General features: G+C 68.2%; 44 protein-coding genes and 2 riboswitches (2 of these 46 only partly in view). Of the genes, 20 read left to right on the top strand and 24 right to left on the bottom strand.

Translation table 11 applies throughout. The annotated features are described in order from the left end of the window. Nucleotides 1-2,199, bottom strand: the 5' portion of a protein-coding gene (fdnG, locus tag SB764_RS30110; RefSeq protein WP_410865873.1) for a formate dehydrogenase-N subunit alpha. It extends 873 nt beyond the left edge of the window; 2,199 of the gene's 3,072 nt are visible here — the first part of the coding sequence; it begins with the start codon at nt 2,197-2,199; its stop codon lies beyond the left edge, outside the window. A 322-nt stretch (nt 2,200-2,521) separates the two neighbouring features. Here fdnG and SB764_RS30105 point away from each other — a divergent pair, with 322 nt between their 5' ends. Both SB764_RS30105 and SB764_RS30100 read left to right on the top strand, forming a co-directional pair. Continuing rightward, complete coding sequence (locus SB764_RS30105; RefSeq protein WP_065059520.1) at nt 2,522-3,964, top strand: YihY/virulence factor BrkB family protein; 1,443 nt, start codon at nt 2,522-2,524, stop codon at nt 3,962-3,964. 379 nt (nt 3,965-4,343) lie between these two features. Continuing rightward, nucleotides 4,344-5,534: a porin gene (locus SB764_RS30100; RefSeq protein WP_065059519.1), complete on the top strand. Its 1,191-nt coding sequence runs from the start codon at nt 4,344-4,346 to the stop codon at nt 5,532-5,534. 195 nt (nt 5,535-5,729) lie between these two features. Here SB764_RS30100 and SB764_RS30095 read toward each other — a convergent pair whose 3' ends face one another. The 4 genes from SB764_RS30095 to SB764_RS30080 form a co-directional block, all read right to left on the bottom strand. Further along, complete coding sequence (locus SB764_RS30095) at nt 5,730-6,629, bottom strand: LysR substrate-binding domain-containing protein (protein WP_124262211.1); 900 nt, start codon at nt 6,627-6,629, stop codon at nt 5,730-5,732. Nucleotides 6,630-6,889: 260 nt separating this feature from the next. After that, the gene (locus tag SB764_RS30090; RefSeq protein WP_065059517.1) at nt 6,890-7,336 is read right to left on the bottom strand and encodes an HU family DNA-binding protein; all 447 of its coding nucleotides are present in this window, start codon (nt 7,334-7,336) and stop codon (nt 6,890-6,892) included. Nucleotides 7,337-7,681: 345 nt separating this feature from the next. Beyond that, entirely contained in the window at nt 7,682-9,205 is a 1,524-nt protein-coding gene (locus SB764_RS30085) for a PLP-dependent aminotransferase family protein (RefSeq protein ID WP_322008222.1), read from the bottom strand. A 204-nt stretch (nt 9,206-9,409) separates the two neighbouring features. Then, complete coding sequence (locus SB764_RS30080; protein ID WP_410865872.1) at nt 9,410-10,918, bottom strand: peptide MFS transporter; 1,509 nt, start codon at nt 10,916-10,918, stop codon at nt 9,410-9,412. Between the two features lie 385 nt (nt 10,919-11,303). Here SB764_RS30080 and SB764_RS30075 point away from each other — a divergent pair, with 385 nt between their 5' ends. The 4 genes from SB764_RS30075 to SB764_RS30060 all read left to right on the top strand — a co-directional run bounded on the left by SB764_RS30075 (nt 11,304) and on the right by SB764_RS30060 (nt 15,779). Beyond that, nucleotides 11,304-11,999 (top strand): DJ-1/PfpI family protein, encoded by a 696-nt coding sequence (locus SB764_RS30075; protein WP_410865871.1) that lies wholly within the window; start codon nt 11,304-11,306, stop codon nt 11,997-11,999. A gap of 309 nt (nt 12,000-12,308) precedes the next feature. Beyond that, nucleotides 12,309-12,650 (top strand): hypothetical protein, encoded by a 342-nt coding sequence (locus SB764_RS30070; protein ID WP_065059514.1) that lies wholly within the window; start codon nt 12,309-12,311, stop codon nt 12,648-12,650. Nucleotides 12,651-13,136: 486 nt separating this feature from the next. Beyond that, on the top strand, nt 13,137-14,642 hold the full coding sequence (locus tag SB764_RS30065; RefSeq protein WP_410865870.1) for a DASS family sodium-coupled anion symporter: 1,506 nt from the start codon (nt 13,137-13,139) through the stop codon (nt 14,640-14,642). Nucleotides 14,643-14,726: 84 nt separating this feature from the next. Next, complete coding sequence (locus SB764_RS30060; RefSeq protein ID WP_065059512.1) at nt 14,727-15,779, top strand: Ldh family oxidoreductase; 1,053 nt, start codon at nt 14,727-14,729, stop codon at nt 15,777-15,779. Nucleotides 15,780-15,916: 137 nt separating this feature from the next. On the opposite strand, the gene SB764_RS30055 is transcribed toward SB764_RS30060, so the two are convergent. After that, on the bottom strand, nt 15,917-17,089 hold the full coding sequence (locus tag SB764_RS30055) for a 4-hydroxybenzoate 3-monooxygenase (RefSeq protein WP_065059511.1): 1,173 nt from the start codon (nt 17,087-17,089) through the stop codon (nt 15,917-15,919). Nucleotides 17,090-17,369: 280 nt separating this feature from the next. Between SB764_RS30055 and treF the strand changes: the two genes are divergently transcribed. The 3 genes from treF to SB764_RS30040 all read left to right on the top strand — a co-directional run bounded on the left by treF (nt 17,370) and on the right by SB764_RS30040 (nt 22,707). Then, a complete protein-coding gene (treF, locus tag SB764_RS30050) occupies nt 17,370-19,136 on the top strand; it encodes an alpha,alpha-trehalase TreF (RefSeq protein ID WP_410865885.1) in 1,767 nt (588 codons plus the stop codon). A gap of 468 nt (nt 19,137-19,604) precedes the next feature. Further along, complete coding sequence (locus tag SB764_RS30045; RefSeq protein WP_065059510.1) at nt 19,605-20,576, top strand: glycosyltransferase family 2 protein; 972 nt, start codon at nt 19,605-19,607, stop codon at nt 20,574-20,576. Between the two features lie 100 nt (nt 20,577-20,676). Next, nucleotides 20,677-22,707, top strand: a complete 2,031-nt coding sequence (locus SB764_RS30040) for a PAS domain S-box protein (RefSeq protein WP_080180678.1) — start codon at nt 20,677-20,679, stop codon at nt 22,705-22,707. Between the two features lie 40 nt (nt 22,708-22,747). On the opposite strand, the gene SB764_RS30035 is transcribed toward SB764_RS30040, so the two are convergent. Both SB764_RS30035 and SB764_RS30030 read right to left on the bottom strand, forming a co-directional pair. Further along, nucleotides 22,748-23,581 carry a class II glutamine amidotransferase gene (locus SB764_RS30035; RefSeq protein ID WP_074986651.1) on the bottom strand — a complete coding sequence of 278 codons (834 nt, stop codon included), beginning with the start codon at nt 23,579-23,581 and terminating at the stop codon, nt 22,748-22,750. Nucleotides 23,582-23,642: 61 nt separating this feature from the next. After that, nucleotides 23,643-24,323 carry a MarC family protein gene (locus SB764_RS30030; protein WP_065059508.1) on the bottom strand — a complete coding sequence of 227 codons (681 nt, stop codon included), beginning with the start codon at nt 24,321-24,323 and terminating at the stop codon, nt 23,643-23,645. Nucleotides 24,324-24,581: 258 nt separating this feature from the next. Between SB764_RS30030 and SB764_RS30025 the strand changes: the two genes are divergently transcribed. Both SB764_RS30025 and SB764_RS30020 read left to right on the top strand, forming a co-directional pair. Beyond that, on the top strand, nt 24,582-24,809 hold the full coding sequence (locus tag SB764_RS30025) for a DUF3311 domain-containing protein (RefSeq protein ID WP_065059507.1): 228 nt from the start codon (nt 24,582-24,584) through the stop codon (nt 24,807-24,809). Beyond that, nucleotides 24,806-26,281 carry a sodium:solute symporter family protein gene (locus tag SB764_RS30020; protein WP_410865869.1) on the top strand — a complete coding sequence of 492 codons (1,476 nt, stop codon included), beginning with the start codon at nt 24,806-24,808 and terminating at the stop codon, nt 26,279-26,281. Before SB764_RS30025 ends, SB764_RS30020 begins: the two co-directional genes overlap by 4 nt. A 59-nt stretch (nt 26,282-26,340) precedes the next feature. On the opposite strand, the gene SB764_RS30015 is transcribed toward SB764_RS30020, so the two are convergent. The 5 genes from SB764_RS30015 to cbiE all read right to left on the bottom strand — a co-directional run bounded on the left by SB764_RS30015 (nt 26,341) and on the right by cbiE (nt 30,091). Beyond that, nucleotides 26,341-26,880 carry a type II toxin-antitoxin system YhaV family toxin gene (locus SB764_RS30015; protein WP_410865868.1) on the bottom strand — a complete coding sequence of 180 codons (540 nt, stop codon included), beginning with the start codon at nt 26,878-26,880 and terminating at the stop codon, nt 26,341-26,343. Beyond that, entirely contained in the window at nt 26,877-27,230 is a 354-nt protein-coding gene (locus SB764_RS30010) for a type II toxin-antitoxin system PrlF family antitoxin (RefSeq protein ID WP_244144440.1), read from the bottom strand. The genes SB764_RS30015 and SB764_RS30010 overlap by 4 nt, the downstream gene beginning before the upstream one ends. Nucleotides 27,231-27,369: 139 nt before the next feature. Next, complete coding sequence (gene cobM, locus SB764_RS30005; RefSeq protein WP_110328392.1) at nt 27,370-28,101, bottom strand: precorrin-4 C(11)-methyltransferase; 732 nt, start codon at nt 28,099-28,101, stop codon at nt 27,370-27,372. Further along, entirely contained in the window at nt 28,098-28,862 is a 765-nt protein-coding gene (locus SB764_RS30000; protein ID WP_410865867.1) for a cobalt-precorrin-6A reductase, read from the bottom strand. The genes cobM and SB764_RS30000 overlap by 4 nt, the downstream gene beginning before the upstream one ends. Beyond that, nucleotides 28,859-30,091, bottom strand: coding sequence for a precorrin-6y C5,15-methyltransferase (decarboxylating) subunit CbiE (gene cbiE, locus SB764_RS29995; RefSeq protein WP_183039386.1), 1,233 nt, complete (start codon nt 30,089-30,091; stop codon nt 28,859-28,861). The genes SB764_RS30000 and cbiE overlap by 4 nt, the downstream gene beginning before the upstream one ends. Nucleotides 30,092-30,153: 62 nt before the next feature. Beyond that, nucleotides 30,154-30,348, top strand: a riboswitch (cobalamin riboswitch). 96 nt (nt 30,349-30,444) lie between these two features. Between cbiE and cobG the strand changes: the two genes are divergently transcribed. From cobG to SB764_RS29970, 5 genes are all read left to right on the top strand, one after another. After that, complete coding sequence (gene cobG / locus SB764_RS29990) at nt 30,445-31,833, top strand: precorrin-3B synthase (protein ID WP_410865866.1); 1,389 nt, start codon at nt 30,445-30,447, stop codon at nt 31,831-31,833. Beyond that, nucleotides 31,833-32,459 carry a precorrin-8X methylmutase gene (locus SB764_RS29985; RefSeq protein ID WP_065059500.1) on the top strand — a complete coding sequence of 209 codons (627 nt, stop codon included), beginning with the start codon at nt 31,833-31,835 and terminating at the stop codon, nt 32,457-32,459. Before cobG ends, SB764_RS29985 begins: the two co-directional genes overlap by 1 nt. Next, on the top strand, nt 32,460-33,215 hold the full coding sequence (locus tag SB764_RS29980) for a precorrin-2 C(20)-methyltransferase (protein WP_074986657.1): 756 nt from the start codon (nt 32,460-32,462) through the stop codon (nt 33,213-33,215). Then, nucleotides 33,212-34,939, top strand: coding sequence for a precorrin-3B C(17)-methyltransferase (cobJ, locus tag SB764_RS29975; RefSeq protein WP_410865865.1), 1,728 nt, complete (start codon nt 33,212-33,214; stop codon nt 34,937-34,939). Before SB764_RS29980 ends, cobJ begins: the two co-directional genes overlap by 4 nt. 88 nt (nt 34,940-35,027) lie before the next feature. Next, nucleotides 35,028-36,032 carry a flagellar brake protein gene (locus SB764_RS29970; RefSeq protein WP_110328396.1) on the top strand — a complete coding sequence of 335 codons (1,005 nt, stop codon included), beginning with the start codon at nt 35,028-35,030 and terminating at the stop codon, nt 36,030-36,032. A 25-nt stretch (nt 36,033-36,057) separates the two neighbouring features. On the opposite strand, the gene SB764_RS29965 is transcribed toward SB764_RS29970, so the two are convergent. The 4 genes from SB764_RS29965 to cobW all read right to left on the bottom strand — a co-directional run bounded on the left by SB764_RS29965 (nt 36,058) and on the right by cobW (nt 42,762). Next, on the bottom strand, nt 36,058-36,603 hold the full coding sequence (locus SB764_RS29965; protein WP_110328397.1) for a vWA domain-containing protein: 546 nt from the start codon (nt 36,601-36,603) through the stop codon (nt 36,058-36,060). Between the two features lie 128 nt (nt 36,604-36,731). Next, nucleotides 36,732-37,799: an ATP-binding protein gene (locus tag SB764_RS29960; RefSeq protein ID WP_321905454.1), complete on the bottom strand. Its 1,068-nt coding sequence runs from the start codon at nt 37,797-37,799 to the stop codon at nt 36,732-36,734. Nucleotides 37,800-37,826: 27 nt separating this feature from the next. Further along, on the bottom strand, nt 37,827-41,615 hold the full coding sequence (cobN, locus tag SB764_RS29955; protein ID WP_410865864.1) for a cobaltochelatase subunit CobN: 3,789 nt from the start codon (nt 41,613-41,615) through the stop codon (nt 37,827-37,829). 31 nt (nt 41,616-41,646) lie between these two features. Next, a complete protein-coding gene (gene cobW, locus SB764_RS29950; RefSeq protein ID WP_183716635.1) occupies nt 41,647-42,762 on the bottom strand; it encodes a cobalamin biosynthesis protein CobW in 1,116 nt (371 codons plus the stop codon). A 267-nt stretch (nt 42,763-43,029) separates the two neighbouring features. Beyond that, nucleotides 43,030-43,303, bottom strand: a riboswitch (cobalamin riboswitch). 359 nt (nt 43,304-43,662) lie between these two features. Between cobW and SB764_RS29945 the strand changes: the two genes are divergently transcribed. From SB764_RS29945 to bluB, 4 genes are all read left to right on the top strand, one after another. Next, entirely contained in the window at nt 43,663-44,112 is a 450-nt protein-coding gene (locus tag SB764_RS29945; protein ID WP_410865884.1) for a cobalamin biosynthesis protein, read from the top strand. Between the two features lie 80 nt (nt 44,113-44,192). Continuing rightward, nucleotides 44,193-44,795, top strand: coding sequence for a cob(I)yrinic acid a,c-diamide adenosyltransferase (gene cobO / locus SB764_RS29940; RefSeq protein WP_065059618.1), 603 nt, complete (start codon nt 44,193-44,195; stop codon nt 44,793-44,795). A 4-nt stretch (nt 44,796-44,799) separates the two neighbouring features. Further along, nucleotides 44,800-46,206: a cobyrinate a,c-diamide synthase gene (locus SB764_RS29935; RefSeq protein ID WP_410865863.1), complete on the top strand. Its 1,407-nt coding sequence runs from the start codon at nt 44,800-44,802 to the stop codon at nt 46,204-46,206. Beyond that, a complete protein-coding gene (gene bluB, locus SB764_RS29930; protein ID WP_410865862.1) occupies nt 46,190-46,876 on the top strand; it encodes a 5,6-dimethylbenzimidazole synthase in 687 nt (228 codons plus the stop codon). The genes SB764_RS29935 and bluB overlap by 17 nt, the downstream gene beginning before the upstream one ends. 180 nt (nt 46,877-47,056) lie before the next feature. Here the strand turns inward: bluB and SB764_RS29925 are convergent, their stop codons facing one another. The 7 genes from SB764_RS29925 to SB764_RS29895 form a co-directional block, all read right to left on the bottom strand. Beyond that, on the bottom strand, nt 47,057-47,725 hold the full coding sequence (locus tag SB764_RS29925) for a hypothetical protein (protein ID WP_074986663.1): 669 nt from the start codon (nt 47,723-47,725) through the stop codon (nt 47,057-47,059). Nucleotides 47,726-47,885: 160 nt separating this feature from the next. Beyond that, nucleotides 47,886-50,312 carry a CHASE2 domain-containing protein gene (locus SB764_RS29920; RefSeq protein ID WP_065059617.1) on the bottom strand — a complete coding sequence of 809 codons (2,427 nt, stop codon included), beginning with the start codon at nt 50,310-50,312 and terminating at the stop codon, nt 47,886-47,888. Between the two features lie 11 nt (nt 50,313-50,323). Beyond that, nucleotides 50,324-51,766, bottom strand: a complete 1,443-nt coding sequence (locus SB764_RS29915) for a FecR domain-containing protein (protein ID WP_410865861.1) — start codon at nt 51,764-51,766, stop codon at nt 50,324-50,326. Further along, nucleotides 51,763-52,461: a response regulator transcription factor gene (locus SB764_RS29910; protein WP_065059616.1), complete on the bottom strand. Its 699-nt coding sequence runs from the start codon at nt 52,459-52,461 to the stop codon at nt 51,763-51,765. Before SB764_RS29910 ends, SB764_RS29915 begins: the two co-directional genes overlap by 4 nt. A 264-nt stretch (nt 52,462-52,725) precedes the next feature. Further along, on the bottom strand, nt 52,726-53,244 hold the full coding sequence (locus tag SB764_RS29905; RefSeq protein ID WP_110328404.1) for a hypothetical protein: 519 nt from the start codon (nt 53,242-53,244) through the stop codon (nt 52,726-52,728). Nucleotides 53,245-54,233: 989 nt separating this feature from the next. Beyond that, complete coding sequence (locus SB764_RS29900; RefSeq protein WP_065059489.1) at nt 54,234-55,301, bottom strand: OmpA family protein; 1,068 nt, start codon at nt 55,299-55,301, stop codon at nt 54,234-54,236. A gap of 125 nt (nt 55,302-55,426) precedes the next feature. Continuing rightward, a protein-coding gene (locus SB764_RS29895; RefSeq protein WP_410865860.1) for an ESPR-type extended signal peptide-containing protein crosses the window boundary here: on the bottom strand, nt 55,427-57,671 show its 3' portion. It continues 1,289 nt past the right edge of the window; 2,245 of the gene's 3,534 nt are visible here — the last part of the coding sequence; its start codon lies off the right edge, out of view — the gene reads right to left on this strand; the stop codon is at nt 55,427-55,429.

Raw genomic sequence — 57,671 nt, 5'->3', positions numbered from 1 at the left:
GTCGTCCTTCAGTTGCGCGAAGCCGGCAAGCTGCTCGCCCTTCTTCACGAGCACCTTGGTCGCGTCCTTCGGGTCGGTCTGATCGGCGAGCGCCTTGCCGTTGTATTCCTTCGCCAGTTCCTCGGGCGTGGGACTCGCGGGATCGGAATACGGCCAGCTCAGCTTGACGATCGGATCGGGCAGCTTGCCGCCGTCTTTCTGATACGCCGCGCGAATGCGCAGGAACAGTCCGGACATGATCTCCAGATCGCTCCGCGCCTCGAACGGCGGCTCCGCGCCCTTCCAGTGCCATTGCAGCACGCGGCTCGAACTCACGAGCGAGCCGTTTTCCTCCGCGAAGCAGGTGGTGGGCAGACGGAACACCTCGGTCTGGATCGACGCCGTATCGACGTCGTTGAAGTCGCCGTACTTCTTCCAGAACTCGGACGTTTCGGTCGCGAGCGGATCCATGACGACGAGCCACTTGAGCTTGCCGAGCGCGGACAGCGTCTTGGCCTTGTCGGGCGCCGACGCAATCACGTTGAAGCCCTGGCAGATATAACCGTTGACCTTGCCCTGATTCATCAGCTCGATGGTCTGCAGCAGATCGTACGGCTTGTCGAGCTTGGGCAGCCAGTCGTAACCCCAGTTGTTTTCCTGGGTCGCGTTGTCGCCCCACCACGCCTTCATGAAGCTCACGAAGAACGCGCCGTAGTGTTGCCAGTAGCTCAGCTGATTGGGCCGCATGGGCTGCGAGGCGCGCTTCTTGATGTAGCCGTCGTAGTCCTGCTCGGCCTCGCTCGGGAGCGTCATATAGCCCGGCAGCAGGTTCGACATCAGCCCGAGGTCGGTGAGACCCTGGATGTTCGAGTGCCCGCGCAGCGCGTTCATGCCGCCGCCCGCAATGCCGATGTTGCCCAGCAGCAGCTGCACCATCGCGCCGGTGCGGATCATCTGCGCGCCGATCGAATGATGGGTCCAGCCGAGCGCGTACAGAATCGTCCCGGCGCGGCCCGGCACGGCGGTGCTCGCGAGCATTTCGCAGACCTTCAGGAATTTATCCTTCGGCGTGCCGCAGACCCTCTCCACCATTTCGGGCGTATAGCGCGAGTAATGCTGCTTGAGCAGCTGATACACGCAGCGCGGATTCTGCAAGGTGTCGTCGGTCTTCACGAAACCGTCGTCGCCGATTTCGTAGTTCCACGACGCCTTGTCCGGATACGCGTGCTTCGCCGGATCGTAGCCCGAGTAGATGCCGTCGTTGAACGCGTAATCGTCGCGCACGATGAACGAGAAGTCCGTGTAGTTCTTCACGTACTCGTGCTGGATCTTGTCGTTCGTGAGCAGCCAGTTGATGACGGCGCCAAGGAACGCGATGTCCGTGCCGGTGCGAATCGGCGCGTAATAGTCCGCGACCGATGCCGTGCGCGTAAAGCGCGGATCCACCACGATGAGCCGCGCCTTGCGGTGCGCCTTCGCCTCCGTGACCCACTTGAAGCCGCACGGGTGCGCCTCGGCCGCATTGCCGCCCATCACCAGAATCACGTCCGCATTGCGAATGTCGACCCAATGGTTCGTCATCGCTCCACGGCCAAACGTCGGGGCAAGACCTGCCACCGTCGGGCCGTGTCAGACACGCGCCTGGTTGTCGAATGCCAGCAGGCCCATCGAGCGGGCCACTTTATGCGTGAGATAACCGACTTCGTTGCTGCCCGCCGACGCGGCCAGCATGCCGGTGGTCAGCCAGCGGTTGACGGTCTTGCCGTCCGCCGTTTTCTCGACGAAATTCGCGTCGCGGTCTTCCTTGAGCAACTTCGCGATGCGGTCGAGCGCCTCGTCCCACGAGATGCGTTTCCACTCGTTCGAGCCCGCCGCGCGGTATTCCGGATACTTGAGCCGGTTCGGGCTGTGGATGAAGTCGATCAGGCTCGCGCCCTTCGGGCAGAGCGTGCCGCGGTTGACCGGATGATCGGGATCGCCCTCGATGTGAATGATGCTCGCGGTGGCGTTCTTCGCGCCGTCGCCGAGACCGTACATGAGGATGCCGCAGCCTACCGAGCAGTATGGGCAGGTATTGCGGGTTTCAGTGGTGCGCGCCAGTTTGTATTGTCGGACTTCGGCAAGTGCGTCGGCGGGCGCGAAGCCCATTAACGCGAGGCTGGATCCTGCCAGCGACGTCGCCGTGACCTTGAGGAACTGACGCCGGGACATCTGCAACATGATTGCGTCCTCGGCTTTCTGGTTGTGGGTCGTTTCAGTATAAGACGTTTTGGGCTCCGGATCGCGCGAGATGCACCGCGCGCGCAGGTGCGGCGCGCCCGGGCACCCAGCTTGCTATATTCGTGTGACGAGCGCGTGGAGCCGCCGGCCGCGCCGGCGCTGGCGCGAGGCGCGCCCGAGGCGGGCGACCGGGCCGGATCTGCGGACTGCCGAAGTGCGGTTCGCGCGGCATCGGTTGCGTGTTCCGCCACAGACCGGGCGCCACTGCCGCTGGCCGCATGCCCGTCACCTTGTCTTCAGGACGAACCGCGAGACGTCGATCATGGCAACTATTTCCTCCGAGCGGCTCGAAACGGCCGCACGCAAAGAAGCGTCGTGGGCCGTGGGCGCCTGCCGCCAGTTCATCGCCGACCGCTGCCCGTCGCTCGCCGCCAGCATCGCCTTCTATTCCGCGTTCTCGCTCGCGCCCACGCTGGTCATGGTGATCGCCGTGGCGGGCTGGTTCTTCGGCGCCGATGCAGCGCGCGGCCAGTTGTTCCGCGAAGTGCACAACGTGCTCGGCAACGACGCCGCCGCCGCCATCACCACCATCGTGCAGAACGCCCACCGCGCGGGCGACGCAGGCGGCGTGGCCGCGCTGATCTCGCTGGCGATGCTGGCGATCGGCGCTTCCGCAACGTTTTCGTCGCTCAATTCCGCACTCAATATAGTGTGGCCGCTGGAAGGGCCGCGCGCCTCGTCGGTCATCGCGCTCGTGCGCGTGCGGCTGATCTCGTTCGGCCTCGTACTGGGCGTGGCTTTTCTTCTGATCGTTTCGCTCGTGCTCGACGCGGGCATTACCTTCGTCGGCCAGTGGCTGATGGGCGAGTCGACGTACTTGATCATCGGCAACATCGTGCAACTGGTGGTCGGGCTGCTGGTGCTCGCGGTCGCGTTCGCGGGATTGCTGCGCTTTCTGCCCGATGCGCCCGTGCTCTGGCGCGATGCGCTGGTCGGCGGCCTCGTCGCGGCGGTGCTCTTTTCCGTCGGCAAGAAACTGTTCGCGCTCTATCTGGCGCACGCGGGCATGGCCACGGCGTTCGGCGCCGCCGGTTCGCTGGCCGTGCTGCTGATGTGGCTGTACTTCTCGGCGGCAGTGCTGCTGCTCGGCGCGGAATTTTCCGCCGCGCGCGGCCGCCTGCACGATCCGCGCGGCGCGTGGGGCATGCTCGAGGAAACGCCGCCGGGCAGCCGTGCCAAACTCGCTTCGGTGCTGGCCGCGTCCACCATCGCGCCGATGCGCGAAGCGGCGGCAGGCTTGCAGACGGCGCGCGCCGCGGCGGCGGAAGGTGCGAATGGCGTGAAAGGCGTGAATGGAGTGGTCGGGGCGGGTGGCGTCGGCAGCGTCGATGGCGCAACGCTCGATGCCGCGGTCGGCGCCGCGCCGCCATATGCCGCCGCCGTCGCTGCGAGCGTGCAACCCGGAAAAACGCCGCGCCCGGCCGATGCGCCGCTGCACGCGATCGGCAAGGCCCGCGCCACGGGCGGCGCCTTTGCGCGCCTTCACGGCGGCAGCCTGCAGATCCGCCGCTCGGTCGTGCGCATGGAAGACAGCGCGACCTACGCCGCCGCTTTGACGCTGGTCCAGGCCGGTCGCACGGTTGCGGCCGCCGATCGCTATGTCAAACGCCATCCCTGGAGTTCGGTCCTGCTCGTCGCGAGCGCGGCGGTCGCCATGACCGCCGCCGCGGGGCGCCGTCACGCCGGCGTCCATCGCAAGGACTGAGCCAGGCGGCGACCTCGCGCCGTCGGCTTCACGCGCCCTCCTTCCCGCACGCCAGACGGGCGCTCGACCGGTACAACCTCAAACCTTTGCAGCGCAACCAGGGCACATCCCTAGTTGCACCATACTTACCCGTAAACCGCATTGGGCGAGGTTGCACATTTCGCGACTTGTATCAGAAACGACAATAATGCAGAGTCAACAATCCAATATTTCATTATCCGGAATAATCGCTCAATAGCCCGTCTCACAAGGCTTCCTGGGGTGGTGTCAGCTTTTTGCGACACTGATTTTTTTTCAGTTCAAGGGAATTGCACCCCTGCGTTATTCTCCATCGCGCAACAGCAACAATTAAACCAAACATCTGCGTGGAGAAAACTGGATGAAACGAATCGCACTCTCGACCCTTTCCGTGGCCCTGCTGGCCGCAGCGGGCGCAGCACACGCTCAAAGCAGCGTGACCCTGTATGGCGTGATCGATGAATCGATCCAGTGGGCTCACAACACGGTCGACGCCAACGGCAACAACGCGAACCTGTTCGGTCTGTACGCCGGCAACATCTCGGGCGATCGCTGGGGCCTCAAGGGCACGGAAGATCTGGGCGGCGGCCTGAAGGCCATCTTCCAGTTGGAAAACGGCTTTGACCTGAACACCGGCGCGGCCGGCCAGGGTGGCCGTATGTTCGGTCGTCAGGCATTCGTCGGTCTGACGCATGACCAGTACGGCACCGTGACGCTGGGCCGCCAGTACGACCCGCTGGTCGACATGGTTCAGCCGCTGACCGCCGACAACTACTTCGGCAGCACGTTCACGACGCCGGGTGACATCGACAACAACGACAACAGCTCGCGTACCAACAACGCGATCAAGTACGTCTCGCCGGTTCTGAGCGGCTTCCAGTTCGAAGGCATGTACGCACTGGGCGGCGTCGCTGGCGCAACGGGTTCGGGCCAGACGTGGGCGGCAGCCGCCACGTACGGCATCGGTTCGTTCAACATCGCAGCGGGCTACTTCCGCGCCGACAACTCGTCGAGCTTCGCAGACCGTTCGACGTCGGCATGGAGCACGGTGTCGACCTCGGGCGCCGTGTTCGACAACCAGATCACGGAAGGCTTCCAGACGGCCAAGTCGCTCGGCATCGCTTCGGTGGCCGCGCAATACGTCGCCGGTCCGTTCACGTTCGGCGTGCGTTACAGCAACGTCCAGTTCAAGCCGGACGCGTACTCGACGGCTCTGAACCCGGGCTTCGCTTCGACCGAGCGTTACAACATCGCTGCCGGCTTCCTCGGCTATCAAGTGACGCCGGCCATGCTGCTGGGCCTCGGCTACACGTACACGCACGGCGCGGGCAACGTGTCGAACACGTACCACCAGGTGTCGATCGGCGCGGACTACAACCTGTCGAAGCGCACCGACCTGTACGCACTGGCTGCTTACCAGCACGCCAACGGCACGCAGCTGAACGCAGACGGCACGACGTCGACGGCCGGCGCGGCAATCGGCTCGTACGGCTACAACTCGGCTTCGAGCTCGCAAGAGCTGGTCAGCCTCGGCATCCGCCACAAGTTCTAATCAGTCTGCCTGGCCGGGCGCGAGCCCGGCAGCGCGACGAGACCTCGCAGCTAAAAATCACACGCTGCACGAGCCAGCCTCAGGCGAAAGCCGGGCTGGCTTTTTTATTGCCTGCTCGCCATTGAACCAGCGTTGTTGACTCGCGTCAGACCGCGCGGTTTGCGCGAGCGCACAGCCAGGCCGTGCCGCGTTCGCTCAACGCAGCCGGCCCAACGCCGCCACCGCCTGATCGACGAATGCCTGCGCAAGCGGCGCGCGCGCCGCGTCCACATGATGCGCCACGTAAAGCGGCTCCGGCAGCGCGGGCGTAAAGCGCTTGACCGCCACGCGCGCGCTCGCGGCCGCTGCCGTGAGCGGATCGATCAGCGCGATACCCAGCCCCGCTTCCACGAGCGTCACGACCGCCTGCGCGAGGCTCGCCTCGACGCCCAGACGGCGCGTCACGCCCGCCTCCGAAAACGCACGGTCGATACGCAAACGCGCCTCCGTACCCGCCGCGAACGAAACGAACGCCTCGCCCTCGCAATCCGCCGCGCTCACCGCTCGCTTGCGCGCAAGCCGATGACCGCGCGGCACGATGCAGCGCATCGGCCACTCGCCGAGCGGTTCGAGCCGCACCGAACGCGGCGCCGCCACCGCGCCGACGAACGCCAGATCGCAGCGCCGCGCGGCGACGCGTTCAAGCGCGAGCAACGGCTCCAGCGCGAGCAGCGCCACGTCGACGCCCTCGTGTTCGTGCGCGAACGCCGCCGCCACGCGCGGCAGAAAATCCGCGCCGAACTCCGGCGCGCCCGCGATGCACAACGCACCCCGACGCTGCTCGCGAATCTGCGCCGCCGCTTGAATCACGCGCTCGAATCCCGTGAAGGCCCGCTCGACTTCCTCGTGCAGCGCATGCGCGTGCGCGGTTGGCCAAAGGCGTCCGTTGCGACGCTCGAACAGCGCAAATCCCACGCCGGCTTCGAAGTCTGCGAGCAGTCGGCTCACCGCCGGTTGCGAAACGCCGAGGGCCGCCGCCGCGCGCGTCGCGGTGCGCGTCTGCATCAGCGCGCGAAACGCTTCGATCTGGCGGATGCTGGGTTCGGAATCAGGCATAACACGGGAACATGAATAAATTAGAAACGACAGATTCAAGCTATCGAACATCACGGCGATTGGCGTTATCGTTCTTTAAAAAACGGTCCAAAATCGCCATCTCAATCGATAACATCTGAACATACATCATACGCGCGTGACCTCGCCCCACGTTTCTCGCGCACAAATAAAAATCCCCGCGGGCGCGATGCCAACGGGGATTCTTTGGGTACTACCGCAATGCTGACGCAAGCCGTGACGCGAAGTCGCGGCGGAGGCGCTTAGCCTGCTGCTGCGTCCTTCAGCTTCTTCAGTGCGCGTGCCTTGACGCGAACCGATGCCGGCTTGGCCGGGAACCAGCGCTCTTCACCCGTGAACGGGTCCTTGCCGAAGCGCTTCTTCTTCGCCGGCACGGCCTGAACGACGATCTTCAGAAGACCCGACAGCGTGAATTCGCCGGCGCCCTTCTTGTGGACCGAACCCAGGATCGTGTCTTCCAGCGCGGCGAGCACAGCCTTCGTAGCCTTCGGCTCGACGCCAGCGCGCTCAGCAACGTGAGCAGCCAGCGAGGCCTTCGTGAAGGTGTCCTTGATCGGCGACGAAACGCCGGACGCCTTCACGGCGACCTTCTTAGCTGCGGCCGTCTTGGCGGGCGCTTTCTTTGCGGCAACTTTCTTGGTGGCCGGGGCTGCTGCCTTTTTGGCCACTTTCTTTGCGGAAGTCGGCATGTTTCTCCTACCAGTGTTGGTCAGTGAGTCGACGAAGCACAGCGGGATGCAAATGCTTCAACGGCGGATTCTACAAGCGTGCAAGCGTTTTGCGTGATTCTTTTGCATCGCAGATGCAAATTTGTTGCTCCGCGCTGACTGCCTGACGCACTTTGACACCTGTTTACAGGGGTAAACGCGCTCTCGCACGTCCCGCATGCGACGCGCCCGCGTCCGCGCGACACAGCCGCAATGGCGCGAAAACGCCACACGTATGGCGTTTTCGCGACGCTCGAGCCGTTTTTGCGTCGTGTAAAAAGCGCGTCGACGGGGTAAAGCTCCGTCCGCAATGTGCCGTAACAGCTTTTACGACGTCTTCAAGCGCGCCGCGAGCACACCGAGCGCCGCGTCGATCTGCTCGACCTCCACCGCGCCATAGCCGAACAAAAAACCGTGCCGCGCGGGGGCGTGCAGATGAAACGGCGCGAGCGGATGCAGACCGATCGACGCCGCGCGCCCCGCCGCCACGAATGCGGTTTCGTCGGCGCCCGGCGCGAGATGTGCGGCGAGATGCAGGCCCGCCGTGTTCGGCAGCACGGGGTCGAGCCAGCGCGCGAGCGGCCCCTGCAAATGCGCGAGCAAGGCCGCGCGCCGCGCCGCATAGGTCTGATGCATGCGGCGCAGATGGCGCGCGAAATGACCGTCGAGCATGAAGTTCGCGAGCGTCGTCTGCGTCAGCGCGCAACCGTGACAGTCGGCGACCTGGCGCGCGCGCATGAGCGGCCTCGCAAGCGCGGCGGGCGGCACCATGTAGCCCACGCGCAACTCGGGAAAAATCGTCTTCGAAAACGTGCCCACGTAGGCCACGAAACCGGCTTGATCGAGACTCTTGAGCGGCTCCAGCGAGCGCCCTTCGAAGCGGAACTCGCAGTCGTAGTCGTCTTCGATCACGAGCGCGCCGCGCGCCTGCGCCCATTCGAGCAAGGCCACGCGACGCGCGAGACTCATCGGCATGCCGAGCGGAAACTGGTGCGACGGCGTCACGTAGACGAGGCGCGCCGTTTTCGGCAGCTTGCCGACGATCAAACCGTCGCCGTCGACGGGCACCGGCACGACCTGTGCGCCCAGCGACGCGAAGATGTCGCGCGCGGGCGGATAACCGGGATCCTCCACGGCCACCGTATCGCCGGGACGCAGCATCACGCGCGCCAGCAAGGTCAGCGCCTGCTGCGCGCCCTGCGTGACGATCACCTCGTCCCCACTGCTCTCCACCGCGCGGTTGAACGCAAGATAACGTGCGATCGCGAGACGCAGACGCTCCTCGCCCGCCGGATCGCGATACGCGCCGTGGCCGCGCGCCTGCACGCGCAGCGCCTCGTTCACGCAGCGCCGCCAGGCGTCGAACGGAAAGCGCGACTTGTCGGTCACGCCGCCCGCGAAATCGCAGAGGAGCCGCGCATCGGGACGCGGCAACGCGAGCATGCCGTCGCGCGCGCCGTCCTCCACACGCCACCACGGCTGCGCCTGCACGCCCGTCGGCGCGTGGGCCTGGCGGCTCGTCGGCTGGTTTGTGGGGTGGTTCGTATCGGCGGCCTGCGCCGCGCCGATCTGCGCATTCGTCTGCACGGGCGCACGCGCGGGCAGGCGTTCGAGCGCATCGGCGACGAAGGTGCCCGAGCCGCGCCGCGCGACCAGATAGCCTTCGGCGAGCAGACGCTCGAACACGTCGAGCGTGGTCTTGCGCGAGACCTTCAGTTGCAGCGCGAGATCGCGCGTGGACGGCAGGCGCGTGCCACCCGCCAGCCGCCCTTCGACGATGCGCTCGCGCAGTTGCCGGTAGATCTGCCCGGCGAGGTCGCGGCGGCCTGAAACGGTGACGTGGAGATCCATGCGAGAAACACGAAAGCGGTCGATGCGGATGAACGGCGCGGTCGTCGTGACGATGCCGATCCGCCGGCCGGAGTGAGCATCTGAAATATTGCCAGAATGACGCGAACGGCGTGACGCGAATGGCGCGCGCCATGCAAAACGCCCGGACGTGCACGACATCCGGGCGTTGCGTTCGCGCGCGCCGCAATGCGGCAGCGTCCGGTGTTAAGCAGTGGCTGAAGGCTCGCGTGCGTCGCCTTCGACCTTGACGCTGCTCGCGTGATGCTCGCGCGAAAGACGGCGCATGAGCGGCAGCAGCAGCACGGCGATCAGCATGCCGAGCGCCGCGAGCCAGCCGAGCCCCGTAAACAGCCGCGTATAGAGCGGCAGCGACGTGACGGCGTCGAGTTCGCCCGACGGCATCTGCGCGAGATTCGCCACCACGCTGCCCAGATACTGCGAAATGCCCGTGGCCACCAGATACGCGCCCATCATGAAGCCGCCGAGGCGCGCGGGCACGTAGCGCGCGACCATCGCGAGGCCGAGGCCGCTCACGAGCAGCTCGCCGAGCGAATAGAGCCCGTAGCCCGCCACCATGAACCACGACGACACGCGCCCGTCCACGGCGTAGCGTCCGCTGCCCGCGAACACGAAGAAGCCCGCGGCGACCACGGCGAAGCCGATCGCGTATTTGACGGCCACCGGCACGTCGCGGCCGCGCTTCGCGAGCGACGTGTAGAGCATCGCGAGCGGCGGCGAAAGCAGCATGATCCAGATCGGATTGAGCGCCTGGAATTGCGCCGGGCTCCAGCTAACGAGCGCGTGCCCGAACAACGAGAATTGCGGATCGACGTTGCGCAGCGCGAACAGCGTCAGCGACGTCGACATCTGCTGATAGAAGATGAAGAACAGAATCACCTGGAACACGAGGATCAGTGCGGCGACGAGGCCGGCGCGTTCGGCGCGTTCGCAGCGCACCAGCATCCAGACGAACACCAGCAGCACGACGACGCCCGCCGCATAGACGCAGGCAACCGCCACATCCTTGTGCTGGAGCACGAACAGCGTGGCCGCGCCCAGCGCCACGCCGCCGACGGCCACGAGCGCCGCGCGGCCGAGGCGCAGCGGTTCGTCGTCGGGTGCGGTGCCGATATGCGCGAGCGTGCGGCGCATCAGCAAGAAGTTGAGCACGCCGAACACCATGCCCGCGCAGCACACCGCGAAGGCCGCGTGCCAGCCCCAATGATCCTTGATCCACGGCGTGGCGAGCATCGACACGGTCGAGCCGACGTTCACGGCCATGTAGTAAATGGTGAACGCGCTGTCGAGGCGCGCGTCGTCGCCTTCGTAGATACGGCGCACGAGGTTGGCGGCGTTCGACTTGAACAGCCCGTTGCCGACCACGATCACGCCCAGCGACGCGAACATGTGGTGCAGGCTGTCGTTGGGCAGCGCGAGCATCAGATAGCCGATGGCGAGCACGACCGCGCCCGCGACCATCGTGCGGCGCGCGCCGAGCACCTGGTCGCCGATCCAGCCGCCGATGGCCGGCGCGGCGTAGACGAGCGCCGTGAAGGCGCCCCAGGTGAGATTGGCCTGGCTGTCGGTAAAGCCGACCTGGCCGACCATGAAGAGCACAAGCAGCGCGGCCATGCCGTAATAGCCGAAGCGCTCCCACATTTCGATCAGAAAGACGGTCGTAAAGGAGCGCGTCTGTGAGATGGGTGGTGTCATGACGAGTTCCGCAAAAACTGGGGTGGCCCGGATTGTACGCATGTGCGGGCGGCATGGCGCGTTGCTTGCGCGTTGCCTGTGCGTTGCCCGTGCTCCGTGGCGCTGCGTTTCGATCCGCACCGTGTCCGCGCATGACGTGCACCGTGTTTCAGCGCGCGGGAAAGGCCCGTGCGGGGCGCTCTTCTCACCGCCTTCGCCGCGCCTTGCACCACGCCCGTGCGCCGCAGCCTCTTCCGCATTTTTGATAAGCGTCCGGTGACGCTGGCAGCTTTTGCGCCATTTTTGGCGCTCTGGCGCATGCGCGTCTGCCTAAAGTGATCACGTTGGCGCGTTGGCGAAGTTCCACGCCCTCACGCCCGGTTCAACTCACTTCTCGGAAAACAGCATGGCGCTCCAGATCAGCTTTCTTCTTTTCCCCAACGTCCAGCCGCTCGATCTCTGCGGTCCGTGGGACGTATTCGCCTCGATGCCCGACACCTCGGTGCGGCTCGTCGGCAAGACGCGCGACGCAGTGGTCGGCGCGACGGGCCTGCGGCTCACGCCCGACACGACCTTCGACGACTGCCCGCCGCTCGACGTGATCTGCGTGCCGGGCGGCAGCGGCGTCGGCCCGCTGCTCGACGACGACGTCACGCTCGACTTCGTGCGCCGCCAGGCAAGCGGCGCGCGCTACGTCACGTCGGTCTGCACCGGCGCGCTCGTGCTGGGCGCGGCGGGCCTGCTGCGCGGCCGCCGCGCGACCACGCACTGGGCCTTTCACACGCTGCTGGAGCCGTTCGGCGCGATCGCCGTGCAGGACCGCGTGGTGCGCGACGGCAACCTGATCACCGGCGGCGGCATCACGGCAGGCATCGATTTCGCGCTGACGCTCGCGGCGGAACTGATCGGCGTGGATGCGGCGCAGGACCTGCAACTGGAGCTCGAATACGCGCCCGCGCCGCCGTTCGACGCGGGCAACCCCGCCACCGCGCCGGCCACCGTGGTCGAGCGTGTGCGCGCGCTCAACGCCGCATCGCTGGCCGAGCGCACGCGTCTCGTCGAGCGCGCGGCCGCGAAACTCGCGTCCGGGCGCGCGCTTTGATCGACATCAGCGACATCAACGACATTGACAACACCCGCGCCGCGCGGAGGGCATAAACGGCATGAGCGGAGTCCTCCGCGTCCGTGCGCGCTCACGCGGCGGCCCTGCGCAGCACGCGATAAACACAGCGCAAAAACCGCGCGGCAAGCCAGGGTCGGCCTTGCTACCGTCTTCGGCACGGATCGTATACATTGGGTCGCGGGCCGTCAGGGCCCGTCGACGGCGTCCGCGTTCGCTCGGACACCGCTTCTCGCATCCTTGCATCACAAGCCCTAAACCAGCGGTACAAATCAACCAAGAGGGGTATCAATGCGCTCCACCACCAGCAAGCTGACTCTCGCCGCGGCCGTCGCCGCATTCGCGCTCGGCGTCGCCGCGCCGTCCTTCGCCCAGGATGCCAGCGCGCCGGCCGCCACGCAGGCCGCGCCCGCTGCCTCCGCGCCGCTCACCAAGGAACAGAAAGCGCAGAAACGCAAGGAAGCGCGCGCGCAGCACAAGGCCGAACGCAAGGCCGCCCGCGCGAAGAACAACGCGGAACTGAAGAAGCTCGAGGACGCCGGCTACAAGCCCGCGAACAACGACCCGAACTACCCGCAAAACATCCAGGACGCACAGAAGAAAGCCGCCGCGGCCGCAGGCGCGAGCCAGTAACGCGTGTGCACGGGAACCGGCGCGGTCGGCCGGTTTCCGTTTTCAAACACGACCGGACGCCGATCTCGCGCCGATCTCGCGCCGATCTCGCACCCATCCCGCACCGATCCAGCGCCATTCGATCGCCGCACCCAGCGCGCACCACGCCCTTCTCCGCCCACCGCCGCGCCGCATTTCCCCCCGCTTTTTCCAGCCTCTTCGCGATCCCGCGACGACGCCAACACCTCATCGACACGATGACGAACCGCGCCATCGCGCCCGCCGACGAGTCGTTTCGCGCGCACCTTCAGCGCATCGCCGTGCCCGATATGGGACGATCTTTTCCGCCATCGGCCAAACCATCGCGTGACGCAGGGCCAGACCCGCGCCGACCCGATCACCGATATCCAGGCTGTTCGAGCCGCACGCACCGACACGATTCGCCTCGCCCGCCGCCGCCCGCTCCTCGCGCATGACGGCCCGCGAGTTCCACCCGGAGTCCACGTCATGAATGCAGCGAATCCGCAGGCCGGCACCCCGCCGAAACCCGAGTCGACGCCGAAAAAAGGCATCCCCATCGGCTTGATCGCGGGCGTCGTCGCGCTCGTCATCGTGCTGCTGCTGCCCTTGCCGGCGAGCCTGCCCGTCGCGGGCCAGCGCATGCTCGCGATCCTCGCCTTCGTCGTGGTCGTGTGGCTCACCGAAGCCGTCTCCTACGAAGCGAGCGCGATCATCATCACCTCGCTGATGGCGTTTCTGGTCGGCACGGCGCCGACCATCGAAGACCCGACTGTCTACTACGGCACCTCCAAAGCCATCACCATGGCGCTCGCCGGCTTCTCGAACTCGGCGCTCGCGCTGGTGGCGGGCGCGCTGTTCATCTCGGCGGCGATGACCGTGACCGGGCTCGACAAGCGCATCGCGCTCGTCACGCTCTCGCTGATCGGCACGACCACGCGGCGCATCCTGATCGGCGCGATCGCGGTGACCATCGTGCTCTCGCTCGTGGTGCCGAGCGCCACCGCGCGCAGCGCCTGCGTGGTGCCGATCATGGTCGGCGTGATCTCGGCGTTCGGCGTGGACAAGCGCTCGAACATCGCGGCCGGTATCATGATCGTGGTGGCGGAAGCGACCAGCATCTGGAATATCGGCATCCAGACGGCCGCCGCGCAGAACCTGCTGACCGTGGGCTTCATGGACAAGATGCTCGGCGCGCGCGTGACCTGGCTCGACTGGCTGATCGCGGGCGCGCCGTGGGCGATCATCATGTCGGTGGTGCTGCTCGTGCTGGTGCTCAAGATGCTGCCGCCCGAAACCGACGCCATCGCGGGCGGCAAGGAAGCCGTCGAGAAGTCGCTGCGCGAACTCGGGCCGATGACCGGGCCGCAGAAGCGCCTGCTGGGCGTCTCCATCGGCCTGCTGTGCTTCTGGGCCACGGAGGGCAAGCTGCACCCCTTCGACACCACCTCGGTGACTTACGTGGGCCTCGTGCTGCTGTTGCTGCCGCGCTTCGGCGTGATGGACTGGAAGACCGTGCAGAGCCGCATTCCCTGGGGCACGGTGATCGTGTTCGGCGTGGGCATCAGTCTGGGCACCGCGCTGCTCACGACCAAGGCGGGCCAGTGGCTCGGCGACCTCGTCGCGCATCACACGGGCCTCGATACGGCCGGTCCGTTCATGGCCTTCGCGATCCTGTCCGCGTTCCTGATCGTGATCCACCTCGGTTTCGCGAGCGCGACCGCGCTCACGTCCGCGATGCTGCCGATCCTGATCGCGGTCCTGCAATCGATGTCGGGCGACTTCAACCGGCTCGGCGTGGCGATGCTGCTCGGCTTCACGGTGAGCTTCGGCTTCATCCTGCCGATCAACGCGCCGCAAAACATGGTGTGCCTCGCCACCGAAACCTTCACCGCGAAACAGTTCGCGAAAGTGGGCATCGTGCTCACGATCGTCGGCTATCTGCTGTTGCTGCTGTTCGCGGCGACGTGGTGGCGCTGGCTCGGCTGGATCTGAGCGCACGTCCGATCGACATCAAGACAACACGGCGCGCCGCCGCTCGCGGCCAGGCGCGCCGCCTCACGCAATCAGGAGCCGCACATGGAAGTCGCAATCGCCGATGCACGCCGCTTCGCCGTGGACGTGCTCACGCATCTCTCGGTGCCCGCCGACATCGCCGCCGATATCGCCGACCACCTGATCGAATCCGACCGCGTGGGCTACGCGAGCCACGGCCTGTCGATCCTGCCGAACTACCGGCGCGGTCTCGAAGCGGGCCTCGTGGTCGCCGACGGACGGCCCGAACGCGTGGTCGACCGCGGCGCGCTGATCGCCTACGACGGCCATACCGGCTTCGGCCAGCACGTCGGCAAGGTGGTTATCGACGATGCCATCGCCCGCGCGCGCGACCACGGCCAGTGCATCGTCACGCTGCGTCATACGCACCATCTGGGCCGCATGGGTCATTACGGCGAAATGGTCGCCGAACAGGGCTTCGTGCTGCTCGCGTTCACCAACGTCGTGAACCGGCCGCCGATCGTCGCGCCGTTCGGCGGACGCGAGCCGCGCCTCACGACCAATCCGCTCTGCTTCGCGGGGCCGCTGCCGGGCGGGCGTCCGCCCTTCGTGGTCGATATCGCGACCAGCGCGATCGCCGTGAACAAGGCGCGCGTGCTCGCGGAAAACGGCCTGCAGGCGCCGCCCGGTGCGCTGATCGACGCCGACGGCCAGCCCACCACCGACCCGAACGTGCTGCTCGCCGAGCCGCCCGGCGCGCTGCTGCCGTTCGGCGCGCACAAGGGCTATGCGCTCGGCCTCGTGGCGGAACTGCTCGCGGGCGTGCTCTCGGGCGGCGGCACGATTCATCCCGACAATCCGAGCAACGGCGTGGCGCACAACAACATGTTCGCGCTCGTGCTCGATCCGCAGGTGGACTTCAACGCGACGTGGCGTTCGCAGGAAGTCGATTCGTTTCTCGACTATCTGCTGAGCTGCCCGCCGCAGGACCCGACGCAACCCGTGCAGTATCCGGGCGAGTACGAGGCGCACAATCGCGCGCTGCATCAGACCACGATCGATCTGCCCGATTCGGTGCGCAAGCCGTTCGGCGATCTGGCGGCGGAGTTCGGCGTCGCGCCGCTCGCGGCGATCTGAGCGGCGCGATGCGCATCGCGCGACGTACAGCGGCGGTATGCATCGGCGAATCGACCATGAAACAAGGGGCGCCTGAGCGCCCCTTGTGTTTTACCGCTGCATTTCCAGCAGTATCTGGCGGATTCGCGCGCCGCGCATCACACCGCGACCGCGCCGACGTAGTTCTCGGCCATCGCCATGGCCGCCGCGCGCGACGTGGTCACGTGCTCCAGTTCCGCGACCTGCAGACGCTGTTCGAACGGCGACGCATCGTCGAGACGGTGCATCATGCGCGTCATCCAGTACGAGAAGTGCTCGGCGCGCCAGATGCGGCGCAGCGCGGTTTCGCTGTACGCGTCGAGCAGATCGGTGCGGCTTTCCTTGTAGAAGGCCACGAGCGCGGCGGTCAGCACACGCACGTCGGCGACCGCGAGATTGAGGCCCTTCGCGCCCGTCGGCGGCACGATATGCGCCGCGTCGCCGGCGAGGAACAGGCGGCCGTGCTGCATCGTCGTCGAAACGAAACTGCGCATGCCGACGATGTTCTTCTGGAAGATCTTGCCCTCCACCACCTGATGCCCGTCGTGCGAATCGACGCGCGCATGCAGTTCCGCCCAGATGCGGTCGTCCGACCAGTTGTCGACGTTGTCTTTCGGATCGCACTGGAAATACATGCGCTGCACGTTGGGCGAGCGCGTGCTGACGAGCGCGAAGCCGCGGTCGTGGCGCGCGTAGATCAGCTCGTCGGACGACGGCGGCGCTTCCACGAGAATGCCGAACCAGCCGAACGGGAACACACGTTCGTAATCCTGGCGCAAGGCCGCCGGAATCGCGGCGCGCGACACGCCTTGCGAGCCGTCGCAGCCGATCACGTAGTCGCAATGCAGCGTGTGCTGCTCGCCGGCGTGGTCGAAGCGGATCGACGGCGCATCGGTGTCGATGCCGTGAATCGAGGTGTTGCTGACGTTGAAGAACAGCTTGCCGTCCGCCTGCACGCGCGCGGCGACGAGGTCCTTGAGCACTTCGTGCTGCGCGTAGACGGTGATCGACTTGCCGGTCAGATCGGTGAGATCGATGCGGCGGCGCTTGCCTTCGAACGCCAGCTCGAAGCCGTGATGCAGCGCGCCTTCAGCCTTCATGCGCGCGCCGACGCCGGCTTCGCTGAGCGTGTCCATCGTGCCTTGTTCGAGCACGCCCGCGCGGATTGTCGATTCGATCTGCTCGCGGCCGCGCATTTCGAGCACGACCGAGTCGATGCCGCGCAGATGAAGGAGGTGGGAAAGCAGCAGGCCTGCGGGCCCGGCGCCGATGATGCCAACTTGAGTGCGCATGCGGGTTGTCTCCATTTGCATGTTGATTTTGCGCAAGTTTGGCGGGCGCAGGCGATATCGCGCAACGCGATATCGAGAATAGGGACTATCTCGATTGCGAATAACGGGCCGAAACGCAGGCCGAACACGCGCGGCGCGCACGCGTCGGACGGAATGGAATTTGCTGCAGCGCGCCAACGCCTTGTTACCGACCACTTCGAAAAACAATCTCAACGCCATGCCGAATTCGTTCGCCTCTCGTCGCCTTGCCGTCAACGAAGTTTTTCCGCGTGTTTTCCCAATTTCCGATCGGAAACAAACGCACACGAAGCTGAAACACCGCGCCGCCGCGCTCTGCATCGCGCTCGCACTCGGATGCGGCGCACACGGCGCGGTGTTCGCGCAAACAGCGACGCAAACAGCACCGCAAACGGCGTCGCAAACCGCCGCGGCCGCAACGGTGCAAACAGCACCGCAAACCGCGCAGGAAACGACCGCTCTGCCGCTGCCGCCGTCCGAGCTTTACGGCCAGCTTTATCGCGACGTCGAACTTGCGCAGGTCTATCCGGACAGCAAAACGTTCGCGGACATGACGCCAAACGAAGCGCCCGCCAACATCGTCGAGGCCTACGCAAGCTGGCGCACCGAGCACGCGAACATCACCGACGCCGATGCGCGTAAAACCGCGCTGCGGCAGTTCGTCGAGCAGCATTTTTCCGCCGCGAAAGTCGCCACCGACAGCTATGTCGCCGATCCGAACCAGAACGTCGTGAGCCATATCGACACGCTCTGGGACGTGCTGCGCCGCAACCCCGACGCGGGACAGCAACCCTATTCGTCGCTACTGCCGCTGCCGAATCCGTACGTGGTGCCGGGCGGCCGTTTCAACGAGATTTACTACTGGGATTCGTACTTCATCATGCTCGGCCTGGAAGCGAGCGGGCGGCACGATCTCACGCGCGACACGCTCGACAATTTCGCCACGCTCATCGACCGCTACGGCCACATTCCGAACGGCAATCGCACCTATTACCTGAGCCGCTCGCAGCCGCCCTTTTTCGCGCAGATGGTGGCGCTCGTCGCACAGCGCGACGGCGACGCCGTCTATGTGCGCTATCTGCCGGAACTGCGCAAGGAATACGACTACTGGATGGCGGGCGCGGACACGCTCAAGCCCGGCGAAGCCGCGCAGCACGTCGTGCGTCTCGCGGACGGCACGCTGCTCAACCGCTACTGGGACGCGCGCGCCACGCCGCGCGACGAGTCTTACCGCGAAGACGTGCTGACGGCCCAGGCCGCGCCGCAGCGCGACGCCGCCGACCTGTGGCGCAATCTGCGCGCGGGCGGCGAAACCGGCTGGGATTTCAGCTCGCGCTGGTTCGCCGACAACCACACGCTCGCGACCATCGACATCACCTCGCTCGTGCCCGTCGATCTCAACGCGCTGCTCGTCGATCTCGAACGCACGCTCGCGAAAGCCTATGGCCTGAAGGGCGACGCCGCGCAAGCCCAGGCGATGACCCGGCGCGCGCAACAACGCAGCGCGGCCATCGAACGCGTGCTCTGGGACCCGCAACTGCACGCGTTCAGCGACTACGATTTCGTGCATCACACGCTCACGCACCGGCTGACGGCGGCGACGGTCTATCCGCTCTACACGGGCGTCGCCACGCGTGCGCAGGCGCGCCAGGTGGCCGCCGCCGTGCGCGCGGGGCTGCTGCGGCCGGGCGGACTCGCCACCACGCAGGTGTCGAGCGGCCAGCAATGGGACGAACCGAACGGCTGGGCGCCGCTGCAATATCTCGCGATCGCCGGGTTGCGCCGCTACGGCGAACGCGCGCTCGCGCAGACCATCGCCACGCGCTGGATCGCGACCGACCTCGTCTATTACCGACGCACCGTCAAGCTCGTCGAAAAGTACGACGTGAGCGCGGCGGCCGCGAAGGCGTCGTCGGCGGGCGGCGGCGAATATCCGCTGCAGGACGGCTTCGGCTGGACCAACGGCGTGCTGCGCGCGCTGCTCGTGATGTATCCGCATACGGAAGGCGCGACGATTCCGGCTCAGTGATTCGGGCACCGATTCACGCTGATTCGCGCCGATCTCGCACAAGCGAATCGGCGCGTCTACGAGGATCCCGCCGACCTGTTCGCGCATCTCGACGAAATCGCCGCGCGCAATTGGCGCGGACTGATGCGGACTGATGCGCATGAATCGCCGATCAATCCAGCCCAAGCGCCGTTCGCACCGCAACGCGTAGCAGCGAACAGACGCCGCGCCATCCACGCCACAATCTGAAACGATTCGGGCCGCGCGCCGTATCTGTCTGCACGGGTCCGCACGGCTCGGCACGCAAAAACGCCCCGCAATGCAGCATCGGCCCATGCACCGCGTCCGTGCAGCGCGATGTGCGACGCGCCCACGCCACCGCGCCAAACCGGCCGCAGCGTGCATACAGCGCGCCTTCGGCGTATGCTCGACCTCATGACCGCAGAGCAATCTGCACACTGGCAGCCGGCTTGCGCCGTCCGAACCGCCATGAACGTCTCCGATCCCGCCTCCGCCGCCGAACCCGGTCCCCGCACAGGACCGCGCGTCACCGTGGTCGTGCTCACGCGCAATCACGTGCGCCAGACCATCGACACCGTCGCGCGCCTCACCGCGCTGCCCGAACGCCCCTACGTGATCGTCGCCGACAACGGCTCGACCGATTCCACCGTCGGCCTGCTTGCGTCGCTGTTTCCGCAGGTCCGCATCGTTCAGGCGCTCGGCGACCTCGGCATGGCGGGCTTCAATCGCGCCATTTCGCTCGCGCCGACCGAGTACGTCGCCTGCTGCGACGACAGCACGTGGTTCGCGCCCGGCGCGCTCGCGCGCGCGGCGCTGCTGCTCGACGAGCATCCGCAGGTCGCCGTGCTCAATGCCCGCGTCGTCGGCGACGACGAACGCGAAATCCACCCGGCCTGCCTGATGCTGCACGCCACCTCGCCCGCCGCCGACGAGCCGCCCGGCCCCACGCTCGCGGGCTACATGGCGGGCGCGTGCATTGTCCGCACCGCCGTGTTCCGCGCGCTCGGCGGCTATGAAACGCGCCTCTCGCACGGCGGCGCGGAGGAACTGGCCGCGCTCGACCTGCTGGCCGCCGGCCATGCGATCGTCTATTGCGAGCAGGCGCTTGCGCATCGCGAACCGCTCTATCGCGGCTTCACGCGCGCGCAGCACTGCGCGCTCGCGCGCAACGCCGCGTGGGTCGCCTGGATGCGTCTGCCGATGCGCGACGCGCTCGCCGCCACCGGCCGCGCGCTGGCCGTGTTCGCGCGTCAGCGCTCGCTCGGACCCGCCGGTTTCGCGCTGCTGCGCGGCGTGTTCTGGACCCTCGGACGCCGCCGCCGCGTGCCCGCGCATGTGGTACAGCTCACCCGCCAGGTACGCCGCGCCGAGCGCCAGGTGCGCGCCGGCATTCCCGCCGTGGCCGAAAAGTACGACCGCGCGGGCCAGCGTGCGTGGTAAGCTGCGCGCGAACAGTGCCGCCCCGGCAAGGGGCGCCGGCCGCGGGCGCGCGCCTTGCGCGCCCCGATCATCTGAGAGACCTCAACGCGAAACAAGGACCATGACGACGTCCGGCTCCGCCCTGCAACCCGACTCAGGCCTCGCCGCCGAAGGCCATAGCGGACGCCGCTTCGAAGCGCTCGTGCAGCCGATCGAGGACTACGCGATCTTCCTGCTCGATCCGCGCGGCTACGTCGTGAGCTGGAACAACGGCGCGGCGCGCATCAAGGGCTACGAGGCCCACGAGATCATCGGTCAGCATTTCTCGCGCTTTTACACCGACGAAGCCAACGGCCGCCGCTGGCCCGAGCACGAGCTCGAACAGGCCGCGCTGCACGGGCGCTTCAACGACGAAGGCTGGCGCGTGCGCAAGGACGGCTCGATGTTCTGGGCCAACGTCGTGATCACGGCGCTGCGCGAACAGGACGGCTCGCTCGCCGGCTTCGCCAAGGTCACGCGCGACCTCACGGCCGAGCGCCGCCAGGTCGAGGCGCTGCGCCTGTCGGAAGAACGCTTTCGCCTGCTGGTCGAAAGCGTCAGCGATTACGCAATCTTCATGCTCGACCCGCAAGGCCGCGTGGTGAGCTGGAACAGCGGCGCGACCAACCTCAAGGGCTATCGCCCCGCCGAAATCGTCGGTCAGCATTTTTCCGTGTTCTATCCGCCCGAGGAAGCCGCCGCCGGCGCGCCCGAGCGCGAACTGCGCCGCGCCGCCGAAATGGGGCGCTGCATCAACGAAGGCTGGCGCGTGCGCAAGGACGGCTCGATGTTCTGGGCCAACGTCACGCTCACGGCCATTCACGACATGCACGGTCGCCTGACCGGTTTCGCCAAGGTCACGCGCGATATGACCGAAAGCCGCCGCACCGACGAACTCGAGCATTCGAGCGAGCAGATGAAGCAGTTCCTCGCCATGCTCGCGCACGAGCTGCGCAATCCGCTCGCGCCGGTGCGCAACGCCATCGCCACGATGCGGCTGATGCCGGGCGCGAGCCCCGAAATCGACCAGGCGCGCGATCTGATCGACCGGCAGATCGTGCATCTCACGCGGCTCGTCGACGATTTGCTCGACGTGGGCCGCATCACCTCCGGCAAGATCGAATTGCGCGAGGCGCCGCTCGATCTCTGCGAAGTGATGCGCCATGCCGTCGATGCCGCGCGGCCCTTCACGGCGGCGCGCCGCCAGCGCGTCGACGTGCATATGCCCGACGCGCCGATCGCCATGACCGGCGACCACACGCGCCTCGTGCAGGTGCTGCAGAATCTGCTGCACAACGCCTCGAAGTTTTCGCCCGACGAGAGCCGCATCGTCATCGACACGCAGAGCGCGGCGCGCACGGTGCAGATCCAGGTGCGCGACGAAGGACGCGGCCTGCGGCCCGACACCTTCGAGTCGATCTTCGGCCTCTTCAGCCAGGACCGCTCGATGCCGGGACCGAGCGAGAACGGACTCGGCATCGGCCTGATGCTGTGCCGCTCGCTCATCGAGCTGCACGGCGGCACGATTTCGGCGGCGAGCGACGGGCCCGGCATGGGCAGCACGTTCACGATCCGCCTGCCGCTGTCGCGCGCGAGTGCGCAGAGCGCGGGCGCGAATCCGCTCGGCGACGGCCTGATCAGCACCGTCGAGCCGATCGCGAGCGCGCACGACGCGGCCGCGCCGCTGCGCGTGCTCGTGGTCGACGACAACCGCGATTCCGCCGACAGCCTCGCGATGCTGCTGGAGTTGAAGGGCCACGACGTGCGCGTGGCCTATAGCGCCACCCAGGCGCGCGAATGCGTGAGCGACTTCACGCCCGACGCCGCGCTCATCGACATCGCCATGCCCGAGATCGACGGCTATGCGGCGCTGCGTTTTCTGCGCGCGCACCCGCCGCTCGCGCACACGCTGTTCGCGGCGATGACCGGTTTCGGCCAGGCCGCCGACGTCGAACTCACGCGCGCGGCGGGCTTCGAGATGCATCTCGTCAAACCGGTGGACGCCGCGCTGTTCGACGAGCTGCTCGCGCGCGCCGCCGTGCGCCGCGCCGCGCTCGCGCCGCTGGGACCGCTCGGGCCGCTCGGCCCGCTGGAACTGCCGCCGTCGAGCTGAGCGTTACAGCGCTCCCGGCCCGTACTTCGCGCCCCGTATTTCAGGGCATTTTCGGCACGAAATCCCGATACTCGATCTGCGCGCCGCGTACGACGATCGCGGTGGACTCCGGCACTTCCGCCCACGCGTCCGGCAGATCGACGATCGGCTCCGAGACGAGCAGATAGGCATCCTCGCCGACCGCATTGATGCGCGGATCGTCGGGATACAGCTCGTGCAGATGCTTGAACGACGTGCTATGAAACAGCGAACGCGAATTGCGCTCGCTCGAATAACGCACCGCCACGAGTTGTTCGCCGTCGCTCGCGCACACCGTCATGTTGAGCGCCGGCTCGATGCCGTGCGCCTTCGCCGTCGCCTCGACGAAACCCGCCATGCGTTCGAGCGCGAGCACGGGATCGAGTTCGAGACCGAAAGTCATCGCCAGATAGAACATCGCCTCCGAATCGGTCGAGCCTTCGAGCGCATTGAAGCGGCCCGGATCGATCGCGACCAGCAACTCGCGCCGCACCAGCGGAAAACTCTCGATCAGCCCGTTGTGCGCGAACATCCAGCGCCGATGCCGGAACGGATGGCAATTGGTTTCCTGCACCGGCGTATGCGTCGCGGCGCGCACGTGCGCGAGGAACATCGGCGCCTGCACGGCGCGCGCGAGTTCGCGCAGATTGCGGTCGTTCCAGGCCGGATGCACGCTGCGATAGCGATACGGAATGTCATGCGGGTGCTGATACCAGCCGAGACCGAAGCCGTCGCCGTTGGTCGTGGTGGCGCCGAGCGTCGAATGCAGGCTCTGGTCGATCAGCGAATGGCGCGCGCGAAACAGCACGGTTTCGAGCGGCACGGCGTTGCCCGTGTAGGCGAGCCAACGGCACATGGAGTCACTCCTTCGTCTGACGATGTCGATGAGGGCGGCCGCGCCGGGCGCTTTCGCCCGCTCAGTTCGCGACGTGAAGCCCGGCAATCGGCGTGAGAAAACCCGTGAGTCCGGTGAGTATGATCTGCACGCCGATGCACAACAACAGGAACGACGAGACGCGCATCGCCACGCGCGTGCCTTCCACGCCCAGATAGTGCGCGAGGCGCGCGGCGCGGCTGTAGACGTAATAGATCACGACCATCACGAGCACCGAAATCGCCACCGACGCGATGCTCGACAGCAGCCATGCCGACAGCTTGTGCGTGCGGTTCGCGTTCAGCGCGATGGCCGTGGCAATCGAGCCGGGACCGGTGGTGAGCGGAATCGTCAGCGGAAAGAAAGCCTTGCCGGTCGCCGACCACGCGCTCACCGGCTTGACCGCCGGATCGTTCGCCACGGGCGGCTCCGGTTCGGGCGCATTGAGCATCTGCCAGCCGGAAACGGCCACCGCGAGACCGCCGCCGATACGCAGCGCCTCCATCGAAATGCCGAAGAAATGCAGGATCGGCGTGCCGACGAAAAAGGCCGCGAGCAGCACGAAACAGGCGTTGGTGGCGACGCGCTTGGCGAGCAGGCGGCGCTCCTCGTCGGTGAGCGTCGAGGTGCGGTCGAGAAAGACGAACGCGATGCCGATAGGGTTGATGATGCTGATCAGTCCGGTGAAACCGAACAGAATGTCGGAAATGAGGCTCTCGATCATGAAGGCAATCCGGTAAGGCCCCACGAGGGCCAGGCTGCGTGCAGTGTACCCAAAGCGATGCGCGGCGTGTCCCGACGGTGCCTGCCCGCGCGCGGGCCGCCGCACGCTTGATGCGACGCAACAACGATACCCGCGCACCGGCGCGCGCCGCAGGCGGGAGATCAGGGATTTTTGGCAGCTTTACGGGGCGCGTTCGCGGGAATAGAGTGGCGGGACCGCACCCGGACGCAACGTTTGCCTTCTTCCCAAGGAGTCGCCATGTCACTGAGGTTGCTTGCCGCCCTGCCCTTCATCGGCATCCTGCTGGGCGTGCCGTTCGTGAACCATACCGAGCCGCTCGTGCTCGGCATGCCGCTGGTGCTGGCGTGGATCGTGATGTGGGTCGTGCTGACCTCGGTGATCATGGCGATCGTCTACCGGCTCGATCCGTCGAACCGCGTCGCGCTCGACGGCGAATCCGACCTGCCGCGCGAGGTGCGATCATGAGCGCGCTTCTCATCATCGTGGCGATTGCGATCGTGGCGCTCGCGCTCGGCATGCGCGCGCGGCGCGGCCACGACATGAATCTCGAACAGTGGTCGGTGGGCGGACGCAGCTTCGGCACCGCGTTCGTGTTCCTGCTGATGGCGGGCGAGATCTACACCACGTTCACGTTTCTCGGCGGCAGCGGCTTCGCGTACGGCAAGGGCGCGCCCGTCTATTACATCCTCGCTTACGCGACGCTCGCGTACATCCTCTCGTACTGGATGCTGCCGCCCATCTGGCGCTTCGCGAAGCAGCACCGCCTCGTTTCGCAGCCGCATTTCTTCGCGCGCAAATACAACAGCCCCGCGCTCGGCGTGCTGGTCGCGTGCGTGGGCGTGCTCGCGCTGGTGCCGTATCTCGTACTGCAACTGAAGGGCCTCGGCATCATCGTGACGACGGCCTCGTACGGCGCGATTTCGTCGACGGCGGCCATCTGGATCGGCGCGGCCGTGGTGACGGCCTACGTGATCGTCTCGGGCGTGCGCGGCTGCGCGTGGAATTCCGTCGTGAAGGACACGATGATTCTCGCCATCGCCGTGTTCCTCGGCATCTATTTGCCGATCCATCATTACGGCAGCCTCGGCGAGATGTTCCGCGCCATCGACGCCGCCAAACCCGGCTTCCTCACCTTCCCCGCGAAGGGCCAGAGCGTGACGTGGTTCCAGTCGACGGTGCTGCTCACGGCGCTTGGCTTCTTCATGTGGCCGCATACGTTCGGCTCGGTCTACACCGCGAAGGACGACCGCATTTTCCGCCGCAACGCAATGATCCTGCCGCTGTATCAGCTGATCCTGCTGTTCGTGTTCTTCTGCGGATTCGCCGCCGTGCTCAAGGTGCCGGGCCTCAAGGGCGGCGACATCGATCTCTCGCTGTTCCGGCTTTCGCTGCAAACCTTCGACCCGTGGTTCGTCGGCGTGATCGGCGCGGCGGGCGTGCTCACAGCGCTCGTGCCGGGCTCGATGATCCTGACCACGGCATCGACGCTGCTCGCCAACGACGTCTATCGCGGCGCGATGATGAAAACCGCCGACGACGCACGCGTCGCGCGGCTCGCGCGCATGTTCGTGCCGGTGATCGCGCTGGTGGCGGTCGGCTTCACGCTCAAGGGCGGCGATACGATCGTCGCGCTCCTGCTGATGGGCTATAACTTCGTGACGCAGTTGTTCCCGGCGCTGGTGTGCAGCCTCGCGCCGCGCAATCGCGTGACGAAACAAGGTGCGTTCTGCGGGATTCTCGCGGGCGCGCTGGTGGTCGCGCTGACCACGCTGATGCACGTGAGCGTCGCGCAACTGATCCCCTTCGCGCCCGATGCGCTCAAGGACATCAATATCGGCTTCCTGGCGCTCGGCGTGAATATCGTCGTGCTCGCCGCCGTGAGCGTGGTGACGCAGCCGCGCACGCACGCGGATCACGAGCATGCGGGGGCGCATTGAGGGTGGGGGTTGACGGGCTGGCGCCGCATGCAAAAAAGGCCGTCTTGCGACGGCCTTTTTTATTTTGCTGACTTCGCAGCAGCGCTCGAAGAACCCGTCGCCTTCGCCAGTCCCGGCATGGCGGCGCGCGCTTCGGCCAGCAACGTGTCCCAGTCGTCCGGCGGTCGCTTGCGGTCCAGCATCTTGCCGAACACCCGGTAGGCGTCGCTCGCCGAGCCATAGGCGCGCCGGGTCCGATCGTCGTTCACCCAGCCAAGAATGATCGTTCGACTCGGTTTGTGAAAGCGAAAAAACAAGCGATATTGCTGGAAAAATTTCGCGCGGAACCAGTGTTTGCGCGCATCGCCCAAGGTGTCGCCTTGCCGGTATTCCGCCTTCTCCGGATCGTCGGGGATCAGTTCCCAGGCAAGCTTCGCGATGGCCGCGAGCCGCCTGGTCGCGTTCTTCGTCAGGTAATCTTCTGGCAGCTTACGCTTGAGCGCCTCGACTTCTTCCAACAACGATTCGAGCTGATCGAGAAAGCACGGATGGGCGAAGATCGCCCATCCATTGACCACGAGTATCGGTGTCTGCGCGTGTGCCGCCCCGGCAGTGGTCATTCGTCATCCGGGGAAAGGGCCGCATCGAGGTCGATCTCGACGCCTTGCGTCAACGTCCGGACACGCGCCACGTAGGCCGGCGGAAACGAGCGCAGCGTCTCCGGCCGATGCTGGATTTCGCGCGCGAGAAAATCCAGAAACGGCGCGAACGCGGGATCTTCTTCGTCCTCGGGCGCGGCGCGCTCCATCACGACTTCGCCCGACGACTTGACCCTGTAATGAATCTTGTCGCGTTTGCCGAGTTTCAGCGCGCGCCGGATCGGCTCCGGCACCGTAGTCTGATAGCGGTCGGTCAGCGAGGATTCCGCCTCGACCATCAGGTCCGCGTCGCGCACAAAAGAAGAGGCCATGATCGACTCCCATTGCATCCGTTCGTCATACATGCAATGGTAATGCAGTTGCATTGCCTAGGCAATGCAACTGCATTGTCGTCGCTCAAGTCAAGCTCGAATCACGCTCGAACCCGTCAAATGCGGGGAAATGCGGGCCTTATCGCTTCCCCGCGCCATACAGCGTCGAATCCGCGAATCCCTCCGCGCCCAGCACGCGGCCGACCAGAATCAGCGCCGTGCGCTCGATATCGGTGGCTTGCACTTTCGCGACGATATCCGCGAGCGTGCCCGTCACGCGTTCCTCGTCGGGCCAGCTTGCCCGATAAACCACGGCCACCGGACAATCGTCGCCATAATGCGGACGCAGTTCCTCGACGATGCGCGCGATATGCCGCACGCCCAGGTGAATCGCCAACGTTGCGCGATGGCGCGCGAGATCGCCGAGCGCTTCGCCTTCGGGCATCGCGGTCTTGGTGGCGTAGCGCGTGAGAATCAGCGTCTGCGAAATGCCGGGCAGCGTGAGTTCACTGCCGAGCGTCGCGGCGCAGGCCGCCGTCGCGGTGACGCCCGGCACGATTTCATAAGGAATCCCGAGTTCCCGCAAACGGCGGATCTGCTCGCCGATCGCGCCGTACAGCGACGGATCGCCCGAGTGCACGCGCGCGACGTCGTGTCCGGCGCGATGCGCACCATCAAGCAGCGCGACGATCTCGTCGAGCGTGAGCGGCGCGGTGTCCACCACCTGCTGCGCGCGGTGGCCGTCGAGCACGGCGGGCGGCACGAGCGAGCCCGCGTAGAGAATCACGGGACACGTGCGCACGAGGCGCTGGCCCTTCACGGTGATCAGTTCGGGATCGCCCGGACCCGCGCCGATAAAGTAGACGGTCATGCGTTCAAATCCTGCGTGTTAATCGGTGAATCGAAAGCTCGGAGCGCGTCGATGGCCTCTTGCGGCGCGTCGAATTCGCGCTGTGCGGACGGCAGCGTCGGACGCCGCATCATCACCACGGGCAAGCCGCGTTCGCGCGCGACCGCGAGCTTCGCTTCGGTGGCCGCCCCGCCGCTGTTCTTGCTGACGATCACATCGAAGCGCCCCGCCGCGAACAGCGCGCGCTCGCCTTCGGGCGTGAACGGCCCGCGCGCGTCGATCACCTCGGCGCGCGCGTGGCCGGGATGTGCATCGAGACAGCGGATCGTCCAGTGCTGATGCGCGGGAATCTCGTCGAGATGCGCGAGCGGTTCGCGGCCCAGCGTGAACAGCGGACGCGCGAACGGTGCGAGCGCGTCCGTCACGCCGGTCCAGCCGTCGACGAAACGCCAATCGTCGGCCGCTTCCGGCTGCCACGGCGCGCGGCGCAGCGCCCAGTACGGCACGCGCGCGTCGGCGCATGCCTGCGCCGCGTTCGCGCTGATGCGCGCGGCGTACGGATGCGTGGCGTCGAGCACGAGCGAGATCGCTTCGTCGGCGAGATAGCGCGCGAGTCCTGGCGCGCCGCCGAAGCCGCCCACGCGCACGGCGCACGCGAGATCGGCGGGCACGCGGCCCAGACCCGCGAGGCTGTACACATGCTCGGGCGCGAGCGTGCGCGCGATGCGCAGCGCGTCGCCGGTGCCGCCGAGCAACAGGAGACGAGGCGCGCGCGCGCTCATGGCTTGCGCACGTCGTAGAGCGTGACGGGCAGCGCCTGGCGCCAGGTATCGAAACGCCCGAGCGGTTCCGCCTCGCCGATGCCGATGCGCGTGAGCGTGCCGCCGTGCTGCGCGCGCCACGCGACGAGCGCCGCCTCGCTCTGCACGGTCACCGCGTTGGCGACCAGCCGCCCGCCCGGCGCGAGCCGTTCCCAGCAGGCGTCGAGCACGCCCGGCACCGTCACGCCGCCGCCGATAAACACGGCGTCCGGCGCGGCGAGGCCCGCGAGCGCATCGGGCGCGCGGCCCGCCACCAGTTGCAGCGCGGGCACGCCCAGCGCGTTACGGTTGTGCTCGATGAAGCGCTGACGCTGCGCGTTCGCTTCGATCGCGATCGCGCGGCAAGCGGGATGCGCGCGCATCCATTCGATGCCGATCGAGCCGCTGCCCGCGCCCACGTCCCAGAGCAGCGCGCCCGGCGTCGGCGCGAGGCGCGCGAGCGTGAGCGCGCGCACATCGCGCTTGGTGAGCTGGCCGTCGTGCTGGAAGGCGTCGTCGGGCAGGCCGGGTGTGAGCGTCCAGGCATCGGCACGCCGGGCGTCGTCGGCCTCGCATTCGAACGCGACCAGATTGAGCGCGGCGCATTCGTCCACTTGCCACGCATCGGCGCGGCCTTCGATGCGACGTTCGAGCGCACCGCCCAGATGCTCGAACACGCTCAGGCGCGTCGCGCCGAAACCCTGCGCGGCGAGCAGCGCCGCGAGCGCGGCGGGCGTGCGGCCGTCGGCGCTCAGCGCAAGCACGCGTGAGCGCGCGAACAGATGGCGGCGCAGCGCGTCGAGCGGACGGCCGACGAGCGACACCGCCGCCACGTCCTGCAAGGCCCAGCCGAGCCGCGCCGCCGCTAGCGACAGCGACGACGGCGCGGGCAGCACCGCCATTTCATCGATCGGCACATGACGCGCGAGCGTCGCGCCCACGCCGAAGCACATCGGATCGCCGCTCGCGAGCACGCATACGCGCGACTGCGATTGCGACGATTCGCGCAGCGCCAGCAGCGGCGCGACGCTGAACGGCTGCGGCCAGGCCTCGCGGCGCGCCCCCACGCGCGCGGGCAGCATCGCGAGATGACGCTCGCCGCCCGTCACGACATCCGCCTCGAACAGCGCGCGCCGCGCGGCGCGTCCGAGTCCCGCGTATCCGTCGTCGCCTATGCCGATCACCGTCAGCCACGCCCGCCTGCCCTGCATCCGATCTCCGTTCCGGGTTGCGCGCGCGCCGTTTCGTCTCGCGGAGCACGCTGGAAAACGGGCATAATACCGCTTCCGCCGGCGCCGGACGGGCCTGAAAACCTCGACGGCATAAAAGGGAACACAGCAAAACTGTGGCCGCCCCCGCGACTGTGAGCAGCGAGACCGCATCCACCCGAGCCACTGGTTTTACCGGGAAGGCCGATGCGGCCGCCGACCTGCGAGCCAGGAGACCTGCCGGCCGAACGACTGTTCGTGCGAGCCCATGCCGGGCGGGGTGTACCGGCGGCCATCGTCCCGCCAGCGCACCGCGCCGGGGCGCTCCGACTCGCGCGACGCAACCACGGTGTCCCTTGAATTACGATTCGCAGCCCGCTTCGTCCCCTGCCACGCTTGCCGAGGCGCGCCGCTCGGCGTGTCCGGGGCTCGTGCGCGTCGTCGCGGCGCGTGACGGCGGACTGTGCCGCATCCGTCTGCCCGGCGGCGTGCTGAGCGCCGCCCAGGCGCGCGCCATCGCGCACGCGGCGCGCACTGATGCCGACGGCACGCTCGAACTGACCAACCGCGCCAACGTGCAGATTCGCGGCGTCCGCGCGGGCCAGGAAGCGGCGCTCACGGCCGCGCTGATCGCCGGCGGCCTCGGCCCCGCGAACGGCGTGCAGACGCCCGCGAATCTGTGCGCCGCCGACGAGTTGCGCAATCTGATGCTGAGCCCGCTCGCGGGCCTCGATCCGCACGCGCTGTTCGACACCACGACGCTCGCCGCGCCGCTCGTCGCGATGCTGCAAAACGAGCCGCGCTTCGCCGCGCTGTCGCCGAAATTCGCCCTGCTGATCGACGGCGGCGAGTCACTCGCGGCGCTCGATCATCCGCACGATATCTGGCTCGCGGCCACGCGCGAAGGCGACGCAACGCGTTTCGCGTTCGGTCTCGCCGGTTGTCCGGACGACGGCGCGACCGGCTCCATCGCCGCCACGCACGTTCAGGCGCTGATCCGCGCGCTGCTGCATGCGTTTCTCGATCTCGCCGCGCCCGATCAATTGCGCATGCGCGACGTGATCGCCTCGCACGGCGCCGCTGCATTGCTCGACGCCGCGCAACGTCATGCCGATTTCGCGATCCCGACGCCACAGCCCGCCGCCGATCACCACGCGCCCGCGAACTGGCAGCGCCCGCGCGTCGATCTCACGCGACGCCTGGGCGCGCACGCGCTGCACGCGAACGGCGACGGCTACGTCGGCGCGCAACCGCCGCTCGCGCGCCTCGACGCCGCCACGCTCGACGCGCTCGCCGACCTCGCCGAACGCCACGGCGACGCCACGCTGCGCATCACGCCGTGGCAAGGCGCGCTCGTGCCGCACGTCGCGCGCGCGGCGCTGATGCCCGTGCTCGACGCCCTGCGCGCGCTCGGCCTGAGCGTCGACGCCGCCGATCCGCTCGCGCGCACGATCGCCTGCACGGGCTCGGCGGGTTGCGCGAAAAGCCGCGCCGACACCAAGGCCGACGCGCTGCGCCTCGCGCCGCATCTGCCGCCGCACGTGCAGGCGCACCTGAGCGGCTGCGAGCGCTCCTGCGCCGCCGCGCACCGCGCGCCGTTCACGCTGCTGGCCGCCGCGCCGGCGCATTACGACCTTTACGAGCGCGACGCGAGCGCAGCCGGTTTCGGCCGCCTCGTCGCGCGCCACCTGACCCTCGACGCCGCCGCGCACACCATCGCGCAGCGCGCCCCGGAGCCTTTTTGATGTCTGATTACATCCGCGACGGCCAGGCGATCTATCGCGAATCGTTCGCGACGATCCGCGCCGAAGCCGATCTCGCGCACATTCCCGCCGACCTCGAAAAACTCGCCGTGCGCGTGATTCACGCCTGCGGCATGGTCGACGTCGCCGCCGACCTCGCGTTCTCGCCGGGCGCGGGCGACGCCGGCCGCCGCGCGCTCGCGCACGGCGCGCCGATTCTCTGCGACGCCAAAATGGTCGCGTTCGGCGTCACGCGCGCGCGCCTGCCCGCCGACAACGCCGTGATCTGCACGCTCGACGATCCATCCGTGCCCGCGCTCGCGCGCGAACTCGGCAACACGCGTTCGGCCGCCGCGCTCGAACTGTGGCGTCCGCATCTCGAAGGCAGCGTCGTCGCGATCGGCAACGCGCCCACGGCGCTGTTCTATCTGCTCGACATGATCGCGGCCGGCGCGCCGCGCCCCGCGCTGATCCTCGGCATGCCCGTGGGCTTCGTCGGCGCGGCGGAATCGAAAGCCGCGCTCGCTGCCTCGACGCTCGGCGTGCCGTTCGTGGTCGTCCACGGGCGGCGCGGCGGCAGCGCGATGGCCGCCGCCGCCGTCAACGCACTCGCTTCGGAGATCGAATAAATGTTCGAGCACGAACCGAATCCCACGCCGCGCACCGGCCGGCTGTACGGCATCGGCGTCGGTCCCGGCGATCCCGAACTGCTCACGCTGAAGGCGCTGCGGCTGCTCAAGGCCGCGCCCGTGCTCGCCTACTTCGTCGCCAAGGGCAAGAAGGGCAACGCGTTCGGCATCGTCGAAGCGCATCTCGGCCCGGAGCAGGAGCGCCTGCCGCTCGTCTATCCGGTCACGACCGAAACGCTCGAACCGCCGCTCTCGTACGAGACCATCATCGCCGACTTCTACGACGACGCGGCGCGCACCGTGGCCGCGCATCTCGACGCGGGCCGCGACGTGGCCGTGATCTGCGAAGGCGATCCGTTCTTCTACGGCTCGTACATGTATCTGCACGACCGCCTCGCCGCGCGCTACGAAGTCGACGTCGTGCCCGGCGTGTGCTCGATGCTCGGCGGCGCGGCGGTGCTCGGCTCGCCGCTCGTGTACCGCAACCAGAGTCTCGCGGTGCTCTCGGGCGTGCTGCCCGAGGATCAACTGCGCCGCCGTCTCGCCGACGCGGACGCCGCCGTCATCATGAAGCTCGGCCGCAACTTCGAGAAAGTGCGCCGCGTGCTCGCCGATCTCGGGCTCGCGAAGCGCGCGCTCTACGTCGAGCGCGCGACCATGGCGAACCAGCGCATCGTGCCGCTCGACGATGTCGATCCGATGGCCTCGCCGTATTTTTCGCTGCTCGTGGTGCCGGGGGAAAAATGGCAAGCATGAACGCCGAACTGCGCGCGCCCGCCGTGATCGTGCTCGGCCCGGGCGCGCTCGCCACCGCGCAGCGCGTGAAGGCGTGCTACGCGGGCGCGCAGATTCATGCGCTGCAAGACCGCGCGCCGGGCGACATCGCGTTCAGCGAACTCGGCGAGCATCTGCGCGAGCTGTACCGGCGCGGCACGCCGCTCGTCGCGCTGTGCGCGGCGGGCATCGTGATCCGCTGCCTCGCGGCGCTGCTCGCGAACAAGGGCGCGGAGCCGCCCGTGCTCGCGCTCGCCGAGGACGGCAGCGCGGTCGTGCCGCTGCTCGGCGGCCTGACCGGCGTGAACGTGATGGCGCGCGAGATCGGCGCGGCGCTCGGCATCGCGCCCGCCATCACGACGAGCGGCGAGCTGCGCTTCGGCACCTGCCTGCTCAATCCGCCCGACGGTTATGCGCTGTCGAGTCTCGCGCAGGGCAAACGTTTCGTGTCCGATCTGCTCGCGGGCGACGCCACGCGCATCGAAGGCGACGCGCCCTGGCTCGATCACGTCGATCTGCCGCGCGACGCTGCGGCCGCGCATGCGATCCGCGTGAGTCCGCACGTCTGGGACGGCGATCCCGCGCAACTCGTGATTCATCCGCGCAGCGTCGTGGCCGCCGTGCGCGCCGCGCACGAACGGCTCGCGGATCACGTGCAGGCCGCGCTCGACGAGCACGGTCTCGCGACGGCCTCGCTCGCGGCGCTGCTCGCGCCCGCCGCGCTGATGGGCGACGCGTCGCTCACGCAGGCGGCGACGGTGCTGCGCGTGCCGCTGCGTTTCGTCGATCTCGCCCATGACGCGGATCACGCGCGTGCCGCGCACCTGATCGACGCCCTGAAACTGCACGACGCCACGCCGCACGCCGACGACGCGCACGGCATCGCGCTCGCCGTCGCGCGCGCGCCGCTCGACGCGGCCACGCTCGGCCAGGCGCGCGGCAAGCTCACGGTGCTCGGCCTCGGGCCGGGCCGCGCCGACCTGCTCACGCCGATGGCGCGCGCCGCGCTCGACGACGCCACCGACATCGTCGGTTATGCGACGTACGTGGACATGGCCGGCCCGCCGCGCCCCGGCCAGCGCCGCCACGCCACCGACAACCGCGAGGAATTGCAGCGCGCGCGTCACGCCTTCGAACTCGCGTGCGAAGGCCGCCATGTGGCCGTGGTGTCGTCGGGCGATCCCGGCGTGTTCGCGATGGCCGCCGCCGTGCTCGAAGCGCTCGAAGGCGCCGACGATCCGCGCTGGCAGCGCGTCGAACTACAGATCGTGCCGGGCGTCTCGGCCGCGCTCGCGACCGCCGCTCAGGCCGGCGCGCCGCTCGGCCACGACTTCTGCATGCTCTCGCTCTCGGACAATCTGAAGCCGTGGTCGGTAATCGAAAAGCGTCTGCATCACGCCGCGCTCGCGGACCTCGTGATGGCGTTCTACAACCCGATCTCGCGCGCGCGTCCGTGGCAGCTCGACCGCGCGCTGGAGATCGTGCGCGCGGTGCGCTCGCCCGAGACGCGCGTGGTGCTGGGCCGCGACGTCGGCCGCCCAGGCGAGACGCTGCGCACGACGACGCTCGGCGAACTGCAATCGTCGGATGTCGATATGCGCACGATGGTGATCGTCGGTTCCTCGACCACGCGCGGCTTCCCGCGCGGCGGCGCGCAGGAAGCGCTGCGCGAATGGGTCTACACGCCGCGTTTCTATGCGGAATAAATCGCAAGGCGACTCGTTGAGTCCGCACTGAAGTTTTGTCGCGGCGCGCCGTTAACGCAGGGAATCTGTTACTCACCCTGGCGCGCCGATGACCGACACTCTTGCCACCGCTTCCGCTGCGGCTTCCGAAGTCGCTTCTGAAATCGCATCTGCGACTGCTGCGGCTTCCCCCTCTCCCCACGACGCCACGCCGCTCACGCCCGCCGATCTACCGGTCGGCCAGCCGCTCGACTGGCCCGTCGTCGACGAGGACGGCACGCTGCTGCTGGATCGCGGCGCGTCGCTGGTCGGCGACGCCGAACGCGACTTCCTGTTCCGCCATTTCGCGCCCCGCCGCGGCGACCTCGACGCGTCCGCCGCCGGACCGTCCGCCACGCCCGCCGCGGCCCCCAAAAGCGACGAACCGCCGGCCACGCTGCCGAGCGTGCGCGATCTGCATCTGAACATCGGCGCGCTGATGGGGCTGCGCCCGCAGCAAGGCGCGAGCGGCGCGCCCATGCATCCGTGCAAGCTGATTGGCTTCGCGCCAAACGAGGCGATCTTCGTCACGCTGCCTTATGCCGATGGCCGCCCGATCGAGATCACGCCCGGCGAGAACGTCGAACTGGTCGCCATCGCGAGCCAGGCCGTGTATCGCTTCGTCTGCACGATCCACGCGATCTATCAGGCGCCGCTCGGCTATCTGGTGCTCTCGAAGCCCGCCAATATCCGCCTGCTGCGCGAGCGCAAGTCGATTCGCGTGCGCGCGCAATTTCCGGTGCGTTACGGCATCGGCGCGGACAGCGAGGGTTATCAGGGCGTCGCGCTCGCGCGCGGCATCAGCGCGCTCGGGCTCTCGATTGCCGCGCCGTGGGCGCTCGGCAAAGTGGGCGAACGGCTGCGCGTGGCGTTCCGGTTGCGTTCGGGCGATCTCGACACCATGATCGAATCGAGCGCGGTGATCCGCAACGTGCAGCAGGAAGACGGCACGCCGCCGCTGAGCACGCTCGGCCTCGAACTCGACGGCCTCACGCCCGCCGAGCAGATGGCGATGAAGGTCTACGTGTTCGATCGCCAGGACGACGTGCTCTACTGGACCGGCGCGGCGCGCTGAGCGCGCTGAACGCGCCGTTCCGCCTTCAGGCGAGCATTGCGTCGGCGTCGATGCACGCGCCGTCCCACGCCTGCGCGAGCGCGCGGCAGCGTCCGAGACGCAGCGCCGACGCCTCGCAATCGACCACGGTCACGTGATCGGCGTGCGCGGGACGCGCGGGAAATTGCGTCGTGCGGCCATCGCTGAACAGCCACAGATGACGCGCGCGTCCAGGATCGCGGCGCGCGGCGCGTTCAAGCAGTTGCGACGCGCGCGCGAGGCCCGCTTCGAGCGGCGTGCCGCCGCCCGCGCCCACGGGCTCGATCCAGCGCTCGTTCCACCAGCGCGGCACGGCGGGACCGAAACGCAGTTCGGCGCGCGCGCCGCCGAAGCAGATCAGCGCCACTTCCACGCGTTCGCCGCGCGCGCGATCGAATAGCGCGATCAGCAGCCCTTTCGCGAGCGCGAGTTGACCGCGCGCGAGCATCGACGCCGAACAATCGAGCACGAAGCAATGCAGCGCGCCGCTGCCGGTTTTGCGCGGCGCATAGCGCAGATGCGCGGCGCGCAGCGCTTCGCCGCGTTTGGCCATGAGCGTGGGCGGCCAGGCGATGCGCGCGTTCGGCGCGGCATCGCGTGTGAGACGCGCCTGCGCGCGTCCGGGGCCATCACGCCGCCGTGCACCGCCCTGTGCCTGGGCGGCGGCCCTTGCCCGGCGGCTCAGCGTTTTTTTGCGGGCAGCGGGATCACGCCTTTGACCTGGCGCGCGGCGACCGGCTCGGGCGCAAGCTCGCCCCAATCGGCATCAGAATCGACATCAGAATCGGTCTTGATCTCGGACTCGCGCTGATGATCAGAAGCATCGCGCGATGGCTCCGGCGCCTGCGCATTTCCACCCGGCGCAGGCGGCTCCGGCATCGCGCGACGGCGATGCGCGAGCACCGCGTCCGCGACCGCATCGACGTGATCCGGCGTGATCTGCGCCGCGCCTTCGAAGGCCGCGAGCGCACGCGCCGCGCGCAGCATCACGAGATCGGCGCGCAAGCCGTCCACGGCCGCGTCCACGCAGCGCTGCGCCGCGCGTTCATGCACCGCATCGCTCCAGGCGAGCGCATCGAGCGCCACGCGTGCGGCGCGCAAACGCTGCGAGAGTTCGTGTTGCGCCGCTTCGTGCGACGCGCAAAACGCCTGCGGATTCGCATCGAACGCAAGCCGCGCCTTGACGATGCGCTGACGCTCGCTCGCATCGTGACAATTCTCCAGCTCGACCATCAAGCCGAAGCGGTCGAGCAATTGCGGACGCAGCTCGCCCTCTTCCGGATTCATCGTGCCGACCAGCACGAAACGCGCGTCGTGCGTGTGCGAAACGCCGTCGCGCTCGACCGTGTTCACGCCGCTCGCGGCGGCGTCGAGCAACGCGTCGACGAGCGCATCGGGCAGCAGATTCACTTCGTCGACATAGAGCACGCCGTCATGCGCGCGCGCGAGCAGACCCGGCGCGAAGCGCACGGCGTTCTCGCGCAGCGCGGCTTCGAGATCGAGCGTGCCGATCAGCTTCTCCTCGCTCGCGCCGAGCGGCAGCGTGACGAACGCGCCATCGGGCAAGAGCGCCGCCAGCGCGCGCGCCGCCGTGGATTTCGCGGTGCCGCGCGGGCCGCTCACGAGCACGCCGCCGATCGCCGGGTCGATCGCCGCGAGCAGCAGCGCGCGCTGCAACGGCGCCTGGCCGACCAGCGCGGTGAAGGGAAAGGCGGGACGGGTCCCCGCTTCGTTCATGATTCGGCTCATGCTTCGGATTCCTTCATTGTGCTTCGCTCATCGCCCTTCCATCTTCTGCCCGGCTTCGAGCAAACGCTGCTCGACGCGCTCGCGATGCTCGCCCGGCTGCTGCCACAAGCCGCGCTGCATCGCCTCGATCAGACGTTCGCAGATCGCGTGCAGCGCATGCGGATTGTGGCGCTCCATGAACGCGCGCGTGTCGTCGTCGTGCACGTAGGCGTCGGCGACCAGCGCGTATTGATGATCGCCCACCACGCGCGCGGTCGCATCGTACCCAAACAGATAATCGACGGTCGCGGCCATTTCCGCCGCGCCCTTGTAGCCGTGCCGCTTCACGCCGTCGATCCATTTCGGATTGACCACGCGCGAACGGATCACGCGCGCGATCTCCTCGTGCAGCGGACGAATGCGCGGCGCGGCGGGATTGCTGTGGTCGGCGTGATAGAGCGTGGGCTGCGCCTGCGAGAAGTGGCGCGCGGCGGCGGCCATGCCGCCCTGGAACTGGTAGTAGTCGTTCGAGTCGAGCAGATCGTGCTCGCGGTTGTCCTGATTCTGCAGCACCACGTCGATGGTCGCGAGGCGCTTGCGGAACGCGTCGCGCGCCTCGTCGCCGGCGCTTTTCTGCGCGTAGGCGTAACCGCCCCACGCTTCGTAGGCCAGCGCGAGATCGGCGTCGCTCTGCCATTGCCGATGATCGATCATCGATTGCAGACCCGCGCCATACGCGCCGGGCTTCGCGCTGAACACGCGCCAGCCCGCGCGGCGACGCGCTTCGGCCGCCTCCATGCCGTCGGTGATCAAGGCGTCGCGCTCGCGCTGGATACGCGCGCGCAGCGGGTTCAAATGCTCGGGCTCGTCGAGTTCGGCGACGGCCTGCACGGCGGCGTCGAACAGATGCATCACGTTGGGAAACGCGTCGCGGAAAAAGCCCGACACGCGCAGCGTCACGTCGATACGCGGACGATCGAGCGCTTCCACCGGCATGATCTCGAAGTCGATCACGCGCTGACTGCCCGCCGCCCACTTCGGCCGCGCGCCGATCAGCGCGAGCGCCTGGGCGATATCGTCGCCGCCGGTGCGCATCGTCGCCGTGCCCCAGACCGACAGCCCGATCGCGCGCGGATAATCGCCGTGCTCCTGCAGATGCCGCTCGATCAGTTGCTGCGCCGACTTCATGCCGAGCGACCAGGCCGCCTGCGTGGGCACCGCGCGCGTGTCGACCGAATAGAAGTTGCGCCCCGTGGGCAGCACGTCGGGACGGCCGCGCGACGGCGAACCGCTCGGGCCGGGCGGCACGAAACGGCCTTCAAAACCGCGCCGGAGCTGACGCAATTCTTCGTGGCCGCAGGCGTCGAGACGCGGCAGCACGTCGTCGCGCAAACGCGCGAGCACGCGCGCGGCTTGCGGCCAGACTTCGGCATCGATCTCCGCGCCTGCGTCGCCGCACACATGCGCGATGAAGCGCGCCGCCAGCATGTCGAGCCGCTCGCGCGTATCGCCCGCGTGACGCCACGGCGCGTCGCTGAGCCGCGCGAGCGCGTCGGCGCGCGGGCCGGTCCACGGCGCGGCCCAATCGACCGTCGCGGCATCGAGCAGATGATCGATGCGCAGATCGCGCGCAAGCGCATCGATCAGCCCAGCATTCGCGCCCTGCCCGTCGCCGCACGCGTAACGGCCGAGCGCGAGCAGCGTGTCGCGCCGCTGCGTGCCTTGCGGCGACACGCCGAACGTATGCAGCCCGTCGCGAATCTGCGCTTCCTTCAGCTCGCACAGATACGCGTCGGCGCGCGTGAGCAGTGCGTCCTCGGCGTCGGCGCTGGTCGGCGCGTCGATGCTCAATTCCTCGTGCAGCTTGTGCTCGACAATCGTCGCGAGAATGGTTTTGCGCAGCAGCTTCGCGCGGCGCGGGTCGACCATCAAGGCTTCGTAATACTCGTCGACCTGACGTTCGAGATCCTGCAACGGGCCGTAGTTTTCGGCGCGCGTGAGCGGCGGCATCAGGTGATCGACGATCACGGCCTGCGCGCGGCGCTTCGCCTGGCTGCCCTCGCCCGGATCGTTGACGATGAACGGATACAGATGCGGCAGCGGGCCGAGCACCATGTCGGGCCAGCACGTGTGCGCGAGCGCGACGCTCTTGCCGGGCAGCCATTCGAGATTGCCGTGCTTGCCGACGTGCGCGATCGCATCGATGCCGAAGGTCTCGCGCAGCCAGAAGTAGAACGCGAGATACGCGTGCGGCGGCACGAGGTCGGCGTCGTGATAGTTCGCGTAGCTGTCGTCGCCGCGCGAACGCGACGGTTGAATGCCGACGAACACCTGGCCGCAGCGCCAGCCCGCAATCATGAAGCGTCCACGGCGCACGCCCGGGTCCTGCTCGGGCGCGCCCCAGCGCGCGATCAGCGCGTTTTGCGCCTCCACGGGCAGTTGCGCGAAATAGCGCCGATAGTCGTCGAGCGCGAGACTCTGAAACGCGGGCCGCAGCGCGCGCGTGTCGGGATCGTTGGTCACGCCCTGCGTGAGCGTGTCCATGAGCGCTTCGCCGTCCTCGGGCAGCTCGGCGACGCGATAGCCTGCGTCGCGCAACATGCGCAGGATGTTCACCACCGACGCAGGCGTATCGAGCCCCACGCCGTTGCCGATGCGCCCTTCGCTCATCGGATAGTTGGCGAGCACGAGCGCGAGTTTTTTCTGCGCGTTCGGCTGCGTGCGCAGGTGGCACCAGCGGCGCGCGAGTTCGGCCACGAAAGCCACGCGCTCCGCATCGGGCTGATAGCGCACGACGTCGACCTGCGTGTGCTTGCAGTGATACGCGAGACCCTTGAAGCTGATCGCGCGCGTAATCACGCGGCCATCCACTTCCGGCAGCGCGATATGCATGGCGATGTCGCGCGAATTCAGGCCGTGATTGTCCTTGACCCAGTCGTCGCGATTGCCGCCGCTCAGGATCACCTGCAACACCGGTGCGTCGCCCGCGAGCGCGAGCGGTTCGGGGTCGTCGAGCGCCGAGGCCGCGAACGCCGTCGTGTTGAGCACGAGCGCGATGTCGTGTTCGGCCGCGAGACGGTCGAGCACGTCGCGGCTGATCGCGTCCTTGAGCGAGGTGATGGCAAGCGGCAGCGGATTGAGTCCGCGCGCGAGCAGCGCATCGATCAGCGCATCGAACGCGGCCGTGTTCGCGGCCTGCAGATGCGCCTTGTAAAACAGGATCGCGACGACGGGCGCGCCGGGTGTCCAGCGCGCGCGCCAGTCGTCGACGGTGGCCACGTCGCGCGCCGGATGATAGATCGCGGCGGCGGGCAGCACGACCGGCGGCGCCGGCTCGCGGCCCCAGTCGAACGCGCGCCACGCGAGCGCGCGCAGAAAACCTTCGGCATTCGCCGCGCCGCCTTCGCGCAGATAGCGCCACAAAAGACGGCAAAAATCCGGCTCGGCGCGGCTCCTGGCGATCAGGTTCGGGTCTTCCTGCAAGTCGCCCGAGAACATCGCGAGCAGCTGCCCGCGCTGCTGCGCGAGCGACACGACCTGCTCGATGCCGTACGGCCAGTAGGCTTCGCCGCCCAGATGATCGACCACGACCACGCGCGCATGCCTGAGCACGTCGTCGATATAAAAATCGACCGACGCGTTCTGGCGCAGATAGGTGACGTTCGCGAGCCGCACGCCCGGAAAACCTTCGGGCAGGCGCGGCACGACGCTCGCCAGCAGCGCGAGCGTGGTGTCCGCCGAACTCAGTACGACGATCTCGGCGGGCTGCTGATCGATGCGGATCACGCCCTGCGTGTCGTCGACGAAACCGCCCGGCGTGGTGCGCAGCAAATGCATGGGTGTCGCTCGTTGAACTGCGTGCTCGGTGTTATTGCGCGGATGCGGTTTGCGCCGCGTTTTGCCCTGCGGTTTGCGCCGCGGCCAGCGCGGCGTCGAACGCGCCTTGCAGCGCGGCGGCGTCGAGCTCCTCGCCGATCAGCACGAAGCGGCTCGCGAGTGGCTGCGCCGCGCTTTCCTGCACGTTCCAGCGGCGATCGAAATAGCTGTCGAAGCGGCGGCCCACGCCCTGAATCACGAGGCGCATCGGCGCGCCCGGCAGCGCGGCGAAACCCTTCACGCGATAGATCGTGTGCGTATCGACGAGCGTTTGCAGCGCCGCGACCGCCGCGTCGCGCGACGACACCTGCGCCTCGACCACGACGGAATCGAACTCGTCGTGATGATGATCGGCGTCGTCGGCGGAACCGTGGTGATCGTGGCGCAGATGAATGCTTTCCTCCGACGCGGCTTCGAGACCGAGCAGCGTGTGCAGGTCGAGCTTGCCGTGCTGCGCGCGCACGATCTTCACCTGCGGCGGCAGTTCTTCGCGCAGCTCCTCGATGAGCGCGTCCTGCGCGGCGGCGTCGATCAGATCGGTCTTGTTCAGGATGACGAGATCGGCGGCCGACAGCTGGTCTTCGAACAGTTCGTGCAGCGGCGATTCGTGATCGAGATTCGGATCGGCCTTGCGCTGCGCATCGACGGCTTGCGGGTTGTCCGCGAACTGGCCGCTCGCGGCGGCGGGACCGTCGACCACCGTCACGACCGCGTCGACGGTGAAGGCGTTGCGGATCGACGGCCAGTTGAACGCCTGCACGAGCGGCTTGGGCAGCGCGAGGCCCGAGGTTTCGATCAGCACGTGGTCGATGTCGGCGCGGCGTTCGAGCAGTTGCTCCATCACCGGGAAGAATTCTTCCTGCACGGTGCAGCAGAGGCAGCCGTTGGCGAGTTCGTAGAGCTGGCCTTCCGTTTCGTTGCCGTTCTCGTCGCAACCGATGCCGCAGCCGCGCAGGATTTCGCCGTCGATGCCCAGTTCGCCGAATTCGTTGACGATGACCGCGACGCGCAGGCCGCCTGCGTGCTGAAGAATGTGGCGCAACAGCGTGGTTTTGCCGCTGCCGAGGAAGCCCGTGACGATGGTGACGGGGATTTTGCGCATCTGCATGAGGAAGCTCCTTCGGCGCATGGGCCGCAGGTGAGGTGCGCCGCGCCGTGCGCGTCGCGCGTGAGCGTCCTGGCGGGTGGGTCGTCGCGTGGCGTGCATGACGGCACATGCAATCAGCGTAGTTCGCGACGTGCACGAAGCACAGGATCGCGGCGCGCTGCATGACGCCATCGGTAACGATACGGACGATACAACCGGTCTGGACGCGCCACGGGCGAGGCCCGGCATGACGCATGAAATCATGGACGCGGCGCCGCAACCCCGCAGCGCGCGTCCCGCGTATCTGGCCGGTATCCGGACTGACGAGTCACGCCGCTTCGCCTTCCCGCGCGGCGCGCCATTCAGGCGCGCGTCGCACAGTGGCCATGCATGCGGCGCATGCGATGAAGCGGCTTGCATCGACCTTGCGGACGATGCGCTCGTTGTACCGTTGCGGGTGCAGTTCAGGTTGGCCGTGCCCGTGGCGGGATGGCTCCCTGATTCCCGTTTAACTGCGTGCGAAACGTACGCGCACGCGAGCACCAGAGTGCGTGCGAGTGTAGGCGCGGGTGCGCTGCGCGTCAACCTGGACGGGCGACGGGCGCGGGCCGTTGCGGCGATGGGCGGTGTCCGTGCGGTGTCCGTGCGGTGTCCTTGTGGCATGCGGGCGGCGCCGGTTCCGTGCGCGTTCCGGATCGTTTCGCCCAGGCCGGCTGGAGCCGCGAGGCCGCCTGTCCGAGCCGCGAGGCGCGAAATGCCTGTGCTATCGTATGCGCGAATTTACGCCGTTTTCGGCCGATTTCCGCTTTTTCCACGCATTACGCCCCCGACTTTCCGCGCTCCGTGACTCCCGCCCCGCCCGCCGACTGCTTGCCCGATGCCGCCCCGGCAGCGGACAATGCGGCGCCGCTCGCCCAGGCGATCGCGCTCGCGATCGGCATCGGCTGCCGCCAGGGCGTCTCGGTTGCGCAGATCGAGGCCGCCGTGCAAGCCGCGCTCGGCGCGTGGCCGCTCGCGCACGTGCGCGCCGTGGCGACGCTCGATGCGAAAACCGCCGAGCCCGCGTTGCGCGCGTTTTGCGCGGCGCACGGGCTGCCGTTGCGGGGATTCACGCGCGAGCAGGTGCAGGCGACGGCGCGGCAAGCGGCATCGGCATCGGCATCGGCATCGGCATCGGCGTCGGCGTCGGCATCGGATTCGATGGCGGATTCGGCTCCGAGCGCGGCGGCGCTGGCGCGTTTCGGCGTGCCGGGCGTGTGCGAACCGTGCGCGCGTCTCGCGGCCGATGGCGGCGCGCTGCTACGCGGCAAGCTCGCGCTCGACGGCGTGACGGTGGCGCTCGCCGCCATCGCGCCCGATACACGACGCTGATGCAGGACGCCCGACGCCCGCATCGCAAGAACACGCATCACCCGACACTCATTGCATTCACAACAGGACGCTTCGCGACGATGAAAACCGACCCGGAATCGCACCAACGCATGACCCAGCGCCGCCGCGAAGGCCACGAAAAAAAGCAGGCCGCCGCGACGCACGAAAAAGGCCTCTTGATCGTCAATACCGGCAACGGCAAGGGCAAGAGCACGGCGGCCTTCGGCATGGCCGTGCGCGTGCTCGGCCACGGCATGAAGCTCGGCGTCGTGCAGTTCATCAAGGGCGCGCTGCACACGTCCGAACGCGACTTTCTCGCCAGCGTCGCGCACTGCGACTTCGTCACGATGGGTGACGGCTACACCTGGAACACGCAGAACCGCGACGCCGATATCGCCACCGCGCGCAAGGGCTGGGACGCCGCGAAGCGCATGATCGAGAGCGGCGAATACGGCATGGTGATCCTCGACGAACTGAACACCGTGCTCAAGTACGAATATCTGCCGCTCGACGAAGTGCTCGGCGTGCTGACCGCGCGCGGGCCGATGCAGCACGTCGTCGTCACGGGCCGTCACGCCGCCGACGAAATGATCGAAGCCGCCGACCTCGTCACCGAAATGCGCCTCGTGAAGCATCCGTATCGCGAGCAGGGCGTGAAGGCGCAAAAGGGCGTGGAGTTCTGACGCGATGAACGCGACGGCGACGAAGACGAAGACGGCGGCGCGCGTGGCCTGCCCCGCGCTCTTCATCAGCGCGCCCGCCTCGGGCCAGGGCAAGACCACGCTCACGGCAGGGCTCGCGCGTCTGCACCGGCGCGCCGGGCGGCGCGTGCGCGTGTTCAAGACCGGCCCCGACTTTCTCGATCCGATGATTCTCCAGCGCGCGAGCGGCGCGCCCGTGTTCTCGCTCGACCTGTGGATGGTCGGCGAAACGGGCTGCCGCGCGCTGCTCGCGCAGGCCGCGCAGGAAGCCGACCTGATCCTGATCGAAGGCGTGATGGGCCTGTTCGACGGCACGCCCAGCAGCGCCGATCTCGCCGCCACGTTCGGCGTGCCGGTGGCCGCCGCGATCTCCGCGAAGTCGATGGCGCAGACCTTCGGCGCGATTGCGTTCGGCCTCGCGCGCTTTCGCGCCGACGTGCCGTTTCACGGCGTGCTCGCCAATCACGTCGGCTCGCCGCGCCACGCACAGATGTTGCAGGAAGCGCTGCCGGCCGATATCCGCTGGCTCGGCCACGTCGCCAGCGACGCGGCCTTCGCGCTGCCCGAGCGTCATCTGGGCCTGCATCGCGCCGACGAAATCGGCGACCTCGACGCGCGCATCGAACGCGCCGCCGACGCGCTCGAAGCCACCGCGCTCGCCGCCCTGCCGCCCGCCGTCGAATTCGCGCTGCCCGACGTTGCGTCCGACGTTGAATCCGACGTTGAATCCGGCGATGCGTCCTCCGATGCCGACGCCAACGCCGCGTCCGCGCGCGCGCCGCGCCTGCTCGACGGCCTGCACATCGCGATCGCGCGCGACGCCGCGTTTTCGTTCATCTATCCCGCGAATCTCGCGCTGCTCGAAACGCTGGGCGCGCGCCTGAGCTTCTTCTCGCCGCTCGCCGACGAAGCCGCGCCCGCCGACGCCGACGCCCTCTATCTGCCCGGCGGCTATCCCGAACTGCACGCGGCCACGCTCGCGGCCAACGCGCGCTGCGCGCAGTCGCTGCGCGCGCACGTCGCCGCGCAGCGACCGCTCGTCGCCGAATGCGGCGGCATGCTTTATCTGCTCGAAACGCTCACGTCCGCCGACGGCGCGTGCACGCCGATGCTCGGCCTGCTGCCCGGCGCGGCGGTCATGCAAAAGCGCTTCGCCGCGCTCGGCATGCAGCGTCTCGACAGCGCGCGCCACGGCACGCTCACGGGCCACACGTTCCACTACTCGCGCGTGAGCACGCCGCTCGACGCCGAGCTGCACGCGCGCCACGCGCACACCGGCGCGGCGGGCGAGCCGGTCTATCGGCACGGCACGATCGTCGCGACTTATATGCACGCCTACTGGCCTTCCAATCCGGCCTTCGCAGCCGCACTTTTCCATGGCACAGCCCTTTGACGAAGCCGAACGCGCGGCGGTCTACCGCGCGATCTACGAACGGCGCGACATGCGCCACTTCGCGCCCGGTCCCGTCGATCCGGCGACGATGACGCGTCTGCTCGACGCCGCGCATCACGCGCCGAGCGTCGGCTTCATGCAGCCGTGGCGCATCGTGCGCATCACCGACGCGGCCGTGCGCGCGCAGTTGCAGGACGCCGTCGAGCGCGAGCGCCTCGCGACCGCCGACGCGCTCGGCAAGCGTCGCGAAGAGTTCATGAAGCTCAAGGTAGAGGGGATGCGCGAGTGCGGCGAACTGCTCGTCGTCGCGCTGATGGATCGGCGCGAAGCGCATATTTTCGGCCGCCGCACGCTGCCGGAAATGGACCTCGCGTCGGTGGCCTGCGCGATCCAGAACATGTGGCTCGCGGCGCGCGCCGAAGGGCTCGGCATGGGCTGGGTATCGATCTTCGACGTCGACGAAGTGCACGCGCTGCTCGGCATGCCGCCCGGCGCGAAACCGGTGGCGATTCTTTGCGTCGGCCACGTCGCGGAGTTCTATCCACGGCCGATGCTCGAAATGGAACGCTGGGCGCAGCGCAAGGCGCTCGGCGAGTGCGTCTACGAAAACCGCTGGCCGGATGCGGCTCAGGCGGGCGACGCGCCCGGCGACTCGCAAAACAAGGGCTAAAGTCCGAAGCAGACCGCCTCGACGTTGTTGTTGTCGGGGGTGATGAGAAAGGCGCCGTCATAATCGGGCGCGGAGTCGCGCCGCAATCCGGGCCGCAATCCGGGCCGGCCGTCGCCGATACCGCACGCTGTCCGTTGCCGCAGCACGCGAAAGCAGATTCGCGTGCGCGGCGGTCTTACGTCACTGCGCTTGTGGCTTTACCGAGATCACGTCGGGCATCGCCTGATTCGCGTGTTGCGCGTCGTTTTGCGCCCCCTCATGCGGTTTCATCGTCACGCGCCATTGCGCCGCGCCCGCATACGGCAGTTGCGCCAGCGCGCTCGCGACGAGATACGGCAGCGCCTGTTGCGCATCGGCGTTACGGTCGCGTTTGACCGCGCTCACCTTGTAGGCTTCGTGACCGTCGGGCAGCGCGAAGAAGCGCAGCGTCAGCGAGTGCACATAAGGATGGCCGAACCACGGCAGCGACGGCGCTTGCGCCGGCACGCAGCCGCCCACGCAATGACCGTCCGCGACGGTGACATCGGCGGGCCGCGACGCCCATGCCGCCGACACCAGATAGTGCGCCGTATCGGACGCACCCGCCTGAACCGGCGGCGCTTCTTTGAAACCGCGCTGCGCCAGCGCCGCGCGCAGCAGCGGCTCGGCGGACAGCGGCGCATCGGCGCCGGATTGCGCGGTCCTGGCCGCCTGCTCGTCTTCAGCGGGCGTGTGCGCGAAACGGTAGCTCGCGCCCGGCGCACCGGTCTCGGCGAGGCCGCCTTGCGCGCGCACGTCGGCGCTCGGGTTCGCGCAACCTGCCAGCGCGCCCGCCATCGTCAGGGCGCAGATCGTCATCGGGATCTTCACGGGACATACTCCATCGGAATCCTGGCCGGCCAACGCCGGCGGCATCTCATCGCATCTCATCGTCCGGACGCGGCGCACGGCGCTGCGTTCCGGCAAAACGCGCGCACATTGCGCGCTCCATCCGGGCTGACTCCCGTGTGACTTCGCGTAACTTCGCTGCTTATTCCGGCGCATCGAGCGCAGGCAGCGACATCGTCAACGTGGTGCCCTTGTCGGGCTCGCTTTCGACGTGGACCTCGCCGCCGTGGCGCGTCACGACCGTCTTCACGAACGCCATGCCCAGCCCCGCGCCGCTCACCTCGGGCCGCTTGCCCGCATGAAAACGCCGGAACGGCTCGAACAGCTTCGCCTGATCTTCGAGCGGAATGCCGTAGCCGTGATCGCGGATCGAGCAGATCACGCGCGGCGGCCGGCTCTGCGCGATCGCGATACTACAGACAATGCGCGTGTCCTGCGGGCTGTACTTCACCGCGTTGTTCAGAATGTTCACGAGCGCGCGCGTCATCAGCGAGCGGTCGGCGTTGATCCAGCCCATTTCGTCGCCCTCGAACGCCGTCTCGATCTGGATGCGCTTCGCCCTCGCCTGCGGCCACACTTCGTCGCTGGCGTCGATCATCAGTTCGGCGAGGCTCGTCGGCTCCAGCGCATAGACCTGCGATTCCGCGCGCGCGAGCTGCACGAAGTCGTCGGCCAGCGTGAGCGAGCGGCGCGCGTAGCGCTCGATGCGGTCCATGACCTCGCGCACCGGCGCGGCCGCCAGCGTGCCGCGCTCGCGCTCGGTTTCGACCAGCGCGACGATCGACGCCTGCGGCGAGCGCATGTCGTGCGAAAGCAGACGCAGCGCATCTTCGCGCTGACGCTCGGCGTCGTGCAGCGCCGTCACGTCGACGAGACCGGCGATCCAGCCTACCGCCTGGCCCTGCGCATTGGTGCAGCTCGCGTAGCGCAGCAAATAGTCGCTGCCGTCGCGCGCGCGCACTTCCACGCCGCGCTCCATCAACTGCGCGAATTCGCCGCGCGCCGGATCGAGCGGCGCGGGCCAGTGCGCATGCGCGAACGCGAGCGTCTCCGGATTCGGATCGATCGGCTTGACGAGCGCGAGGTCGCCGAACACGTCCTGCACCCAGCGCCCCTCGAACGCGCCCACGTTCAGGCGCGCGAAATAGGCACGCGCCGCGTGATTGGCGATCAGCACGATGCCGCGCAGGTCGGCGACCAGCAAGGGCTCCGGCACCGAATCGAGACTGTCCCAGACGAAGCGGCGCATGTCCTGCAAGCGCTGCGCGGCCTGCGCCATCAGGGCCATTTGCTGCGCCAGCGCGTCGCCCGCGTACTCGCGTCCGGGCGCGGGCGCCTCGGGCAGCAGGTAGGGTTCGTCGGCGAGCTGCTGCAACTCCTTGCGCAGATACGACATCGTCATTTCGAGACGCCGCCAGCTCCAGAGCGGATACGCCACGGCCAGCGCGACGATGGCCGGCACGGGCGTGAGCCAGATGCGCGCGCCGTAGAGCAGCGCCGCGCTCGCGGCCAGCGAAAGCAGCGCGAGCAACGGCAGCAGCAGCAGCGTGCGCAGCGGCGCGAACACCAGAAAGCCGGCCAGCAGCAGCGCGAGCGGCAGCAGCGAAGCCAGCACGACGGTCGGCGGTCCGGCCGGTTCGATGGCGGTGCCGTTGAGCAGCGTATCGAGCACGAGCGCGTGGATATCGACGCCCGGCAGCGGCCCGAGCGTGCCCGAGAGCGGCGTGGCGAAGCGGTCGTAGAGCCCCGACGCCGTCACGCCCACGAGCGCCACGCGCCCGCGCAGCAGGCCGGGCGGCACGCGTCCTTCGAGCAGATCGGCGAACGACACCTTGCGGTAGTGCTCGACGCTCGCGCTGAACGGCACGAGGAAACGCGCCTCGCTGTGCGGGCCGCCCGCGTGCAGCAGGCTGGCGTCGCGGCGCGCGGCGTCGGCGGGATAAGCGGCGTGCGCGAGCGTGACCTGGCCGCTGCGCACCGCGCGCCACAGCGGCACCATGAGTTGCGGCCAGCGCTGCCGGGCGTCGCCCTCGAACAGTGCGACGCTGCGCACGATGCCGTCCGTATCGACTTCGAGATTGATGTGGCCGATCCCGGCCGCCGCCTGCGCAAGCTGCGCGACGGGCTGGTCGACCGTGCGGCGGCCGCCGTCGGTCTCGTCGGCGGGCGACAGCAGCACGGGGAGATACGCGGGCCGCTTGCGCAGCGCCTCGCCGAAGCGCACGTCGTCGATCGACGGCTCGGTGAACAGCACGTCGTAGACCACGGCCGCCGCGCCCGCCTGCGCGAGCCGGTCGACCACCTGCGCATGCACGCTGCGCGGCCAGGGCCAGCGGCCGAGCGCGGCCACGCTCGCATTGTCGATTTCGACGATCACGATGTCGGGCGAAACCGGCCGCTCACGCAGCGTCAGCAGGCGGTCGTAGACGAGATGATCGGCGCCCAGCGTCCACTGCCCCAGCACGCTCAGCAGCACGACGAGAATGCCCGCGCACGCCACGCCCGCCCATTCGAACAGAAAGCGCCGCCCGACCGGACGGCCGAGCGGCGTGGGCGGGCTCACGCTCATGCGCGTCTGCGTCACCAGTCGAGCCGGAACGACTGGACCGGACTGGCTTTCTGGTAGTAGCGGCCGCCCTCGAACTGCTCGGCGATCACGGTCCAGTAATAGGTGCCCTTGGGCAGATCGCGCACCACGGCCTCACCGTCATGGAGATCGGTGCGGTCGACGAGCGGCGCGCGCAGATCTTCCGTTTTCGCCAGCACGAAGCGAAAACGCGTGCTCTGCGCGCCGCGGTCGACGAACCAGCGGAACGCGTAGTCGCGCGAGTCGTCGACGCGGCCAGCCGTGGCGTCGAGCGAGAGGCGGCGGCGCTCGAACGCGTAGGTGGACGGCATGCCTTCGAGGCCGTTCGCGTCGATCGCGGACAGGCGCACGAAATACGTGCCGTCGTCGAGCGCGCCCGCGTCGACGCGCGGCGAGTCGCTGCGCTGATCGCGGATCATGTCGTACAGACCCGCATCGCGGCCGATCTGCACGCGATAGCCGTGTGCGCCGTCGAATGGCGCGATGTCGAAAGCGACGTGGGCCTCGTCCTGCACCCTGGCGGGATTGCGCAGATCCGGCGCGCCGAGCAGCGCGACGGGCGCGCCGGCCGCACCGCCCGCCTGCGTCAGACTGCCGTGACCGGCCGCGACCAGTTGCGTGGACGCGGCGAGCGGCGTGCCCGGCGCAGGCGCGACGGCGGCGGCGTGACCGCGCGCCGAGGCGTCGACGCCCACCGCGCCGTCGAGCACTTCCACCGCCGTCGAGCCCTTGTCGCCGTTGTAGTTCACGCGAAAGCGCGTGCCGCGCACGCCCGCGACCACCGAAGGCGAGCGGATCTGGAAGCGATCGTCCTTCTTCGTGGCGTGCGTGACTTCGGTATCGACTTCGCCGCCATGCAGATTGACGACGCGATCGGTCGCGCCCGTCAGCGCGGTCTGGCGCAGCGTGGCGAGGTCGAGCGAGGTGTTGGGCGGCAGGATCAGATGCGAGCCGTCGCCGAGTTCGAGCGTGGCGAAACCTTCGTTGCCCGTCTGCACGCGGTCGCCTTCGACGAGCTTCGTGCCGACCGCGAGCGGCAGCAGCGGCGCCTGGCCGAAAGCGTGGCTCGCCGGGCCGCTGGTCGCGATTACGCGCGCGCTCAAGCCGTCCTGGCGCAGCAGCGCGACCGGCACGCGCAGTTGCACGCCCGCCTGGAGACGGCGCGGCGCGCTCACGCCGTTCAGGCGCGCGAGCTGGGACCAGTCGGCGGGATCGCGCAGATAACGCGCGGCGATGTCGTAGAGCGAGTCGCCGGCGCGCGTGACGTAGATGGCCGTCGCGACGGGCCGCGGCTGCGCGAGCGGCGCGCCCGGCTGACGCGCCTGCGCGCCGCGCATGACCGGCAGCAGGCTCAGCGCGAGCGCACAGGCGAACAACGGCCGCGCCAGCGCCAGGCTTGCGCCCGCAACGGGGCGACTCGCGCGGGCGCCCCTCACGCGGCGTCCCCCTCGATGCGCTCGAGGCGGTAGCCGTAGCCATAGATCGGCGTCAGGCGATAGCCGTTTTCGGGACGCAGGCCGAGCTTCGAGCGCAGCATCGACACGTGCGTGTCCATGGTGCGCGACGGGATGTCGTCCGATTGCTTCCAGATCACGTCGAGAATGTGCGCGCGCGACAGCGGGCGGCTCAGGTGCTGGAACAGCAGCAGCGCGAGGTCGAATTCCTTCTGCGTGAGCGCGACCGCCTTGCCGGTCACCGTCACCTGACGCGACTTCAGATCGAACTCGTATTCGCCGAAGACTTCCTTCTGCGCGGGCGGTTGCAGTTGATACGCGCGACGCAGCAGCGAGCCGACGCGCGCGAGCAGCACCGGCGCGGACACCGGCTTGACGACGTAGTCGTCGGCGCCGCTGTTGAGCATCAGCGCGATGTCCACCTCGCGGCTGCGGCTCGTCATGAACAGGACGGGCAGACGCGTGGACAGGCTTTGCCGCACCCAATGAAGAACTTCGTCGCCGGCCATGTCCGGCACGTTCCAGTCGAGCACGAGCAGGTCGAAAGTCTGCCGGCGCAGTTGCCGGACCAGTTCGCCGCCCTTGGCGAACGCATGGCAGACGTGGCCTGCCGCCATCAAGGTTTGACAGACGAAGTCGGTCTGTGCCGGATCGTCATCCAGTACTGCAATTCTCATAGTGCCCCGCACCCAGTATCGTTTTTCATGTTCTCGGGATGGATCCACCCTGCGGTCCCGCCAGCGTTGCCGACGGCGCTGGCGAAATCCCTCCCCAACCCCGTTGCGCGCGACCCGCGCCGCGCGCGCAAACCGCCACTTTCGCAGCGTCTCGAAATAAACGGGAGCGGCAAGCGCGCCTCCGGACCGGGGATGCGGAATCCGCTCATGGTAGACGAAAACGCTCGCATGCGACGCGCGGCCTGTGATCGTCCCGATTACCGACTATCTCGGCGCCGGACGCTGGCCCAAAGGCACGAACACGTCGTCGGCCGAGGGCGCGCCCGGTTTTGCGTCCGTTTTTGCGTCTGGCTGTGCATCCGTATGTGCATCCGTTTGTGCGCGCCGGGCGTGATCGCCGGGCTGGCCGTGGTGTCCGTCATGCTCCGCGGCGGCCGGCGGATCGCCCGACAGCAGCGCGGCCAGATGGATGCGTACGTGCTCCCATGCGGCATGCGCATAGTCGGGCTGCGCGGCGGCGCGCGCCTGCGCAAGCACAAATGCGCGCAGCACAGTCGCGGAACATTGCGTCAACTTGTCCGAACGGCCATAGCGCGACTGACGCAGCGCCTCGCTCAGCCAGGGCAATTCGGCCTCGCACGAATCGGCGTAAGCCTCCATGGCGGCGCGCGCGTGGCGGTCGCGGGCGAGGTCCAGCTCGACGCGGTCGAGATCGCGACTGCCACCCGAAGCGTTGACGCGGGAAGCGGGCGGAAACCGGGTGCTGCCGAAGCGGAAAAACATGAAAACCTCGTGTCGCTAACGCTTGTCGCCGACCAACGCCGCCGTTCGCGCACCGCCTGGCCGCTCATCGAAGCCGCCGGCGCTACCGGACGTCGTGTGTCATGTGATGCCAGGGCGCGCCCGTCCCGGACGTACTTGAGCGTGCTCAAGCGTGCGCGCGTGCCTGTTTGAAAGATTGAAAAACGAGTGACGATGGCCGCAGTCGCGCACCGCGTAGTCTCCGGCAGCCCTCGCCCCCGGACCAGGACCACCGGCGCGGGCGCCGACGCCACCTCGACGGCGCGTCGCACGCGGGCGGACATCACCGCCCGACGTCCGCCTGCTGGCCGCAACCGATCTCACTGCATGGCGTCATGCTCACCGCCATCGCCACTCCTACTACCAGGCGCTGTTTCCAGCGTTATGCGGCGAACTCGAGTCCGCTCTGCCTTCCACGCACCGGCGCGTCGCCGTGTCCCGATCGCGCCAGCCCCCGTAGCCGAATTCCGTGTATGTCGTGCGTGACGGGCATGGCGTCCATGCCGTCGTATCGTGCGCGTCGATCCACTCGGGCTCGATGCCGGCCGTCATGCGGATCATGCCCGCGATGACTTGTTGGGCCGCGACGGCCTATTGTCGTCGCAAGCGGAAAAACCTACTGTCAGGGATTGTTAAATCTGTCGGAATCGACGCAGGAAGGCGTAGGGAAAAGACGCAATGAAGCGCGATGGACGGGCGTGGTCGTCGATTGTGGGCGTGAAGGAGGCGAACGTGCTGGACGGGCGCTATTTGGCAGTTCGAACGAGCTTTCCGCGATGATGAAAGCGCACGAAATAGCCGCTTGAAAGTGCGATGGAAAGTCGCATTGAAAGGCCGATTGGAAAGCCGATTGGAAGTCAGAACGGAAAGACAGAAAGCCCGCCGTATAAGACGGCGGGCGCGTGGGCGCATGCGCAGGTCGCCGCGAACTGCGGACACAGGAGCGAATGCGCCGACTTGCTGCGCAGAACTTATCGCGCGGCGGCCTGTGCGCCTGACGACTTGCGCGCGATCGAAAGCTCGACGCGGCGATTGGGCGCAAGACAGGCAATCAAGGCTTCGCGGTCGCGCTCATTGCACTGCACGACCGGGTTCGCCTTGCCGCGGCCCACCGCGCTCATCGCAATATTCGCCTCGCTACGCTCGCGCAGATACCCGGCGACGGTTTCCGCGCGCTGCCGCGAAAGCCGCATGTTGTAACTGTCGCTGCCCAGCCGGTCGGTATAGCCCTCCGTGCGGACCGCCGTGACATCGCCCGCTGCGGCAAGATCGCGCGCCAATGCATCGAGACTCGCCCGGCCCTGCGGCAACAGACCGTTGAGATCGCCACGATCGAAACGGAACAGCGTGTCGGTCGGCAACGTGATGCTGCTCGGCAGCGGCGGCGGTTCCTTTCGCGGCGGCTGGCAGGCGTTCAGCACGGCGGGAAGATCGGCGATCTTCTGCTGCACTTCGGCAACGCGCTGCGCGCTCGCGTCGAACGAATGTGTCCACGCCTCATGACCGGCGTGCGTCAGTTCAACCTCGGCGCAGGCCACGCGCTCCTGCGCGGGCTGACACGACGCGAACGCCGGCGACGACTTCGCCGCCATCAGCCGCTGCCACAGATCGGGCCGCACGATGGCCGCGGTTCGCAGCTTCGGATTCTCGACGGACGCCTGCCCGCGCCCCTCGAGCGCGCCGATCAACTGGTCGGCCTGATGCGCCGCTTCTTCGACGAATCCCCAATGGTTGTACTGCGCGTGCTCCTCGCGCGCGGCGTAAATCCAGCACTGCGCCTTCGCGCCGAAATAGCCGGCCTGCTTCGCGCCGAGCGCCTGGAGGCGGTGCTGTTCGTCGTCGAGTTGCGCGCGGCCCACGCTGGCCGGATAGGCGCCGACCCAGGCGTCGGTGGCCGCGCCGGCCTGCTCGCTCTGCGACGCTCTGAGCCCCTCTTCGAGCACGGTGGGGTCCTGAATCTGCAAGGAATCGCGCGTCGCCTGCGACGCGCATCCGGCGAGCACGGCGGAAGCCGCGATCGCCATGGCGATGATTTTCATGTTGGTTGTTGCCCATGGAAAGGCCCGCACGGTCCGCCCGTGCGGTTGGAAAGCGCGGGGCGTGCCGCGTGAGGTGCGCGGCCGGCATTGCGCCGGCCGCGCCGCCAGGGGCGCTGCCCGCTGCGTCAACCGCCGAACACGATGCCAAGACCCGCGCGGACGATGGTGCTGTTGCCACCCGCCGACGAGACGCCGAGGTTGTAGTTGACGCTGCCCTTCTCGTTCCAGCGCGAGACGCCGATGCCGAGCGCCGCCTGGCCGCGATACGCGGCGACGCCCGCGTTCATGGTCGTGCGTCCGGGCAGATACGGCGTGACGACGTTGAGCGCCGACGCCGCCGCAATGCCGCGCCGCGCGTCGCGATCGACGTCGTCGATACGGCTGTTGACGCCGCTGAACGCGCTGTTGAGCTGGCCCAGATTCACGGCGTCGGTGGGCGCCGTGCCGTTCGCGACGTTGGTGATCTGCCGCTCGTTGCCGATGCTGCCCACCGACACCGAATTGGCGCGGTCAGCCACCGAATTTGCGCCGAGCGCCACGGCATTCGTGCCGGTGGCGTGCGCCTGGTCGCCGATCGCGGTCGACGCGGTGCCGCTCGCGACAGCGCCGCCGCCGGCCGCCAGCGTGTTCGAACCGCTGGCCGTTGCCGCGCCGTTCGGCGAGTTGGCGGCCACGTAGATCGAGGCACTCGCGGCCACGTTCTGCACCGCCTGCTCGATGCTCGCGACCTGCATGTTGGTCGCGAAGAGCTGCGAGCCCGTGACCGCGTCGGTACTGCTCGCGCTCAGCACGGCGTCGGCGAGATTGCTGAGCTTCACGGCCTCGCCGGTCCCGCCCAACGTGACCGAGTCATGCGCCGACGAGTCGTACTGCACCGCGTTCGCGACGGAGCCCGCCATGTTGGTGACCGACTTCTGCAGATTCGTGATGTCGGTGGTGTTCTGCGTGACGCGGCCGTCGAGATTGGTCAGCGCCGAGCCGACGTTGTTGAGCGTCGTGCCGCCGATGGTGTAGGACGGCGCGGCAAGCGTGCCGTCTGCGCTCACGCTCGCGCCGCCGCCCAAGGCGGCTGCCGCATGCGCGACGCTGGCGTAGAGTTGCGCGCCGTTGACCGCGTCCGCGCTCGCGGCATTCACCGCGCCCGCCGCCACACCCGTGAGCGTGCGGTTGCCCGCCGTGCCCGCGAAATTGACGACCGTGCCGTTCGTGCCCGCGCCGACCTTGATCGCACGGCTGGTGGCATCCTGTGTCACCAGGTCGAGGCCCGAATCCGAAATCTTCTGCTGCAGCGAATTCAGGCCGGTGTCGAGCGTATCGAGCGCGCTGCCGACGGTCGTCTGCGTGCCGCCCTGCATGTGATAGTTCGGCGCAAGGATGCTGCCGTCCGACGCGAGGCCCGCGCCGCCGCCGAGCGTGCCGGCGAGTGCGCGCAACTGGCCCGCGTTCACTGCGTCCCCGGACGCGGAGCCCGCGGCGAGATTCGTGATCTTCGTGCCGTTGGCGCCGCCGAGCGTGACCGTGCCGCGCGAGGTGTCGTCGTAAGCGACGAAGCTGTTCGTGGCGTTGCCGTTGCCGTCCACGTCGAGACCCGCCGCCTTCAACTGGCCGAGGTTGACCGCGTCGCGGTCCGCCGTGCCTTTGGCCACGTTCGAGAGCACCGTGCCCGTCTCGCCGCCGTCGAACGTGACGCGCTGATGCGCGGGCGTGTCGTACTTGACGCCGTCCACGGGCCCCGCCGCAGCCGAACTCTCGACCGCCTTCAGCGCGGTGCCGACGTCGGAGTAGGTCGAGCCGCCCAGCACATAGCCGGGGCCGCTCAGGGAGCCGTCTGCGTTGACGCCCGCGCCGCCGCCCAGCGCCTTTGCCGTGCTGCTGCTGACGCCATAGAGTTGCGCCCCGTTCACGGCGTCGCTGCTGCCCGTCGCCACGTTGCCGGCGACGAGATTCGTGATGCGCGTGCCGCTCGCGCCGCCGAGCGTGACCGTGCCGCGCGAGGTGTCGTCGTAAGCGACGAAGCTGTTCGTGGCGTTGCCGTTGCCGTCCACGTCGAGACCCGCCGCCTTCAACTGGCCGAGGTTGACCGCGTCGCGGTCCGCCGTGCCTTTGGCCACGTTCGAGAGCACCGTGCCGGCGTCGCCGCCGTCGAACGTGACGCGCGCGTGCGCTGGCGTGTCGTACTTCACGCCATCTACAGGGCCTGACGCAGCCGTGTTCTCCACCGCCTTGAGCGCGGTGCCGACGTCGGAGTAGGTCGAGCCGCCCAGCACATAGCCGGGGCCGCTCAGGGAGCCGTCTGCGTTGACGCCCGCGCCGCCGCCCAGCGCCTTTGCCGTGCCGCTGGCGACGCCGTAGAGTTGCGCGCCGTTCACG

The sequence above is a fragment of the Paraburkholderia sp. SIMBA_027 genome (genome assembly GCF_046535315.1).
Lineage (GTDB): Bacteria > Pseudomonadota > Gammaproteobacteria > Burkholderiales > Burkholderiaceae > Paraburkholderia > Paraburkholderia tropica.
This window is presented reverse-complemented; position numbering and strand designations above follow the sequence as displayed.

Excerpts from the sequence above, each read along its gene's own strand:
- SB764_RS30105 (WP_065059520.1), top strand. The coding sequence starts at position 2,522 with ATGGCAACTATTTCCTCCGAGCGGCTCGAAACGGCCGCACGCAAAGAA.
- SB764_RS30100 (WP_065059519.1), top strand. The coding sequence starts at position 4,344 with ATGAAACGAATCGCACTCTCGACCCTTTCCGTGGCCCTGCTGGCCGCA.
- SB764_RS30095 (WP_124262211.1), bottom strand. The coding sequence starts at position 6,629 with ATGCCTGATTCCGAACCCAGCATCCGCCAGATCGAAGCGTTTCGCGCG.
- SB764_RS30090 (WP_065059517.1), bottom strand. The coding sequence starts at position 7,336 with ATGCCGACTTCCGCAAAGAAAGTGGCCAAAAAGGCAGCAGCCCCGGCC.
- SB764_RS30085 (WP_322008222.1), bottom strand. The coding sequence starts at position 9,205 with ATGGATCTCCACGTCACCGTTTCAGGCCGCCGCGACCTCGCCGGGCAG.
- SB764_RS30080 (WP_410865872.1), bottom strand. The coding sequence starts at position 10,918 with ATGACACCACCCATCTCACAGACGCGCTCCTTTACGACCGTCTTTCTG.
- SB764_RS30075 (WP_410865871.1), top strand. The coding sequence starts at position 11,304 with ATGGCGCTCCAGATCAGCTTTCTTCTTTTCCCCAACGTCCAGCCGCTC.
- SB764_RS30070 (WP_065059514.1), top strand. The coding sequence starts at position 12,309 with ATGCGCTCCACCACCAGCAAGCTGACTCTCGCCGCGGCCGTCGCCGCA.
- SB764_RS30065 (WP_410865870.1), top strand. The coding sequence starts at position 13,137 with ATGAATGCAGCGAATCCGCAGGCCGGCACCCCGCCGAAACCCGAGTCG.
- SB764_RS30060 (WP_065059512.1), top strand. The coding sequence starts at position 14,727 with ATGGAAGTCGCAATCGCCGATGCACGCCGCTTCGCCGTGGACGTGCTC.
- SB764_RS30055 (WP_065059511.1), bottom strand. The coding sequence starts at position 17,089 with ATGCGCACTCAAGTTGGCATCATCGGCGCCGGGCCCGCAGGCCTGCTG.
- SB764_RS30045 (WP_065059510.1), top strand. The coding sequence starts at position 19,605 with ATGAACGTCTCCGATCCCGCCTCCGCCGCCGAACCCGGTCCCCGCACA.
- SB764_RS30040 (WP_080180678.1), top strand. The coding sequence starts at position 20,677 with ATGACGACGTCCGGCTCCGCCCTGCAACCCGACTCAGGCCTCGCCGCC.
- SB764_RS30035 (WP_074986651.1), bottom strand. The coding sequence starts at position 23,581 with ATGTGCCGTTGGCTCGCCTACACGGGCAACGCCGTGCCGCTCGAAACC.
- SB764_RS30030 (WP_065059508.1), bottom strand. The coding sequence starts at position 24,323 with ATGATCGAGAGCCTCATTTCCGACATTCTGTTCGGTTTCACCGGACTG.
- SB764_RS30025 (WP_065059507.1), top strand. The coding sequence starts at position 24,582 with ATGTCACTGAGGTTGCTTGCCGCCCTGCCCTTCATCGGCATCCTGCTG.
- SB764_RS30020 (WP_410865869.1), top strand. The coding sequence starts at position 24,806 with ATGAGCGCGCTTCTCATCATCGTGGCGATTGCGATCGTGGCGCTCGCG.
- SB764_RS30015 (WP_410865868.1), bottom strand. The coding sequence starts at position 26,880 with ATGACCACTGCCGGGGCGGCACACGCGCAGACACCGATACTCGTGGTC.
- SB764_RS30010 (WP_244144440.1), bottom strand. The coding sequence starts at position 27,230 with ATGGCCTCTTCTTTTGTGCGCGACGCGGACCTGATGGTCGAGGCGGAA.
- cobM (WP_110328392.1), bottom strand. The coding sequence starts at position 28,101 with ATGACCGTCTACTTTATCGGCGCGGGTCCGGGCGATCCCGAACTGATC.
- SB764_RS30000 (WP_410865867.1), bottom strand. The coding sequence starts at position 28,862 with ATGAGCGCGCGCGCGCCTCGTCTCCTGTTGCTCGGCGGCACCGGCGAC.
- cbiE (WP_183039386.1), bottom strand. The coding sequence starts at position 30,091 with ATGCAGGGCAGGCGGGCGTGGCTGACGGTGATCGGCATAGGCGACGAC.
- SB764_RS29985 (WP_065059500.1), top strand. The coding sequence starts at position 31,833 with ATGTCTGATTACATCCGCGACGGCCAGGCGATCTATCGCGAATCGTTC.
- SB764_RS29980 (WP_074986657.1), top strand. The coding sequence starts at position 32,460 with ATGTTCGAGCACGAACCGAATCCCACGCCGCGCACCGGCCGGCTGTAC.
- cobJ (WP_410865865.1), top strand. The coding sequence starts at position 33,212 with ATGAACGCCGAACTGCGCGCGCCCGCCGTGATCGTGCTCGGCCCGGGC.
- SB764_RS29970 (WP_110328396.1), top strand. The coding sequence starts at position 35,028 with ATGACCGACACTCTTGCCACCGCTTCCGCTGCGGCTTCCGAAGTCGCT.
- SB764_RS29965 (WP_110328397.1), bottom strand. The coding sequence starts at position 36,603 with ATGGCCAAACGCGGCGAAGCGCTGCGCGCCGCGCATCTGCGCTATGCG.
- SB764_RS29960 (WP_321905454.1), bottom strand. The coding sequence starts at position 37,799 with ATGAGCCGAATCATGAACGAAGCGGGGACCCGTCCCGCCTTTCCCTTC.
- cobN (WP_410865864.1), bottom strand. The coding sequence starts at position 41,615 with ATGCATTTGCTGCGCACCACGCCGGGCGGTTTCGTCGACGACACGCAG.
- cobW (WP_183716635.1), bottom strand. The coding sequence starts at position 42,762 with ATGCAGATGCGCAAAATCCCCGTCACCATCGTCACGGGCTTCCTCGGC.
- cobO (WP_065059618.1), top strand. The coding sequence starts at position 44,193 with ATGAAAACCGACCCGGAATCGCACCAACGCATGACCCAGCGCCGCCGC.
- SB764_RS29935 (WP_410865863.1), top strand. The coding sequence starts at position 44,800 with ATGAACGCGACGGCGACGAAGACGAAGACGGCGGCGCGCGTGGCCTGC.
- bluB (WP_410865862.1), top strand. The coding sequence starts at position 46,190 with ATGGCACAGCCCTTTGACGAAGCCGAACGCGCGGCGGTCTACCGCGCG.
- SB764_RS29920 (WP_065059617.1), bottom strand. The coding sequence starts at position 50,312 with ATGAGCGTGAGCCCGCCCACGCCGCTCGGCCGTCCGGTCGGGCGGCGC.
- SB764_RS29910 (WP_065059616.1), bottom strand. The coding sequence starts at position 52,461 with ATGAGAATTGCAGTACTGGATGACGATCCGGCACAGACCGACTTCGTC.
- SB764_RS29905 (WP_110328404.1), bottom strand. The coding sequence starts at position 53,244 with ATGTTTTTCCGCTTCGGCAGCACCCGGTTTCCGCCCGCTTCCCGCGTC.
- SB764_RS29900 (WP_065059489.1), bottom strand. The coding sequence starts at position 55,301 with ATGAAAATCATCGCCATGGCGATCGCGGCTTCCGCCGTGCTCGCCGGA.